The organism is Niveispirillum fermenti, assembly GCF_052474395.1.
In genome coordinates, this window is the sequence record NZ_CP156679.1 from 747,353 (window position 1) to 805,023 (window position 57,671).

Here is a 57,671-nt window from a genome sequence, read left to right on the forward strand (position 1 = left end):
TCGCGGCAGCAGTGCTTCCGACCCCATCCACAGCACCATGACAAGCCATGTCGCCAGCCCGACCAGCCAGCCGCGTGTCATGGCCGCCCCGACATGCCCCGCGATGATGTCAGCGGGTGACAGGGGCGCCATCAGCATGTCCACGATGCCGCCATTGGTCTTGCCGGACATGATGGAGGACGAGCTGTTGGCGAAACTGTTCTGGATCATGCCCGCCGCAATCAGGCCCGGGGCCAGGAAGAACAGGTAATCCACCCCCAGTACTGCCGCCCTGCCCTGCGGGTTGACGATGGCGAACACGGCAAGCAGAACGATATTCATGAAGGCCGGCGCCCAGATGGTCTGGGCCTGAACCTTCATGAAGCGCTGCACTTCCTTGCGGTACAGGGACGTGACGGCCAGCCGGCGGCTTCGCCGCCCGGCAAGCTGGCCGAAAGCCAGGTCACTTACGCGCGTCGGTGTCATCCGTTGCCCTCTCCGTCCATTCTACCGGCATGGCCATCCGTCAGCCTTCCACAACCTCCACCAGCACCCCGTCGGGGGTACGCAAGGTGCCGGCACGACGGCCGGCATAATGCGCACCGGACCGCACGGACGGCGGCGTGATCCAGGGGCCGGGCACGCCATCCAGATCCGCGCGCAGCAGACTGACCATGGCGATACCCGCCGGCAGTTCACCCGCCACCTGCGGGCGCGGCACGGCCCCGGCCGGAAGCGTGTCGAACTCCAGGCAGACCAGGCCACGGGCCTTGGCCGTGCGCAGCCTGATCTTGTTGGACAACGGCAGGCCAAAGGCCTCGTTGATCAGGCGATAGCCGATTTCCATGGTCATGCGCGGTTCCACGGCCAGTTGCCGCTCAAACCAGGCGTATGTTTCGTCGGATTCCGAACAGCCCATCACCATGATGAAGATATGATCGATGGGGGCAGCCGGGCGCGGCAGACCGTTGCCCGGCACCTTGGACTTGATCTCCGTCAGGAAGCTGATCTCCCCGTCGGGTGCCCGGACCTGCATCGGATGGATGGTGGGTAGGCTTTCCATGGGCTTGGGCGGCCCGATCACATCGAAGGGAGAGGCATCCATGACAGCGCCCGTCGCGAACACGTCCTCCACCCCGATTTCCATGGCCGACCAGCCAAGAGAGCGCATGGGCACCGTTTCGGCCGGCGAGGTCCCCCGCACCAGCCGCAGGAATATCTCCACCCCCGATGCGGGCCCCAGCAGCACCTGTTCCCGTCCCGCCATGGCGGGTGCGCCCCAGCTTTCGGCCAGGGCGCGGTCGATGATCCCGGCCTCGATCCGGCGGTAGCCGAACCATTCCTGGTAAAGGGCTGCCGCACGCTCCGGATCGGCGACGGTCACAGTGGCGCTTCTGATGATACCCATGGCCGTGTTTCCCCCTGATGGCTGGTCTGGCAAGAAAGTGACAAATGAAAAAGCAGGGTCTTCCGGCCACCCGTGAGGGAAGCCGGAAGACCCCGAAGGCTGGCACATTCAGCCGGGTGACGGATCGGGGGCCACCTGGCACAGGCGAACCCCGCGATTGCCACCGGCAAACAGGCTGCCGAGCGCGGCGGGCATGGTTTCCAGCCCCTGGCTCGGGTCTTCGATCGGCAGCAGCACGCCCTGGTCGTACCAGGCACGCAACTGCCGTTCCGCCACGGGAAATTCCGCAGCGTGGTCCTGCACGAAGAAACCCTCCATGCGGGACCGGTAGCGCAGAAGCCTTGTGTAGTTGGGCGGGCCGTAACGCTCGCCCGGCGCGTAATCCGTGGCGATCAGTCCGCAGATGATCACCCGCGCCCGCAGTGCCAGATGGTCCAGCACCGTGTTCAGGATGGTGCCGCCGACATTGTCGAAATAGACATTGATGCCGTCGGGGGCCAGTTCCCGCAGCCGCCCGGCCAGGTCCGCGCTGCGGTAATTGATGCTGGCATCAGCCTTCAGCGTGTCGCGCAACCAGGCACATTTATCGTCGCTGCCGGCGATGCCGATGACCCGGCCGCCCAAGGCGCGGGCGATCTGCACCGCAGCGGAACCGACACCACCCGCCGCCGCCGACACCAGAACGGTATCACCGGGCTGCACCTGCCCCACCTTGGTCAGGCCGAAATAGGCGGTCATGCCGGCCGCCCCCAGCGTGCCCAGATGCAGGCGCAGGGGCCAGACCGGATTATCGACCTTGTAGATGTCGAAGATCGTGCCTGTGGTGCCGTCGGGGCGCAGCAGGGCATAGTCCTGCCAGCCCAGGGAGCCGATGACGATCTCCCCTTCCCGGTAGGCCGGATGGCGGGAATGCCGCACGATGCCCAGCCCGCGCCCGCGCATCGGATCACCGATGCCAAGCTTGCTATGCATGCCGACGCCGCCCGTGATGTAGCTGCGCTGCGCCGGCGACGTGCCCAGAAGGATGACCTGAACCAGGATCTCCCCCTCCTCCGGAACCGGCATCGGGCTGGAAACCAGGTCGAAATTATGGTCGCCGACCGGTTCGCCATCCAGCGGCCGCCGGGCCACGCGCCATTGCCGGTTGAAGGTGGGCAGGTCCATCAGATGTCCCCTTCCCCACGTTCCAGCACCGCCAGTTCGTAATAGGTCTGCATGTAGCCGGTGACATGACCCTTCAGGAAGATATGGTCCCCGTCGGCCGTGACCCAGACATGGTAGGGCGGGTGTCGGTCGGTGCCCATGTACTCGTCATCCGTGTTGGCGCCGACCAGGAAATGCAGCGCCTGGAAGGTGCCGGCCTTCACGGTCAGTTCCTCTTCCCCGATGAAGGTCAGATTCAATTCCCGTGCCGTCACCAGCTTCGGCCCATCGGCACCGCGATGATGGGTGGAGCACATCAGGAAATAGGGGATGACCTGCCGGCCCGGCCCCTGGGAAAGGTCGAAGCAGCGGGTGGTCAGCGCATCGGCCTGGATCGGGTGCGTGCCGAAGAAGCAGGGCCGCTCCGCCAGCCTTATTTCCTGTGAGAAATGACCTTCCCGGACATTATAGCCGTGAGCACGGGCCATGCCGTCGCGGAAATCGAACCAGGTCGATCCGACGAAGGCGTCATCAACCGAAATCTGGACAAACCCGCCCATGGGGGTCCAGTCCGGGGCCAGGTTCGTGATGCTGTCACGCAGCACGCGCGGCGAATTCTCGTCGATGATGCAGGTGGCGCGCAGCGTGCGCCGCCCATCTCCATGCTTGGTGATCAGGAAAGTTTCGCCGCCGCGCCGCTTGCCTTCCATGCCAGGGCGCCGCGACAGATAGTCGATGCGTCCGCGAATGGTCGTGTGATCCAATCTTTCCTCCCGTTACCGAATGGTTGGGTCTGGTCAGCGCCGCGCATGATCGCGGATGAACTGGTGCAGCACGGCGCAGAAGGCGTCCGGCTCCTCGTCCGCGGCATCGACGCCGACATCGTCCATATGGACGAAGCGGGCATCGGGGAAGTCGGCCACCGCCTCCTTCGTCTCCACGTAATTGTGATCGCGCGGGCCGGCGAACAGCAGCGTCGGGCAGGTGACCCCCGCCGCCAGCGCGCGATGGTCGGTATGGCCCATGGCCTGGTAAAGCCACTCCCAATGCCGGCATTGCAGCAGGGCGATCATGGTGCGAACCGCCATGGCCTCGGTGAAGCAGTTGCGGGACGGATCGGCCATTTCCCGTCCGCTCATCTCCCAGCGTCGGACCCAATGGCCTTTCACCACCTCTCCCGCCCGGTCGAAGCTGCGGGGCCTGGCGCCGCGCAGCACCTCGCCATAGGCGCGATTGTCCACGTTGGGCCAGCCATAGGCCGAAAAGCTCAACACGCGCTCGCCCATCTGCCTCACCATCTGCGCGCCCAGCGAGGCGCCCAGGTGATGGCCCAGCACATGAAAGCGCTGGAATCCCAGCCCCTGCACCGCCTGGGCCAGATAGCGGCCATAGGCGGGGCCGTCCGGCTGGTGTGCGGGCAGGTCGGACTGGCCGCAGCCGGGCATGTCCAGCGCCACCGCGTGATATCCCAAGGCCGCCAGCCGCGGCAGGATGGGTTCCCACATGCTGGCCGCGTCCGATGTGGCATGCAGCAGCAGCAGGGGCACGCCGCGGCCGGCCGACAGGTAATGCATCTGCCCCTGTTCAAAATCGACATAGCCCCTGATCACAGGGATCTGCGTGCCGGTCATCTCACCCACTCCCGTTCGGCGAATTGCTGGTAGGCGGGGCGCTGGCGGCAGCAATCCAGCCAGGATGCAATGGCAGGCCAGCGCGTCAGATCGAACGCACTGCGCGCCAGCAGGTCCGCCGCCGCCGCGACATTCAGGTCCCCCACCGTGAAGGTCGGGCCCGCAAGATAGGGACCATCCGCCAGCGCCTTTTCCAGATGCCCGCACAGGGTTTCGTTCCGGGCGGCCAGTTCGGCCAGTTGTGCATGGTCGCGGCCTTCGGGTGGCCGATACATGTACTGGATGGTGCGGACCATGGCCGGCGGCTCGAACTCGGTGGCCGCCCACAAGGTCCATTGCAGGATACGGGCGACTGCGGCGGGATCATCCTGCGGCCAGAGGCCGGGGCCATACCGCCAGGCCAGGTAGAGGTTGATGGCATAGGATTCCGTCAGCGTGAACTCCCCGTCCCGCAGGGCCGGGATCTTGCCGGCCGGATTGATCTTCAGATAATCGGGCCTCCGGGTATCGCCGGTCGAATAATCGACCGGCTCCACCTGATGGGGCACATCCAGTTCCGCCAGCAGCCAGTAGTTCCGATGCGTGCGGGGGGCGAACTTGCCGAAAAGCGTGATCATTCCGTCTCCCCATCGCCGGAACCGCAGGCGGCCGGCGGCATGCCGTCAAAGCCCGAAGCGGACGCGGACCAGGAAGGTACGCGGCTCGTTCGCATAGGCCGTCAGGGCCGGCGACGTGGCGTTGGAAATCTGCAGGGTGGAGAAGGCGAAGGTTTCCTTCGTGATGTTCCGTCCTTCCAGCGACACGGTCAGGTCTTCGTCCCGGTTGGTCCAGGAAATGGTCGCGTTGAACAGGTCGTAGGCGGGGGTCGCCGTCAGCGGGATCGTGTTGGAAACGTTGTTGTAGAACTTCTCCGAATGTTCCCAGCTACCCGACAGGGACAGGGCACCATCCCTCACCCCGTCGATCGTGTAGACGAAGCCGGCATTGGACTTGAAAGGGATCACGCCCTTCAGGTCCTTGTCGCGGCAATCCACGATGGCGGTGTTGCCCAGCGAGCAGAGGAAGGATGACGTGTAGTCCCCGTCCAGGATGGCGGCCGAGGCATAGAGCTGCAGCGCCGGCGTCACCTGCCAGACCGGCTCCAGTTCGATACCGCGCACCCGCGCGCCGGCGGCATTGTTGGTCGTGCTGACCACCGTGCCGGGGAAGAACACGGGGAGATGCAAGCCCTTGTAATCAGCCTGGAACAGGGCCGCGTTCAGGCGGAACCGGCGATCGGGCGTGCTGAACTTGCCCCCAACCTCATAGCTCTTCACCGTTTCCGCGCCGTATGGCGAGGGTCGGCCGCGCTCTCCCCCGCCGATGATCGTGCCGGGGGAGATGGAGTTGAAGCCGCCGCTCTTGAAGCCTTCGGTAAAGGAGGCGTAGAAGAAGATGTCGCGATTGGCTGCCCAATCCAGGCTGACCTTGGGGGTCAGCTTCTTGAAGGTACGGCTGTCGGACTGCGGTTCGGGCACAAAGGCCGCGAAGGTGGGATAGAACTGCGTGAACTTGGCCTTCTCGGCGGTGTATCGCAGGCCGCCGGTCACACTCACGCTGTCGGTGATCTTGAAGGTGCCCTGGCCGAACGCCGCATAGGCATCCGTGGTGCGATCCTTGAAGGCCGGCGTGGTGTAGGGAGCGGTATCTTCCTGCTCGCCCTTCTCGTAAAAATAGAAGACGCCGCCCAGCATGCTGAACCGGTCGCTCTCATAATTGAGCGTCAGTTCCTCGGAAAAGAACTTGTCGGTGAAATTGTAGCTGATGCCGATCACACCGGCCGGCAGTTCCACGAAGGGCACGCCGGTCAGATTGTCCATATAGCCATAGGCCGTCGTCGACCGCAGGCTGAGCGCGTCGCTCAGGATGACGGAAAGATTGGCACTGGCGTTGTAGCTGTTGGTCTTCTGCGCGCGATATCCCGACAATTCCGTGGTGCGCAGGTCGCGGCCCGGCACAGCGTTGGGATTGGTCACGCCCGGCAGGACCGATACAGACGTACCGACCTGCAGGTCGCTGTGGTCACGCACATAGGAACCCGCCAGTTCCAGTTCCACATCCTCGTTCGGGGTGAACAGCAGCTTGCCCCGCACACCGACCGAGTTGCGGTCATTGATCTTGTGGTCGCCGATGGCCGGCGCGTCCATCACACCGTCGCGCTTGCGGACCACGGTGCTGAGCGACGCCGCCAGCCTGTCATCCACCAGGCCGCCGCTGACATAGCCGCGGAATTCCGTGGTGTTGTAGCTGCCCAGCGCCACGTCGCCGCCATAGGTCAGGTCGAAGCTGGGCTTGCGCGTCACGATCTTCAGCGCACCGCCAGAGGTGTTGCGGCCATATAGCGTGCCCTGCGGGCCCCGCAGAACCTCGATCCGTTCCACATCAAAGAAATCGAAGAACTGGTTCTGCGGCCGGGGCTGGTAAACATCGTCCACATAGATGCCGACAGCCGGATCATAGAGAACGCCGCCATTCTCCTGCCCGATGCCGCGCAGCACGATGCGGGCAATGTTGGACAGACCGGCCGCCGGCTGGATCAGCACACCGGGGATCTGGCTGTTCAGGTCGGAGACATTCATCACCTGGCGCTGGTCCAGCATATCGGCGGAAAAGGCCGAAACAGCGATGGGCGTGGTCTGGAGGCTGGAGGCGAACCGCTGCGCGGTCACCGTGATCTCTTCCAACTCATAGCTTGCGACGGGCACCACCGGCTCCGTTGCCGGCGCCTGCGCCATCACCGGAACCGCCAGGGGCGCCGCCAGGAAGCTGGCCGCGACCATGGTCGCGATGTCCCGCACACGCTTAGCGGATTGTCCCGTTGCGGAAGTTCGTTCCGACATCTCCCAAACCTTTCCTGTTTTGAAGTTCTGCCTGTCTGCGGCGACGGTCTATGCCGTCGGCGATCTTTTGTTGAAAGGTATATTATTATGCTTTTTATACCTCTACAAGCGCTTTTCGCAGCTAATTGATGGCTGACGGATCCACACGCACCAGCGTCTTGCCAAGGTTGTTGCCCTGAAGCAGGCGGTCGAACTGCTGGGGGGCCGTGTCGATCCCCTCGCTGACATCGCGCAGTTCGACCAGACGGCCAGCCTTGATATGCGGCGTGGCAAATGCCACCCATTCGGCCAGGCGCGGGAAGAAATCATAAACAACCAGACCCAACATATGGGCCCGCTTGCCGATGATGGTGCCGATGGGCATGGTCGGGCGCGGCCCGTCGGCATGGTAATGTTCGGCCAGGCCGCACAGAACCACGCGCCCGTAAATCCGCAAGCTGGACAGAACCGGCAGCAGGACCGAGGCGCCGACATTCTCGAAATGCACGCTGGGGCCGCCGCCCGTCGCCGCCGTCAGCGCCTTGATCCAGTCCGGCTGCCGATAGTCGATGCAGTCGTCAAACCCATAGACATCGCGGGCCTGTGCGCATTTTTCCGGCCCGCCGGCAATGCCCACCGCGCGGGCGCCCAGGATCTTCGCCAACTGGCCCGCAGTGCCGCCCACCGCCCCGGCCGCAGCGTCGATGGTGAAAACATCGCCCTGGGAAACGCGGGCAAGCTGGGTAACACCGGCCCAGGCCGTCAGACCCGGCGTGCCCAACAGACCCAGATGCACAGCCAGACCAAGGGACGGATCGACCTTGCGGGCGCCTGCCGCATCCATCATTCCGAACTCGCCCCAGCCGGCCTGACCGACGACATGGTCGCCCTTGGCAAAACGGCTGTCACCGGAAGCCACCACCTCGGCCACGCAATAGCCGGGCAGCGGTTCCCCCGCGTCGGGATGCGGTTCCCCCATATGCTGCCCGCGGATGGCCTGGCCCAGATAAGGGTCAAAGGTCAAATAAAGGATACGAACCAGCAGCTTCCCATCGCCCGGATGATCGGGCACGATACGTTCCACGATCTCGAAATGGGTGGGGACAGGCTTGGTTTCTATCCGGTGCTTCAGCACCACTTCACGGCTCTTCGGCATTTTCTACCTCTCAGCGGGAAAGCATGTTCGCGGACTGCGCCTGCTCTGCGGCCTCTGCCGCGATACGGGCGGCGCGGGCTGCACGCAAATGTATGGACATTTCAGACACGATTCGGGCGACGATGGGATCACGCTGTACGGCCTGCCAATAGCGTGCCAGCTTCGGCCGCGTCAGCAGGACCGACGGCGCATCGAAGAAGGGCAGGAAATCCAGCGTCAGCCAGATGGTGGGGACCAGCGTGCAATCGGCAAGCGTCAGACGGCCGGCAATGGCGTAGTCGCCGCCCGGCATATGATATTCCAGCCGGTCATACCCATCGGCCAGCCCCAACAGCGCGGCATCCACGGCAGCCTGATCGCGTGTCAGCGGGTTGCGGCTGCGGAACAGGATCGACAGATGGTTCAGCACCGAGCCGTCCGTCAGCCGGATCAACATCCGCATGCGCGCCCGGTCCAGGATGGTGTCGGGCTTCAAGGGCGGGTCGGGCTGCAGATCATCGAAATAATCCATGATCGCTTCGGATTCCTGCAGGATGAACCCATCCTCCAGCCACAGGGTCGGCACCCGTCCAAACCTGAACTCGGCCTTGAAATCAGGCATGTTCAAGGGCCCACGCGGCGGCACAAGCTCCACCTGCCGTTCCAGCGCCTCCCCCTTCGCATATATCGCCATACGCGCCCGAACCCCCCAGGCCGAGGAGCCCGTATTCAACATTCGCATTGTCATCCGCCATTTCCTGTCGACTGGCCTGCAAACTCGCATAAGATGGTCTAAAGTATATCTTTATATCTTGTAAAGGCCTATAATTATACCTTATGAACATGCTAGCTCGATCAAAGCGCACGGCGCAGGAGGATCATCGGTATGGCCATTCTCATCCCCGACACCCATGCCGGGCCATCGGTCGCCGAGCCTTCCGTTCCGCAGCGTGCTTCCACCAGGGCCTGGGCCGCCCTGATCATTCTGACCGCGGCCTATGCGGTGGCCTTTCTGGACCGGGTGATCCTGTCCCTGATGGTCGATCCGATCCGTCAGGACCTGCAGGTGTCCGATGCCCAGATCGGGCTTTTGCAAGGTTTCGCCTTCAGCCTCATCTATAGTGTGCTGGGGGTACCGCTGGGGCTGGCGGTGGACCGCTACAATCGTGTGCGTATCCTGATCGGCGGCATGGTGGTGTGGAGCATCGCCAACATGGCCTGCGGGCTGGCTGTCAATTTCAATGAATTGTTCATGGCCCGCGCCTTCGTGGGGGTAGGTGAAGCGGCCCTGGCCCCCGTCGCCGCGTCCCTGATCACCGCCTATTTCCCGCCTGCTCAGCGGGGAACCGCTTTCGGGGTATATGTGGCGGGCAATTCCATGGGGGCCATCATCGCGCTGATGCTGGGTGGCCAGTTGCTGGCCCTTTCCGCCCACCTGATCGACATGTTCCCGGCATTGCTGGGCGGCTATTCGCCCTGGCATGTGGTCTTCTTCATTACCGGCCTGCCCGGCCTGATGATCGCCGCCATCGTGCCGCTGATCATCAAGGAACCACCCCGCATCGTTGAGGTGCCAAGGGTCGCGCCGGGGATGAATGGCGCCGCCGCGGGCCGGCGGGTGCCCTATGCACTGCTGACCTGTCTCATGCTGGCCGGCGTGCTGGTGGCGTCCTGCGCCTATGCCATGATCAGTTGGTTTCCCACGCTGCTGATGCGGACCCATGATTTGTCGGTCCAGCGCACGGGCGTGCTGTTCGGCATGACCTCCATGGGCATGGGACTGATCAGCAGCCTGATCAGCGGTGCCGTCATCGCCTGGCTGATCCGCCGGGGGCGGCCGGATGCCCCCGTTCTGACCGGTATCGCAGCCGGTGCCGGCTATATCCTGTTCGGCATCTTCGCCTGCCTGACGGGTGATGTCGGGTTGGCGCTGACCGCCTCAGCCCTGGCCTCGCTACTGTCCAACTGGATCACGCCGTCGGTGCTGACGGCACTGACACGGGTGACGGCGGCCGGCCATGTTGGCCGGGTCGTGGCCATCTACACGATGCTGACGGGGCTTCTGTCCATGACCATCGGATCGGCGCTGCCGGGCCTGCTGGCCGACACCCTGTTCCCGACGCCGACGGGCATCGGCCAGGCTCTGGCCGTGGTGTATGGGGGATCGGCCGTGCTGGCGATCGTGCTGTTCCTCGTCGCCCGGCCTCTGTTCATTGCCGAACTGAAGCGGTCCGAGCCAGCCTGACGGACCGTTTATCCGAACTGTGGACTTGAAACCGTCCGGCGTGCCGCATACAGGTGGGAGATAACAGTAAACGAGGAAACGGAACCTGATGCAGTCCAAGGCCGGCCAGCCCCCTCACGTGGTGGGAGGCGATCGCAACAAGCTGTGGCCCCCGGTCGACGCCAGCCTGCCGACGCCGCTCTATCATCAGGTCTTCCTGACCTTGCAGGAGAAGATACGCCGCGGCGATTTCGGCGCAGATGGCCAGTTACCCAGTGATCAGGAGATCGCCGACCGGCTGGAGGTGTCGCGCATCACCGTGAAGCGTGCGCTACAGGAACTGGCGGCACGCAAGATGGTGGTGCGCGGCCGCGGGCGGGGCACGGTCGTCGCCCCCAACAGCGGCCTGCCCATTGTGCGGGGCTCATTCGACGGGCTGACCGATTCCGTGCTTGAATCGGGGTTCGGAACCAAGATCGATCTGCTGGAAACCACGTCCGTACCGGCATCGCCCAGCGTCGCGCATCGCATGGAAGTCAGCGTGGGAACACCCATGCACCGCAGCAAGTGGCGCCGCAGGATCGAGGGGCAGCCCTTCTCCTTCTTCACCTCCTTTGTCTGCGAATCCGTTGCCGAACGGTTCGGTGTCAATCAGGAGGAGACGCTGCCCTTCGCACTGGTGCTCCAAAGTCAGGGTTACGACCGGCTGATGAGCGGCCAGTGGATCTCCGCCACGGCAGCAGAGACGGAGGTGGCGGCCGTGCTGGCCGTGGATGTCGGCTATCCCGTGCTGCGGGTGGAACGGGTGATGCATGACGAGCAGGGTGACCCGATCCAGTACCTGATCGGCTTTTACCGGTCCGATCAATTCAACTGGTACATCCGCAGCGAAGGGCCGTTCGTCGGCACCGTGGTCAAGAAAATGACCGAAAAGGATTGAGGCGGATCAGATCCGGCCAGCCAGAGGGGCGGTGCAGCGATGGGAACCAGCAGCTTTGCTGGTGACACCCTGATTTTAATGTGATAATGCTATATTATTAAGTCATTTCCGGTGACGGCATTGTCCGTCCCTGGGACGGCCGGCCTGTTCCCCCCTCCCTGCCCGCCGCCCCTGTCTTTTCCGCGCCGAACGGTCCAAGGGATGCGCATGTCGTGGAGCGGCAGGGCCGGCCATGGAAAATGAACCGCGAGAGCCCACCACGATGCCCGGCCGGCGAGAGCTGGCCGGTTTCGCCGCCTTGGGCGTCGGCATGTTCATGGCCGTGCTGGACGTGCAGATCGTCGCCGCCTCCCTGGGCCCGATCCGGGATGGCCTGGGGGCCACCAGCGACGAGGTGAGTTGGGTTCAGACCAGCTATCTTATCGGCGAAGTACTGATGATCCCCCTGACGGGCATGCTGGTCCGGCTGATGTCAAGCCGCTATCTGTTCATGGTGTCCGCCGGCGGCTTCACCCTTGCCAGCCTGGGCTGCGCGCAGGCGACCAGCATGGATGCCATGATTGTCTGGCGCGCGATACAGGGCTTCATTGGCGGGGCCATGGTGCCGATGCTGTTCGTCGCCATCTTTCGCCTGTTCCCCGACGGAAGGCGCGGGGCGGCCATGGCGGCCGTCACCGTGCTGGGCACATTGGCGCCCACCATGGGACCGGCGGTGGGGGGCTGGCTGACGCACCAGTTCTCCTGGCACTGGCTGTTCCTGATCAACCTAGTACCGGGCGTGATCATCACGCTGGTCGGGTGGCGGGCCATCGCCTGGGACCGGCCGGACTGGTCGCAACTCCGCCATCTGGATGTGGCGGGAGTGGGACTGCTGGTCATCACCCTCGGCGCCGGCATTTATGTGCTGGAAGAGGGAACGCCCAAGGGCTGGTTCGATGATGATACGATCCGCTATGGCACCGTCACGGCCATCATGGGCGGCCTACTGCTGGCGTTGCGCCTGCGTATCGCACGCCATCCCGTGGTGCGGCTGACACCGTTCCGCGAACGCCTTTTCGCCGTGGGCGCCGGTTATTCGGCGCTGACGGGAGTGGGCGTGTTCGGGATGATCTTCCTGCTGGTCATGTTCATGGACCTGGTGCAGGGGCTGGATGCCATGACTATCGGGCTGGTCATGGGCCTGTCGGGACTGACGCAACTGGCCATGACGCCCCTGATGGGCTGGCTCACCGACCGGATGGACCCGCGTCTGATGCTGGGCCTGTCGCTGGTCTGCTTCGCGGCGGCCGGGTGGATCAACAGCGGTGTCACGCAGGATTGGACGGCAACCGACCATGTGGTCCCGCAGTTGCTGCGCGCCCTGGGGGTCACCTTCATCTTTCCGCCTGTCAGCCTGATCAGCTTCGCGCGGGTCGGCCCAGCTTTGCTGCCCGATGCCAGCGGCATCTTCAACCTTCTGCGCCTGCTGGGCGGGGCCGTCGCCATCGCCGTTCTGAACAGCCTGCTGCTTCATCGGCGCGACCTGCACATGGCCGCCGGCATCTCAGCGGAACGCGAAGCCACGGCCATGGCCTTCGCCGATGCCTTTGCGGGCCTGACGGTGCTGTTTACCCTCGCACTGCTGGTGCTGATATGCCTACGCCTGCCCCGCCTGTCGGCCGCGGCAGACAGGCCCGTATCACACTGATACCGTCGGCCTGAATGATTGGGCTTTGGCCACGCGCCACGTGCCGCGTGGCAGCGGTCGCCGCCGTACCTTCGGTCAAACATTTTGGACAGATTGGTATGACCAGGTGCGGGGACGGACGAGCAATCGAAAAAAGGGCGGCCCATTGCGGGGCCGCCCTTCATCCCTGTTCAACCGGTCCTGTTCAATTCGGGTGTTATCAGGCCCCGGGAGCCACCTGATTGGCACGATCGGAATAGATGTAGAGCGGCTTGGCACGCCCCTCCACCACTTCCTTGTTGACCACGATCTCTTCCACACCCGTCAGGCCGGGCAGATCATACATCGGGTCCAGCAAGATCGTTTCCATGATGGAACGAAGGCCGCGGGCGCCGGTCTTGCGCTCAATCGCCTTGCGGGAGATGGCGCGCAACGCCTCCTCATGCACCGTCAGCTTGACGTCTTCCATCTCGAACAGGCGCTGATACTGCTTGACCAGGGCATTCTTCGGCCTGGCCAAAATCTCGATCAGCGCCGTCTCATCCAGGTCATGGAGAGTGGCCAGCACAGGCAGGCGGCCGACAAATTCGGGGATAAGGCCGAACTTCAGCAGATCCTCCGGCTCGACCTCCCGCAGGATGTCGCCCGTGCGCCGCTCGTCGGGCCCACGGACATCGGCGCCGAAGCCGATGGAGGTGCCCTTGCCCCGCGCGGCGATGATCTTCTCCAGCCCTGCGAAGGCCCCACCACAGATGAACAGGATGTTGGTCGTATCCACCTGCAGGAATTCCTGCTGCGGATGCTTGCGCCCCCCCTGCGGCGGAACGGAGGCGACCGTGCCTTCCATGATCTTCAGCAGGGCCTGCTGCACACCCTCGCCCGACACGTCGCGCGTTATGGACGGATTGTCGGACTTACGGCTGATCTTGTCGACCTCGTCGATATAGACGATGCCGCGCTGCGCCCGCTCGACATTATAGTCGGCGGCCTGAAGCAGCTTCAGAATGATGTTCTCGACATCCTCGCCCACATAACCGGCTTCGGTCAGGGTCGTGGCGTCAGCCATGGTGAAGGGCACGTCGATGATGCGGGCCAGGGTCTGGGCCAGCAGCGTCTTGCCCGACCCGGTGGGGCCGACGAGAAGGATGTTGGACTTGGCCAGTTCCACATCATTGTGCTTCGCCCCGTGGGCCAGCCGCTTGTAATGGTTATGAACGGCCACGGACAGCACGCGCTTGGCGTGTTCCTGACCGATGACATAGTCATCCAGCACCGTGCTGATATCGCGCGGGGACGGCACACCGTCGCGGGACTTCACCAGCGTGGTCTTGCTTTCCTCGCGGATGATGTCCATGCACAGCTCGACGCATTCATCGCAGATGAACACGGTGGGGCCGGCAATGAGCTTGCGCACCTCATGCTGGCTCTTTCCGCAGAAGGAGCAGTAGAGGGTATTCTTGCTGTCGCCGCCGGTCGACTTGGTCATATGGGCTCCGTACATCACCGGATGGCGTATGGCCCCTGGCCCGGCTGGCCCTTGACCGATACGCCCAACCATCCCTCGCGGGATGTCTGTTCCAAGCGGGCCTTCCGCCATCTCCGGTCACCCTTGCCCTTCCTGTGGAAGGGGGACGGGCACACAGGGCCGACGATGGACGCCCTCTTGGAACCTATTCAACAACACGAAAAGCGGCGGGATCAATATATACTTGTTCGTCGCCGCTTCTGCTTTACGCCGCCTGGGTGAGGCCACCGGGCCGATGGGCGATCACCTCGTCCAGGATACCGAAGGCCTTCGCCTCCTCCGGACTCATAAATTTGTCACGCTCGACAGCCTTTTCAATGACATCCAGCGTCTGGCCCGTATGCGTGACGAAAATTTCGTTCAGGCGCTCGCGCAGACGCAGGATTTCCTGGGCCTGGATTTCGATGTCGGCCGCCTGACCCTGGGCGCCACCCGAAGGCTGGTGGATCATGATTCGGCTGTTGGGAAGCGAGAACCGCTTGCCCGGCGCACCGCCGGCCAGCAGCAATGCCCCCATGGAAGAGGCCTGACCCATGCAGATCGTTGCCACGGGGCAGCGGACATACTGCATCGTGTCATAGATCGCCAATCCCGCCGTCACATAACCGCCAGGGGAGTTGATGTAGAAGGAGATTTCCTTGGTCGGGTTTTCCGCTTCCAGGAACAGAAGCTGGGCGCAAACAAGGCTGGCGACGGCATCGTTCACGCCACCGACCAGGAAGATGATCCGTTCCTTCAGGAGTCGGGAATAGATGTCGTATGCCCGCTCGCCACGATTGGTCTGCTCGACCACCATAGGAACCAGCGCGTTCATCTGCGGCTCGATCATGATCCCTGCTTCGCTCCTAACCGGCAGCCGCGGGGCCTGGATTGGTCCCCGCGGTACTCAACGCTTTCAAGGTCGGCGTGGCCTCAGGCCGCCGCCTCCTCTTCCTCGTCCGGGTCGCGCATCAGCTCTTCGACCGACACGCTCACCTCGTTCACCTTAACCGTTCCGAGGATGAAGTCGACAACCTTATCCTCGTAGATCGGGGCGCGCAGGCTTTCGACGGCCTGCGGGTTCTTGCGGAAGAAGTCGAACACCTGCTGTTCCTGGCCCGGATAACGGCGGACCTCATCGAACATCGCCTGGTTCAACTCCTCACGGCTCACCGAGATATTGTTACGGCGGCCGATTTCGGAAAGGAGCAAGCCAAGACGCACGCGCCGGACAGCAATGTCACGATATTCGGCCTTGAGGGCTTCCTCGTCCTTGCCTTCATCCTCGGCATCCGCACCGCCGCGGGCCAGTTCGTCCTGCAGGCGCTTCCAGATCTGCTCGAACTCGATGTCGACCATGCCGGCCGGGACGTCGAAGCTGTGCAGCTCGGCCAGCTTGTCCAGCAGGGCGCGCTTGGCGCGCAGGCGCGACGTGGCGCCATACTCGCCTTCCATGCGTTCGGTGATGGCCTTCTTCAAGGCATCCACATCGTCGAAGCCGAAGGACTTGGCCAGATCGTCATTGATCTCGGCGTCCTTGCCGGCTCGCAGCTCCTTGACCCGCACCTCGAAGATGGCTTCCCGGCCGGCCAGCTCGGCAGCATGATACTCGGTCGGGAACGTCACCTTGACGGTCACGTCGCTGTCGGCCTTGGCGCCGACAAGCTGATCCTCGAAGCCGGGAATGAACGAACCGGAACCCAGCTCCAGCTCATAATCCTCGCCATTCATGCCCGCCCGCTTCTCACCATCGACGGAACCGTCGAAGTTGATCAGCAGGATGTCGCCCAGAACGGCCGCCCGATCCTCCTCGACCTTCTCGGTCGTGCGGCGGCCCTTGGCCAGGCGGCCCAGGCTCTCCGTCACAGCGTCATCGGCCACCGGGGCAACGGGCTTGTCGATCTCCACGGCGGACAGGTCAGCCGGCTCGATCTCGGGCAGAAGCTCGACGGCGACGGCGAATTCCAGATCCTGGCCGGGGTCGAACTTCAGAACCTCGATCTTGGGCTGCAGTGCGGGGCGCAGGTTGTTTTCGGACACGGCCTTCTGGGCGCCGTCATTGACCGCCTCTTCCAGCACCTCGCCCATGACCGACTGGCCATAGCGCTGCTTCAGGATCGGCATCGGCACCTTGCCCGGGCGGAAGCCAGGGATCTTCACGGTCTTGCCAACCTCGGTCAGCCGGGTCTGCACCCGCGATTCGATATCCTGGGCCGTGATGACGACCTTGAAGTCGCGGCGGAGGCCTTCAGCGCTGGTCTCGGTGATCTGCATGGGACGAAATGCCTGTCTTCTGTCTGTTCGCCCCAGCCCCCTCTGCCATTTCAGGGACCGAAGCTCCCGCGGGGTGGGCCGGAAACCGGCTGCCGCGGTGGGTTGCGGGTCAAAACTCCAAAACTCGTGGTGCGGGCGAAGGGACTTGAACCCCCACGTCTTTCGACACCGGAACCTAAATCCGGCGCGTCTACCATTCCGCCACGCCCGCCCGCCGGGCGGACCAGGGGTCCGACCGTGGGAGCGCACCGTATAGCAAGCCCAAACAGGCTCGCCAAGCGCGGAATCTCCGGCAGGCCATGCCCGGGGGGCCTGCCGGCGTGATCCTATTCCAGAAGCAGGCGGGCCGCGGCGTCGATAACCGCGTCCGCATCCAGATTCAGGGCGCGATAAAGGTCAGGCAGGTCGGCGGACTGGCCGAAAACCTCCACCCCCAGGGCCGCCACCCTGTGCCCGCGGACGGACCCCAGCCAGGAAAGGCCCGCGGGGTGGCCATCGGTCAGCGTCACCAGACGGGCTCCGGCCGGCAGTGCGGACAGAAGCCGTTCCACGGGCGCTTCCTGCCGGCGCCCGGCCTGCCGTTCCCGGCGTGCCGCCATCCAACCCTGATAGAGCCGGTCGGCGGACGTGACGGCCAGAAGGCCGGCGCCCGGCACATCCTCCAGCATCTGCCCGTGCGCGGCCAGCGCCTCCGGCGCCAGGGCACCCATATAGATGATCGCCAGATCGGTGTCGGCTGCCGGCGGCCGCAGCCAATAGCCACCATCGATCACCGCCTTCTCGTCCAGCAGCCGGGCCGGCTGTTCCAGGGTGCGCGTGGACAGCTGCAGGTAGAGGCTGCCTCCGTCCGGCTTCTGCATATGCTCGAAGCCCCAGCGCATGATGGCGGCCAGTTCGTCGACGAAAGCCGGCTCGAAGCTGGACAGCTTCGGCAGGCCCATGCCGATCAGCGGTGTGGCGATGGACTGGTGCGCCCCACCTTCCGGTGCCAGCGTCACTCCACCCGGCGTCGCCACCAGCATGAAGCGCGCATCCTGGTAGAGCGCGTAATTGAAGGCATCCAGGCCGCGCATGACGAACGGATCATACAGCGTCCCGACGGGCAGCAGCCGCGTGCCGAACAGATCATGACTGAGACCAAGTGCCCCCAGCATCAGAAACAGGTTGTGTTCCGCGATACCCAGCTCGATATGCTGGCCTTGCGGATCACCCTGCCAGCGCTGCGCCGATACGACCTTCTGTTCCTTGAAGATGTCATGTCGCTCGTGCCGGTCGAAAAGCCCCCGCCGGTTCACCCAGGCGCCCAGGTTGGTCGACACCGTGACATCCGGGCTGGTCGTCACGATGCGGGCCGCTAGATCGGTATCCCCCTTTGCCAGGTCGGCCAGAATCTTGCCAAAGCCCTCCTGTGTGCTCATCCGTTCCGTCAGCGGAACATTCAATCGTTCCGGAACCGGGACGAATCCGGCCGATAGCCGGCGACGGTCGGTGGCCGTGAAGGGCACCTCCTCCGCCAGAAAGCGCTTCAAATCCTCCACATCGACATCCAGGCCGGCGAAGGGCTCCCATTCCTGCCCGTCACCGATGCCGCACTGCACCTTGAACGAGGCGATCTGGTCCGGGTTCATCAGGCCGGCATGGTTATCCTTGTGCCCCTGGAAGGGCAGCCCCATCCCCTTGACGGTATAGGCGACGAAACAGGCCGGCTGTTCGGCATCCGGCCCATTGGCAAGCCCGTGGAACGTATCAAGAATGGTCGGCAGGTCGTGGCCGGCCAGATTGGTCATCAGCCGGGCCAGCCCCGCATCGTCATGGCTGTCCAGCAGGCCGCGGATACCCCCGGTCGTGCCCAGATCGCGCAGCAGCGCCTCCCGCCAGGCGGCCCCGCCCTTGAAGCACAGGGCGGCGTACAACTGATTCGGGCAGGTATCGATCCAATGGCGCAGGGCGTCGCCGCCGGGCTCCCGAAAGGCCGCCTCCAGCAGGCGGCCGTATTTCATGATGACAACCTTCCAGTCCAAAGACCGGAACATGCCCGTGATCGGTTCCCACAGCTTGTCGGAAACGACGCTGTCCAGGCTCTGGCGGTTATAATCGATGATCCACCATGCATTGCGCAGATCATGCTTCCAGCCCTCCAGCAAGGCTTCGAAGACATTGCCCTCGTCCATCTCGGCATCGCCGACAAGAGCCACCATCCGGCCTTCCGGCTGATCGGTGAGGCCTTTCAGACGAACATAATCCTGTACCATGCTGGCAAAGGCCGTGACCGCCACGCCAAGCCCCACGGAACCCGTGGAGAAATCAACATCGGCCGTGTCCTTGGTGCGCGACGGATAGGATTGCGCCCCACCGAACGCGCGGAAGCGCTCCAGCTTCTCCCGGGTCTGCCGGCCCATCAGATACTGGATGGCGTGAAAAACCGGACTGGCATGCGGCTTGACGGCAACCCTGTCCTGGGGACGCAGCACATCGAAGAACAGGGCGGTCATCAGGCTGGCCATGGACGCACTGGAGGCCTGATGCCCCCCCACCTTCAGTCCATCGCGCGACGGGCGAAGATGGTTGGCGTTATGGATCATCCAGGTCGATAGCCACAACGCTTTGCGTTCAAGGGCGCGCAGATGTGAAAGGCGCCGGTCTTCATTGGCCGGCGTGGTGGAGGCCGGCCTAGTGGATGTATGGCTGCTGAAATCGGGCATCGTGCCAATCCTGGGGCTGAACGGGTTTCCTGGGAGCGCGGCGCTCTATCGGGCCGCTTTGTTCAGGACCTTGGCCGGACCGGATGGCACGACGAGGATCCCGGCCCTTTATAGGCCGGACGACGTCTTGAATGAAACGAGCGCTGTGCAGGTACCGCCTGCGCCATCCGCCGTTATCGGGTGCGGGTATTGCCGAACAACCGGTTGAAGCTGTCAACGGACAGGGTACGGACCGCCGCCGGGTTCAACCGCCTGCCGCTTGGTTCCGGACCATCCAGCATATCGTTGCGAGCAATGTAACGGACATGGGGCAAGGGAAAACCGTCTTCCGTCACTGCCAGCACCTGTGCTGTTTCAACAGTGTTGAAGATCGTTCTTTGATAAATGCCGCCTGGCACCGGTGTAACAGTTGGTTCGGAACGCTTGAACAACGATACGCCCATCGCAACGCCCCCCTGTCGCTTCTGACCTCTGCCTTTGATATTTGTCTTTGAAAATTACCCCAAGGCGGTAACGCCTTTGATCAAGACTTGGGCAGATTAACGCATTGACAAGGGTAGCGCAATGATCGAACCGCGCTTTTTGCGACTTTGTTCCCAGGAATTAACAGGTTTTTTAGAGAATATCAGAACGGGGACAGAACGGGCTCGACCAAGCCGGCCTTCGGTGAATATTCATCAGTAGGAATATTACCTCAAAGAAACCTTGCAATGCGTTGATCTCCAATATGGAAACCCCGTTCGTTCTTGAAACAAAAAAATCAGAGAACTTCCATATAATATTGATTTTAAAATAAAATATCTCGCCTTATAGCCGGAATTATCTCCGTCAGATCCTCCGCGATCAGCCCGGCACCACATCGCCGCCCTGCCTCGCCATGCCACCACACACCGGCCGCGGCGGCATCGAAAGCCCCCATCCCCTGTGCCAACAGCCCCAGAATCATCCCGGCCAGCACATCACCGCTGCCGGCTGTCGCCAGGCATGGCGGCGCATTGTGATTGATGCGCATGCGGCCATCGGGATGAACGATCAGCGTATCCGGTCCTTTCATGACGAGAATCGCACCCGAATCCGACGCGGCGCGGCGGGCCCGTTCCGCCCGTGACCCCGGCAGATCACCGAACAGACGCCTGAACTCACCTTCATGTGGCGTCATTATCCAGTCGCCGTTCAACCCCGCCCGCCGCAGGGAGGCGAGGTCGCCGGCAAAACATGTGAAGATGTCGGCATCCAGAACGCCGGCGCGATTGGCCGCCAGGGCGGACAAGGTCACCTTACGCAATAGGGGACCCGACCCCGCCCCCGGCCCCAGCAACACGGCATTGCGCCGTGTGTCGGACAACAGCGCGTCGAATCCACCCGCATCGTCAATGGGCTGCACGATCAGGCTGGGCATGGAAAGGCTATAGGTCATGTGTGCGGATGGGGCACAGGCCACTGTAACCAGTCCGGCCCCCATCCGCAGGGCAGCCCTGGCCGCCAGGCGGGCAGCACCGGTCATGATGGTGCCGCCCAGAACCAGGGCGTGGCCGCGATGATATTTATGGTCCGTCGCGGCGCGGCGCGGCAGGGCACGCCCCCAGACCGATGGCCCGTTGATAAGAATATCGACATCCATATCGTTGACCACCGCGTCGGGAATACCGATATCGGCGATCTCCACCCGCCCGCACAGCCCCCGACCCGGATACAGATAATGGGCAGGCTTGGGCCGGAAAAACCCCACGGTGATGGTGGCCGGCGCGGCACCGCCACGTACCGTTCCGTCATCCCCGTTGATGCCGCTGGGTACATCGACCGCCACAATGGGTTTGCCCGTGCCGGCCATTGCCATGATCAAGTCCAGGGCAACCCCACCCACCGGCCGGTTCAGCCCGGCGCCGAACAGGGCATCGACGATGATGCCGGCACCGTCGAGCAGACGCACGGTGGCCGGCAACACCGGGCCCGCCCAGGCCGCGGCCGCCCAGCCCGCGTCCCCGGCAAGGGCGCTCTTCTCCCCCAACAGACCGACACGGACAGGCCATCCCGCCGCCCGCAGATGGCGCGCAGCAACGAACCCGTCCCCGCCATTGTTGCCAGGGCCGCACAGGATGGTAACGGGCACCGGCCCGTCAGGTGACAGCGAGCGGACGGCGCGGGCCACCGCGCGGCCGGCTGCCTCCATCAGGGTAGGGCCGGAAATACCGGCCGCCATGGCCGCCCGGTCGGCAGCGTACATCTGCGCCACGGTCAGGATCTCAGCCGCCATCACCACCCCCTGCCTCGTCGCCCATGCCGCGGGGCCGAGGACCATCATTGGCCAGAAGCGGGCTGCCGGTCCATCAGGTTGCAGGATGCGTGACGCGGATACGAAAAAAGCCACCCTGGGGGCGGCTTTTTCGTTTGTCCCGATGGGGACCTCAGTTATTTTACCCGAAGGCAAAATGGGGCGATGGACGGGACTCGAACCCGCGACCACTCGGACCACAACCGAGAGCTCTACCAACTGAGCTACCACCGCCGCCGGGAGCCGCTGTATGCCCCAGGCGCCCCCCTGTCGTCAAGCGCTCGATTCAGAAAAAATTCAGGGGCAGCCATCTGGAAAGCGAGCGCCATATTATGATGCAAATATGGATGCAAAAATGAGCCATAATACTGGTTAATGCCCATTTTTAGGCTTAATGATGAAAAATTAATCACATATAAGCCTGTTTTTATAGCAAAGTGTCGGGACACTGGAGCATGGGGCGCACAAACCCGCGCCCTCAACGACTGGCATGGTCCGTGCTAACAATCATCCTGCGCTGGCTTGGTCGGTAACGGCTTGGCTGGCGTCGAAATTTGGAGCTGCGGGACGCGATGAAGAAGATTGAAGCCATCATCAAGCCCTTCAAGCTGGACGAGGTGAAGGAAGCCCTCCACGAAGTGGGGATCAAGGGCATCACCGTGACCGAAGCCAAGGGCTTCGGCCGCCAGAAGGGCCATACCGAACTTTACCGGGGAGCGGAGTATGTCGTCGACTTCCTGCCCAAGGTGAAGATCGAGGTTGTCATGGATGACAGCCTGGTGGAGCGCGCCATCGACGCCATCCAGCAGGCTGCCCATACCGGGCGCATCGGCGATGGCAAGATTTTCGTGACCCCGGTGGAGGAAGTGATCCGAATCCGCACGGGTGAGCGTGGTCCCGACGCCGTCTGAAGCCCGCCGCCTGACCGGCTGTCGGCAACCTCCGGCAAGTCCTGGAAGGCGGGTTCAGAATTTCCTTTCAAAGGGTCCGGGGATCGGGTAACGCCAGCGTCTGGCAGGCCCCTCCCGGGACCGGTTCAACAGCGACAAACCTCAAACCACGGAAGCAGAGGCTATGTCTGATTTGGCCAAGTTCTTCGACCTGATCAAGGAAAACGACGTCAAGTATGTCGATTTCCGCTTCACCGACATCAAGGGGAAGGTGCATCACGTCTCCCAGCACATCTCCACGGTCGACGAAGACCTGATGACCGATGGCGTGATGTTCGACGGGTCGTCCATCGCCGGCTGGAAGGCGATCAACGAGTTGGACATGACCTTGATGCCCGATCCGTCCACGGCGGTCATGGACCCGTTCTCCGCCCAGCCGCTGCTGACCATCCTGTGCGACGTGCTGGAGCCCTCCACGGGCCAGCCCTACAAGCGTGATCCGCGCTCCATCGCCAAGGCCGCCGAAAACTACATGGCCGCCGCCGGCATCGGCGACGTCGCCTATTTCGGTCCGGAAGCCGAGTTCTTCGTGTTCGACGACGTGAAGTTCGAAGTCTCGATGAACAAGGTGATGTACGAGTTCGACAGCGAGGAAGGCCCCTACACCTCTGGCAAGTCCTACGAGGGTGGCAATATGGGCCATCGTCCGGGCGTCAAGGGTGGCTATTTCCCCGTTGCCCCGATCGACAGCGCCCAGGACCTGCGCGCCGAGATGCTCACCGTTCTGGGTGAGATGGGCGTCGAGGTCGAGAAGCACCACCACGAGGTGGCCGCTTCCCAGCACGAGCTGGGTGTGAAGTTCGGCACGCTGGTCAAGATGGCCGACGGCATGCAGCTCTTCAAGTATGTGGTCCACAACGTCGCCCACCAGTATGGCAAGACCGCAACCTTCATGCCGAAGCCGGTGTTCGGTGACAACGGCTCGGGCATGCACTGCCACCAGTCCATCTGGAAGGACGGCAAGCCGCTGTTCGCCGGCAACGGTTATGCCGACCTGTCGGAAACCGCGCTTTATTACATTGGCGGCATCATCAAGCATGCCCGCGCGCTGAACGCCTTCACCAACCCGTCCACCAACAGCTACAAGCGTCTGGTGCCGGGCTATGAGGCGCCGGTGCTGCTGGCCTATTCCAGCCGCAACCGCTCCGCTTCCTGCCGTATCCCGCACGTGTCGAGCCCGAAGGGCAAGCGCGTCGAGGTCCGCTTCCCCGACCCGGCGGCCAACCCGTACCTGGCTTTCGCCGCCATGCTGATGGCCGGTCTGGATGGCATCCAGAACAAGATCCATCCGGGCGAGGCGATGGACAAGAACCTGTACGATCTGCCGCCGGAAGAGCTGAAGGAAATCCCGACGGTCTGCCGTAGCTTGCGTGAAGCCCTGGAAAGCCTGTCGGCCGACCGCGAGTTCCTGAAGAAGGGCGACGTCTTCACCGACGACATGATCGACAGCTTCATCGACCTGAAGATGGAAGAAGTGCTGGCGTTCGAAACCTCGCCGCACCCGATCGAGTACAAGATGTATTACAGCGTCTGATGTGGCCGGCCCGGCAACGGGCCGTCCCCCTCGACAGCTTGGTTCAGCAAACCCCGCCGGGCAACCGGCGGGGTTTGGCCTTTTCGGGCTGCCCTCAACCCCCTGTGCGGTTCAGATCAAATCCGCTATATGTCCGGCGATGCAGGATATGACGCCCCGGACCGACAGGTCCCCGACCGCTTTCGCCATGCCCGGTTTTTGGGGTGGCTCCCCCCGGCGTATCATGGGCATGGTGATGCGCAACTGGTTCCTGATCCGGCAAAGCTGGCCGCGCATTCTGGAACTCTGCTACTGGCCGACGGTACAGCTTCTGATCTGGGGCTTCATGTCGCAATTCCTGCGCGGCAACTCTTCCATCCTGGCCGGCGCGGCGGGCATGCTGATCGCCGCGGTGCTGCTTTGGGAAGTGCTGGTGCGCACCCAGATCGGCATGAGCCTGACCTTCCTGGAGGAACTCTGGTCCCGCAATCTGGGAAATCTGTTCGTCAGCCCGCTGCGTCCATGGGAATGGGTCGTCTCGCTGGTCGTCATGGGTTTCATCCGCGTGCTGCTGGGACTGATGCCGCCCATCTTCCTGGCCATGCTGCTCTTCGATGTCAGCCTGTTCGATCTGGGGTTGCCCCTGGCCGGCTTTTTCGCGAACCTGATGATGCTGGGCGTGTCGGTGGGATTGCTGACATCGGGCATCATCCTGCGTCACGGGCTGGGTGCCGAATCATTCGCCTGGATGGCCGTTTTCGTCCTGGCCCCCTTCTCCGCCGTCTATTACCCCGTTTCGGCCCTGCCTCCGATGGTGCAGTACATCTCGATGGCGCTACCCTCCACACACGTGTTCGAGGGCATGCGCGCGGTGTTGTTCGAGGGGCATGTACCGTGGGGGCAGTTGGGGGCTGCCGCCATTCTCAATCTTCTCTATCTGGGGTTGGCCGCCCTATACTTCCTGCGGGCCTTCCGGGATGCGCGCAACCGCGGGGCCTTGTTGCAGGCGGGTGAGTGAAGGTTGCCAGGGTGTCGGACAATAAACGCAAATACGCGGTACAGCGGCCCAAAGGGTCGAAATGGGAAACATTGTCCCTGGTCGACAGTCTGGGCCAGGGCCAGCAGGAATTTCGCAGCGCCGTATCCCTGCACGGAACCGGGCCTGTACGCCTGATCCAGGTGGATTTCGTCAGTGACGAGGCATTGGCTGATTTCGATTGGCGCCTGATCGAACTGCACGACCCGCGCAAGGGCGACCGGCCCAAGCCGACAGTGGTCGCCGGGAGCGAGCGGACGGCCAAACCACCGGCCCGCAACAAGGCAGGATCGGCGGTGAAAGGTTCAAAAGGTAACGCCCCGGACGAGAAGGTCCCCGTGCCGGTAAAAACCTACGTCATCGCCTTCATGTTCGGTGCCGCAGCCCTGCTGATATGGGCACTGTTCTATCGGACGTGAAAGGAAGAATGGAAGAGGGCCAAGCCTGCTGCCAGGCCCCGCCTGCCCTCTCCTCCGGCCGTCAGGCTTCGCGCCCCGGCTCCTCGATCGTCGGTACCGGGGTTTCCGCCGTCGTTTCATCGTCGGCCATCTCCTCCGGCGCAGGGCCTTCCTGGAGCTTGGCCGCCTCCGCCGCCAGCAGCTTGTACCGGCGCGCGGAAAACGGAATGCTGGCCATATAGACCAGCCCGACCACCGACAGGGTGGCCCAAGGCGCACTGACCAGGGCGGCGGCCGTGATCCCCACCCCCAGCAGCACGAAGACAACATAGCGCTGCGGAATGCGCAGGCCCTTCATGGAGAAGGTGGGAATGGCGCTGATCATCAATCCTGCCACACCCACGGTCCAGGGCACGACAATCCAGGGCGTGTCTATGACGCCCGGCCCGATCTCCAGCGTGGCGATCAGGGGTAACAGCGCCAGGAAAGCACCGGCCGGCGCCGGCACCCCGGTAAAGTAATTATAGGCGAAAGGCGGCTTTTCTGCCGCCGCCCCCAGCATGGTGTTGAACCGTGCCAGCCTCAATGCCGCGCAGACGCCCATCAGCAGGGCCGCCATCCAGCCCAGCGTGCGTGCGTCATCCAGCGACCAGAGGTAAAGGATCATCGCCGGGGCCACGCCGAAGCTGACCACGTCGGACAGGCTGTCCAACTCCTCGCCGAACTTGCTCTGGGCATTCAGCATGCGGGCGATACGACCGTCCAGCATGTCGAAAAGGGCGGCAACGGCAATGGCCAGCACCGCCTCCTTCCACTTGCCCTCCATGGCGAATCGAATGCCGGTCATGCCCGATGCCAGATTAAGCATCGTCAGCATGTTGGGCAGAAGCTTGTTGATGGACAGACCCGACAACCGGGGCGGGCGCAGCCGCCTGACGCGGTGGCGATGGCCCGCGACGCTTTTCTGCGGCGGGCTTCTATCCGCCGTCATCAGCGGACCTCGCCCTCACGCTGCTGTTCCAGGCTGGTCAGGTCGGCCAGGATGGTCTCACCGGCGATCATCTTCTGACCGACGGCGACCAGGGGATGAACACCTTCAGGCAGATAGACATCACAGCGGCTGCCGAACCGGATCAGACCGTAGCGCTCGCCGGCCTTCAATGCCTGAGCGGGGGCCACCCACCAGATGATACGACGCGCCACCAGACCGGCGATCTGCACGAAGGCCATTTCCCGGCCGTCCGGCAGGCCCAGGCGGATGGACATGCGCTCATTCTCGTCGCTGGCCTTGTCCAGGTCCGCATTGAGGAACTTGCCGGGCTTGTATTCCGCCGCCTTGACCACCCCATCGGTGGGGCAGCGGTTCACATGCACGTCGAACACATTCAGGAACACGGAGATGCGGGTCAGCTTCTCCTCCCCCATGCCCAGTTCGGGCGGCGGCGCGGCCCTGGTGATCAGGGTCACGCGGCCATCGGCCGGGCTGACAACCAGCCCTGGCTTGGTCGGCGTCACACGATCGGGATCGCGGAAGAAATAGACGCACCACGCGGTCAGGACCAGCCCGATCCAGCCCAGGAACGGCGTCCAGGTGGCGAGCAGCGCCGACACCACGGCAAACAGGGCGATGAAAGGCCAGCCGGCCTTGTTGATCGGGACGATAACGGTTTTCAGCGCGGACATGGTCTTTCGCGGCTACCCGGTGGTGAAAGTTCGATACGGCCCATACTAGACAGTCAGGACCGGGATTTGAAGCAAGATAGGACGCCGACGGCGGCCCCCTGCCCGAAATCCCATATCGGCATCCCCCATCATGGGCGCAAGGCCTTTTCGACAAAGGCGATGACGGCAGCGGCATAGGCCTCTGGCGTCAGGCCGCGCCGGCGGTGCTTGGCACGCTTTACGTACCAATCCTGCAGCAGCGGCTTGACCAAAGCGGCCGTCATGGTGGCATCAACCTGCGCGAAAACACCGCATGCCATCCCCTGTTCCAGCGTCTCGGCGATCATGCGCTCAGTCATCAGCTCGCTGGCCACGGCCTTGTCTCGTCCCTGCCTGGAAAAGGCCTTTGCCTCCATGAAGGCAAAGACGAACCAGGGATGCATTACCTCCGACAGGTAGATATGCGTTGCCAGCAGCCAGCGCAGACGGGCCGCGGGATCTTCCTGCGGCACATGGGCCGCATCGGCCAGCACCTCCTCCACCGCGCCGACCACCTGGCCCAGGATCATCAGAAGCAGCGTGTCCTTGCTGTCGAAATAGGTATAGAGCGCCCCCATGGACAGGCCCGACTGTTCGGTCAGGTCGCGCAACGTCATGGAATGGAAGCCCTTGCCGTTCGCCAGGGCCAGCGTCGTTTCGATGATGCGGGCCAGGTTGGCCACGGCCACGGCCGGCTTTTTCACCCGGATCGTGGCTTGATGACGCTCCAGCATGCGCCGGCAGAGTGCTTCCATCGACAGGTCATGACGCGCCTGGAACTCCCGCAAGGTTCCCATCAACCGCTCTCCCGCTCCGGCCCCTTTCCGCCCATAGCACGGATCGGCATTGCCGGCGAGCAGGCTTTGACCTATAAAAATAGTGAGCGTTCGCTCTAAAATTGGAAAGAGGTTCCCAATGGCGGCGTTTGCCGATCTTACCGGCCGCACGGCCCTGATCACCGGCGCGTCCAGCGGCCTGGGCCAGCATTTCGCCACCTTGCTGGCACGGGCTGGTGCGCGTGTTGCATTGGCCGCCCGACGCACGGACAGGCTGGCGCAGGCCTGCGCCGATATCCACGCTGCCGGCGGCCATGCCGTGCCGATCGCGCTCGACGTGACCGATCCGGCGGCTGTCGATGCAGCCATCACCGACACCGTCGCGGCGCTGGGTGGCCTGGACATTCTGGTCAACAATGCCGGCGTCACCGCCAGCACCTCGGTCCTCGACCAGTCGGAAGCCGATTGGGACCGGGTGGTGGATACCAATCTGAAGGGCTGCTTCCTGGTGGCCCAGGCCGCCGCGCGGGCAATGCGCCAGCGTGGCGCAGGCGGCAGCATCGTCAACATCGCCTCCATCCTGGGATTGCGTGTTGCCGGCCACGTTTCGGCCTATGCGGCGTCGAAAGCCGCGCTGGTGCAACTCACCCGCAGCATGGCCCTGGAATTGTCGCGTCATGGCATCCGCGTCAATGCGCTCTGCCCCGGCTATGTGGAGACGGACCTCAACCAGGATTTCTTCGCCAGCGAGGCCGGAAAGGCGCTGGTGCGCCGCATTCCCATGCGCCGCCTCGGCCGGCTGGAGGATCTGGACGGCCCGCTGCTGCTGCTCTGCTCCGACGCCGGTGCCTTCATGACCGGCACCGCCATCCCTGTGGATGGCGGTCATCTCGTCTCCTCCCTCTGACCGGAGAACAAGGAATGGATTTCACGCTGCCCCCCGCGCTGGAGGATTACCGGACCCGTGTCCGCGCCTTCGTCTCACAGGAAATCCTGCCCATCGAGGCGGATCGCGCCAATTGGGATGAACATGAGAATATCGCCGAGGCGCCGCTGGCCCTTCTGCGTGCCAAGGCAAAGGCAGCCGGGCTTTGGGCGTTGCAGATGCCCCGCGAACTGGGGGGACAGGGCCTGCCCTTCGTCGGCCTGGCTGCCTGCTACGAGGAAATGAACCGGTCGATCTTTGGCCCCGTCTGCTTCAATGCCGCCGCCCCCGACGACGGCAACATGCGCGTGCTGAACCAGGTGGGAACGGATGCGCAGAAGAAGCGCTGGCTGATGCCCATCATCAATGGCGATGTCCGTTCCGCCTTCGCCATGACCGAGCCGCATCCGGGCGGCGGGTCCGACCCGTCCATGATCCGGACCAAGGCCGAGCGAAAGGGCGACCGCTGGGTCATCACGGGCCATAAATGGTTCATCACGGGGGCCGACGCGGCCCAGCATTTCATCCTCATGGCCCGCACGTCCGACGATCCCCGCAAGGGCCTGACGGCGTTCCTGTTCGACCGTGATCAGCCGGGCTGGCGGATCGAACGCCGTATCCCGATCATGGGGCCGGAAGAGCATGGCGGCCATTGCGAACTCATCTTCGACGGGCTGGAGGTCGCGGATGAGAACGTGCTGATGGGCGTGGGTGATGGGCTGAAGGTCACGCAGATCCGTCTGGGTCCGGCCCGGCTGACGCATTGCATGCGCTGGACGGGGCTGGCCAAACGCAGCCTGGAGATTGCCGGCGATTATGTGAAGGAACGCCGGAGCTTCGGCACCACCCTGGCCGAGCATGAAGGGGTGCAGTGGCTGCTGGGCGAGGCCGCCATGCAGATCGAGATCGCCCGGCTGCTGACCATGAGGGCCGCGGCAGAGCTGGACCGTGGGCATTTCGCCCGCAAGGAAGTGTCGATGGCCAAGGTGCAGGTGGCCGAGACATTGGGAAAAGCCGTCGATACCGCTATCCAGCTTTGCGGAGCCAGGGGCTATTCCCGCGATACGGTGCTGGAATGGATCTACCGCTATGCCCGGCAGGCCCGCCTGGTCGACGGCGCGTCGGAGGTCCATAAAATGGTGCTGAGCCGCGCCTACCTGCAGGAGGGCGACGGGTTCTGGGACTGGTCATAACCGCCGGTCCCGCGCCTGGGACCGCGCCCATCGTCCGGCGACATGTGCCGGACGATGGGCGCGGAAAACCGGCAGGTGTCAGAGACCGCGCAGCCCGCCCTTCGCAGCTTCTTCCAGGAACCAGCGATAGGTCCGGTCCAGCCCTTCCGCCAGGCTGGTCCTGGCGGTCCAGCCCAATCGGGCCAACCGGGCATTGTCCATCAGCTTGCGCGGCGTGCCATCGGGCTTGGAATGGTCGAAGACAAAACGGCCCCGCCAGCCGACCGTGGCTGCCACCTGTTCGGCCAGGGTCCGGATCGACACTTCCTGGCCGGTGCCGACATTCACATGCTCGTACCCGCTGTAATTCTTCAGCAGGAAGACCAGCGCGTCGGCCAGATCATCCACATACAGAAATTCGCGCAACGGCTTGCCGGTGCCCCAGATGGTCACCTCCGGCGCCTTGGCCAGCTTGGCTTCATGCAGGCGGGCGATAAGGGCAGGCAGCACATGGCTGCCCTGGGGATGAAAATTGTCGCCGATACCATAAAGGTTGGTCGGCATGGCGGAGATATAGTCGCAGCCATGCTGCTTGCGGAAGGCCTGACACAGCTTGATGCCGGCGATCTTGGCGACGGCGTACCATTCGTTGGTCGGCTCCAGCGGGCCGGTCAACAGCGCATCTTCCGCCATTGGCTGGGGCGCCAGCTTGGGATAGATGCAGGACGATCCCAGGAACAGCAGCTTGCCGACATTGCTGCGGAACGCCGCCTGCACGATGTTCGTCTCGATGACCAGGTTGTCATAGAGGAAATCGGCGGGATAGCTGTTGTTGGCCAGGATGCCGCCGACACGGGCAGCGGCCACCACAACGGCATCGGGCCTGTTGGCGGTGACCCATTCCTCCACCGCCTGCTGGCGGGTCAGGTCCAGTTCATCCCGGCTGGCCGTCAGGATGGTGCAATCCTCCGACGCGAGGCGGCGCACGACGGCGGCGCCGACCATACCGCGATGACCGGCCACCCAGACACGCTTGCCGGTCAGGTCATAGGGCTTCAGGTCGCTCATGCTCATCCCCCTGCGCCGGCAGAGGCCAGCAGTTTCACGTCGGCCTCGACCATTTCCTTCACCAGATCGGGGAAGCTCGTCGTGTGGGTCCAGCCCAGCTTTGCCTTGGCCTTGGCCGGGTCACCCAACAGCAGGTCGACCTCCGTCGGGCGGAAATAGCGCGGGTCGATGCGTACCAGCACGTCGCCGGTGGCGGCGTCACGGCCCAGTTCCTCCACGCCCTCCCCGCTCCATTCGATGGTGCGGCCGACATGGCCGAAGGCACGTTCCACGAACTCGCGCACCGTGTGGGTCTCACCGGTGGCCAGCACGAAATCCTCGGCCTTCTCCTGCTGGAGGATGCGCCACATGCCCTCCACATAGTCGCGGGCATGGCCCCAGTCACGCTTGGCATCCAGGTTGCCCAGATAGAGGCAATCCTGCTTGCCATGATGGATCGCGGCCACCGCCCGGGTGATCTTGCGGGTGACGAAGGTCTCCCCGCGGATCGGGCTTTCATGGTTGAACAAGATACCGTTGCTGGCATGCATGCCATAGGCCTCGCGGTAATTCACCGTGATCCAGTAGGCATAGAGCTTAGCCACCGCATAGGGGCTGCGCGGATAGAAGGGCGTGGTTTCCTTCTGCGGGGTTTCCTGCACCAGACCGTACAGTTCCGACGTGGAGGCCTGGTAGAACCGGGTCTTCTCCTCCAACTTCAGGATGCGGATGGCCTCCAGCAGGCGAAGCGTGCCGACGGCGTCGGCGTTGGCCGTATATTCCGGCGTCTCGAAGCTGACCTGCACATGGCTTTGGGCGGCCAGATTATAGATCTCGTCGGGCTGCGTTTCCTGCACCAGACGGATCAGGTTCGTGCTGTCGGTCAGATCGCCGTAATGAAGCTGGAACCGGACATCATTCTCATGGATGTCCTGATACAGATGGTCGATCCGGGCGGTGTTCAGGGAAGAGGAACGGCGCTTCAGCCCATGGACGACATAGCCCTTGGACAGCAGCAGTTCCGACAGATAGGCACCGTCCTGGCCGGTGACGCCGGTGATCAAGGCAACCTTACGCGACATGCTTCCACTCTCCAGGGTGACGGCGGCACCGCCACCGTTATAAGGATACCGCCTGACCGCCCCGCCAGCGGCGAACAACCGCTGCTCATACCGTGTCGCAGCGGGAATGTGAACCCGCTGCGATCAGGGTCACTCGCCACCCAGCGTCTGCAGCGCGTCGAACACGGCATCAACATCGCCGACATCCGCGCGGATATAGCGCTGTCCTTCCCGTTGTCCCTGCCGGCAGATCAGGTCCACATCCGATTCCGGCGATCCGATATAGAGTACATCCCGGCCGGACGCGATGCAGCCATAAGTCTTCGACGGAATGACATAGGCCACGAACCCGTCGCGCAACGTGATCAGGTGCGCATCCGGCGTCACCAGCAGGCGACCGAGATCGCCGAACGGCACGGGCCGGCCGCGCGCCACGGGCAGCCCTTCGGCCTTCAGCCGCTGTTCCACCAGTTCGGCACCGGCACCGATGGCGTTCAGCCACAGGCCCACCCGACCATTGCCTTGCCGGTGGTGCCGGATATAGGCATCGATGAAGGTGTCGGTATCGTGCGCCACGCCCCAATTGCCGGAATAAAGCAGCACCTTGCGGCCCTGAAGCTCCGACGGAACGGGCAGCGGCACCTCCTCCCCCGTCAGTTCCACAGGGGGCGGGTCGCGCTTCAGCACGATATTCTCCGCCGGGATGCCATAGCGGCGCAGCAGGCGCACCTGATCCTCACCCGACGCCTCGAACCGCTGCACGCGGCGGCGCAGGCGGATGGTCAGCGCAAGGGCGGCGTCCAGCACCTTCGACGGCGTGGCGCGCGACGCGATCAGGCATTCCGGATGGAAATCGGCGATGCGGTAGATCAGCGTCTTGCGTAATACGACATTCAGCGGCACCAGAAAATGCAGCAGGAACGGCGGCGACCCCGTGAACAGGATTTCATCCGCCGCCGACAGATATTTCCAGGCACGGGAAATCAGCATCGCATTGGTGCGCACGGTCCAGGCCAGCCGCCGGGCCAGACTGGCCCTGTCCAGCGGCGGGGCCGGCAGGCGCAGGGTGCGCACGATGCCGTTGCCGACCGTTTCCTCGGTCATGGAGGCTTGCGGACCGGAAGTCAGGCCGACCAGGGTGACATCGTATCCCAAGGCCGCACGCTCGCGGCAATGCATCACGGCATATTGACCGACAGCACCGAAATCGGGCGGCAGCCAGTCGCACAGGTAAACAAGCTTGGTCATCTTCAGCCGGGCCGGTTCATCCAAGCCCGGCATTGACTGCGAAAGCACCTTTCCTGTCAATGCACCGTCGCGTCCGGGCTGCCTCCCGTCCCCGCCAGCAGGCGGCGCGCCTGTCTGCGGGCCTGTTCAACCGTGCCCGCGAAAATGACGGCCCCTTTGCGATGGCGAAGCCCCAGGCCGTGCAGCACCCCCAACGGCTGGCGCTGCACCCCGGCCAGCACGATATGGGCACCCCGTCTTTGGGCTCGGCCGACCAGCGTGGACAGCGCGTCCGCGCCCGTGGCGTCCAGCATCGGCACGGTCGTCATGTCCAGCACCAGCACGCGGGGCGCGCCCCCTGCCCGGTCCAGCACATCCAGCAGCTTGCGCGCGACGCCGAAGAACATCGGTCCGTCGATCCTGTACATCACGGCACCCGGCGGCAGGCCCGCGGCCAGTTCCGGCTTCTCACCGCTTTCCGACACGCTGACCGTTTCCGACATGCGGTGCATGAACAGCACAGCGGCCAGGATCACCCCCACCTCGATGGCGACGGTCAGGTCCACCAGCACGGTCAGGGTGAAAGTGGTGACCAGGATGACGCGGTCGCTGACGGGGGCCGCCCGCAATTCATGCAGGAAACGGCCCGCATCACTCATGTTCCAGGCCACGACGACCAGGACGGCCGCCAGCACCGCCAGCGGCACATAGGCCGCCAGCCCGCTGAAAGCCAGCATGAACAACAACAGGAAGCCGGCATGCAGCATGCCGGATACCGGCGAACGGGCGCCGGAGCGGATATTGGTCACCGTGCGTGCGATGGCACCCGTGGCCGGCAGCCCGCCGAACAGGGCGGACGCCGTATTGGCCGCCCCCTGGGCCAGCAGTTCGGCATTGGGCCGGTGCCGCCGCCCCGTCATGCCGTCGGCCACGACGGCGGACAGCAGCGACTCGACACCGGCCAGAAAGGCGATGGTCAGGGCCGCCGGCAACAGGGCCCGCAGCTTCTCCAGCGTGATGACGGGCAGCACGGGGGTCGGCAGATGGTCCGGAATGCCGCCGAAACGCGATCCGATGGTCTCCACATCAAGCCCCAGAGCGAATGCCAGCACGGATGCCAGCACCACGGCCACCAGGAATCCCGGAACCCGGGGCGCCAGCCGCCGCAGGCCCAGGATCAGCGCCAGCGACCCCAGCCCGACCAGGGCCGCCACATCCACCGTGTCCCGCGCCGCCCAGAAGGCCGGCCATTTATCGATGAAATCCGCCGGCACCGTCTCCATCGACAGCCCCAGCAAATCCTTGATCTGGCTTGAGAAGATGATGACGGCGATGCCGGCGGTAAAACCGGTGACGACCGGTTCGGGAATATATTTGATCCACTGCCCCAGCCGCAGCACGGCGGCAGCCACAAGGATCAGCCCGGCCATCAGCGTCGCCAGCACCAGCCCGTCATAGCCATGCCGGTGGATGACATCCACCACCACGACCACGAAGGCCCCCGTCGGCCCCCCGATCTGCACCCGGCTGCCCCCCAGCGCGGAGATCAGGAAACCCGCGACCACCGCGGTGACCAGCCCCTTGTCGGGCGTCGTGCCCGACGCGATGGCCAGCGCCATGGCCAGCGGCAGGGCCACGATGGCCACCGTAAGCCCGGCGATGGCATCTGCGCGCAGCGCGGCCAGGCCGTACCCTTCCCTCAATGTGGTGACCAGCTTGGGCAACAGTTCACGGGAAAGGGAGACAGGCGCGGCGCTCATGAGCGACCCCCGGAACAACAGAACGATTTATGTAGTTCAGGGAGGTTCCGCCTTTTCCATGGTGTTAGTCAAGGGGGCTGTGATGCCCGAAACGATCGTCCGGCCCACCATCCCATTGCCCTTCGCGGCCCACGGGCGTATTCCGGAAGCGCGATCCTCCCCCTTATGTGTGCGTCGAAAGCCCCTTTGCACCATGCCATCCGATCCGCCCTCCATCCCGGCCGCCGTGGGGGCCAACCTGTCGGGGACGAACCTGGAACGGGCGGGTGACCACAACCAGCGGGTGACGTTGCAGGCCATCCGCGTCGGTGGGCCCATCACGCGCGCCGATCTGGCGGAAATCACGGGCCTGACGGCCCCGGCCATCGCCAATATCACCCGGCGCCTGCTGGCCGACGGGCTGATCCTGGAAGCCGGGCGCCTGATGGGCCAGCGGGGGCAGCCGGCCATGAAACTGGCCATCGATCCCGATGGCTGCTTCTCCGTCGGCGTCAATATCGACCGGGACCATATCACGCTGGTCGTGCTGGACCTTCTGGGCCAGGTTCGGGCACGCGCCACGCGAGAGGTGAACTTCGCCCTGCCGGCGGCGGTGGCGGCCTTTGTGCGGGACACATTGCCGGCCCTGCTGGAAACGGGCGAGATCACGCCGCAGCGGCTGATCGGCCTGGGGGTGGCCCTGCCCGATGATCTGGGCCGCATCCATCTGCCCCATCAGCCCGATACCTATGCCGTGTGGAACCGGACGGACATCCCGTCGCTGTTCACGGGCCTGCCACCCCTGCCGGTTTTTGTGGAGAATGACGCGACGGCCGCCGCCCTGGGGGAGGCGCAGTTCGGGCTGGGTTTGCGACATCCCAGTTTCTTCTATCTGCTGGTCAGCCGCGGGCTGGGCGGCGGGCTGGTGCTGGATGGCCAGTATTTCCGGGGAGCCGACGGGCGCAGCGGGGAAATCGGCTTCCTGCCCGTGCGCCATCCCGGCCTGCCGGCGCGAACCCTACAGGACGCCGTATCCCTGTCGGCCCTGTTCGATCATCTTGCGGAACGCGGTCATCCCGTCGGCCAGCCGGACGACCTGCTGTCGCTGGATAAGGCGGGACAGGCCGCCTTGGCCGACTGGGTGGAAATGGCGGCCGGGCTTCTGGCCGATCCTGTTCTTGCCATCAGTTGCCTGATCAATCCGCAAGCCGTGTTCGTGGGAGGGCGGCTGCCCGGTCCCATCGTGGAGGCGCTGGCCGATGCCGTGAACCGTCGCACACGCGGCGCGGCGGGTCTGGTCCCCATCGTGGCACCGCTGCGCCGGGCCGCCATGGCGGCGGATGCCCCTGCCGTCGGGGCGGCCATCCTTCCCTTCAATCATCGCCTGCTGCCGGGCCGGGCCGTCCTGATGAAAACGGCGGAGGAGCAGGCTTGATTGCGGTTTCTTATTTCAATTTGTCTATTTAAAAATCCACTGATAGCTTCGCATCATGCAGAATGAAGCCGCCCGTCTACCGGGCGCCGGGATGGGGAACGTCGTTCGATGGTCAGAATAGGGGTGGATTTCGGCGGCACGAAGATTGAGGTCGCCGCTCTCTCGGACGATGGTGCATTCCTGTCGCGGCTGCGGGCCCCCAATCCAGGCAATTATGACGACGCCATCACGACGGTGCGCGACCTGATCGACCGGACGGAGACAGCAACAGGCAAGGCGGAAAGCGTGGGCCTGGGCGTACCGGGCAGCGCCAACCCCAAGACCGGCCTGATGCGCAACGCCAATTCCACCTATCTGAACGGCCGCAACTTCGCCGCCGACCTGACCACGGCACTGGGGCGGCCTGTACGGCTGGCCAACGATGCCAATTGCCTGGCCTTGTCGGAGGCCTCGGATGGCGCGGCGGCCGGGGCGAAGGTGGCCTTCGCCATCATCATCGGGACCGGCTGCGGTGGCGGCCTGGTCACCCATGGCAGGTTGGTGGAAGGAGGCAACGGCGTCGGCGGCGAATGGGGACACATGCCCCTGCCCTGGCCCCGACCGGAAGAAATGCCGGGCCCCACCTGCTGGTGCGGGCAGCAGGGGTGCCTGGAAACATGGGTATCGGGCACGGGCCTGCGCCGGGACCATGCCGCCACCACCGGTCGCGACCAGCCCGGAGAATGGATCATCGGCGCAGCGCGCGACGGCGACAAGGACGCCGCGGCAGCCCTGGATCGCTATATTGGCCGGCTGGGCCGGGCCATGGCGGTCATCTGCAACATTGTCGATCCGGACGTGTTCGTGCTAGGTGGCGGCATGTCGAATGTCGATGAACTTTACGGCCGGCTTGAAACAGCCATCCGGCCTTATGTGTTCTGCGACAGTTGGGCCGCCCGTATCGTCCCGGCACGATGGGGCGACAGCTCGGGCGTGCGCGGGGCGGCGCGGCTCTGGCAGTCCTGACCATGAACGGATGGTGACATTCATGACCGCGCCACACCTTCTTCCCGCTATTGAACGCCGCGACCGCCTTGTGCGATGGCTGGTCGACCAGGCCTATCCGCTGTGGTGGCAGGCGGGTTACGACCATGAGCAGGGCGGCTTCCATGAGAAGCTCGACATGCAGGGCCGCCCCGTGGCCGCGCCGCGCCGGGCGCGCGTGCAGCCGCGGCAGATTTTCTCCTATGCGCTGGCACCGGCCCTGGGGTGGAACGGCCCGGCGGCAGAGATCGCGGACAAGGCCCTGACCTGCTATCTCCAGCGCTACCGCCGGCCGGACGGGCTGTTCCGGACGCTGGTGGCGGCCGATGGCAGCCCGCTGGATGACAAGGCCGATCTGTACGACCAGGCCTTCGCCCTCTTCGGCCTGTGCAGCGCGGCGCAGTTGCTGAACCGTGTGGAGGATCTGCACCCTGTCGCCGTGGCGCTGCGCGATCAGTTGCGGGCCCTGTCCGGCCACCGGGGCGGCTTTGCGGAAATGCCGCGCGGCAGCCTGCCCCTGCAATCCAACCCCAATATGCATCTGTTCGAGGCGTCGCTGGCCTGGGAGGCAGCGGGGGGCGATGCGGGCTGGTCCGCCATGGCCGATGGTATCGCCGAACTGGCCCTGTCGTGTTTCATCGACACCGGCAATGGCGGCTTGCGGGAGTTTTTCGATGCCGACTGGCGTCCCGCCTCCGGCACGCCGGGCCGCATCATGGAACCCGGCCACCAGCTTGAATGGGCCTGGCTGATGCTGCGCTGGGGCAAGCTGCGCGGGCGGCAGGACGCGCTTGAGGCTGGTCTGCGGCTGGCCCGGATCGGGGAGGTCCACGGGGTGGACCCGGCGCGCGGCGTCGCCTTCAACAGTCTGCTGGATGATTTCAGCATCCATGATCACGATGCCCGCCTGTGGCCCCAGACCGAGCGGTTGAAGGCAGCCCTGCTGGCAGCCGAGGTCACGGGCGACGCCGGCTGGTGGGACATGGCCGTCCATGCCGCCGATGGATTGCAGCGCTACCTGGACACACCCGTGGCGGGACTGTGGTGGGACCGGATGACACCCGACGGGCGCTTCGTGGCGGAACCGTCGCCCGCCAGCAGCTTCTACCATATCACGTGCGCCATTGCCGAAATGGATCGCGTCATCGGCGCCAGCCTGGATTAGGATCCGCGGGGACCGGAATGCAAAAGCCTTCCGGTCCCCGCCCCACCCTCAGGCCGCCAGCGGACCGATATAGCGCGACGCAGGCCGTATCAGCCGGCCCGTGGCCTCCTGCTCCATCACATGGGCGGTCCAACCTGCAACCCGTCCCATGGCGAAGACGGGCGTGAACAGCGACCGGTCCAGCCCGACCGCGTCCAGCAGCAACGCCGTGTAGAATTCAACGTTGGTTGCCAGAGGCCGGCCGGGGCGATGATGGGACAGGGCGGCGATGGCTGCCTGCTCAACCTTTTCCGCCAGGCGGATGCGGGGGCTGGAAAGGGGCGCCAGCGCCCGCTTCAACACTTCGGCCCGCGGATCACGCACGCGATAGATACGGTGGCCGAACCCCATCAGCCGACGTCCCGCCGCCAGTTCGGCACCGATCCATGCCGGTGCGGCGCCGTCGGTGCCGATGGCGTCCAGCATGTCCAGCACCGGCCCCGGCGCACCCCCATGCAACGGCCCCTTCAAGGCACAAAGCCCCGCCACGACGCTGCTGATCAGCCCCGCCCGCGTCGAGGCCACGATACGTGCCGCAAAGGTGGAAGCGTTCAGCCCGTGATCGCTGACCGTGACCAGATAGGTATCCAGGGCACGGGCTTTGGCAGGATCAGCAGCGCTTCCCGTCAACATCCGAATGAAATCAGCCGCATGGCCCAGATGTTCATCCGGTTCAACGGGATCGAGGCCGGCCAGATGGCGGGCGTGCGCGGCGACGAAGACCGGGACCGCCGCCGCCACCGTCACGGCATCATCGGCAGCCGACCCATCAGCCAGCGAGGACAGCATCAGGCGCAAAGCCTCCACCGCGCTCAACCCCGCCGTGGCCGGCAGCAACAGGGGCAGCCGGCGAGCCACCCCCACCCGCGCCCGCGCCATTGCCGCGGCAAGCCTCCGACCGTTCCCACCCAACGGGTGGAAGTCCTGCCACAACAGCGCGGTGACACCCTCGAAATCCAGGCCTTCGGCGGCATGCTCCACCGGAAGCCCGCGCAGGACCAGGCGCCCGGCCGTCCCGTCGACATGGCTCAACACCGTTTCAGCCGCGATGATCCCATCCAATCCGGTCGTCATGATCGCCTCTCCACATTGGTCGCATCTGTGGACAGGGTTCATGTGGCCGGATATACAGTCAATATTGATTCAATGAATCAATATGAAATGGATGAAACCGGCAGATGCACCAGCCCCTGACACTGTCCGCCAAGGAAGCCGCAGCCGAGCTGGGCGTCAGTCTGCCCACGCTCTACGCCTATGTCAGCCGGGGCCTGATCCGGTCGGAGGCACCGGCGGGCGGGCGCACCCGGCTTTACCGGGCAGACGATGTGCGCGCGCTGGTGACGCGGCGTGACCGCCCGGCCGACATGGCCGGCGAGCGGGCACTTGATTGGGGTGCGCCGGTGCTGGAGTCGGCCATCACGCTGATCACCGGGGACGGGCTTTACTATCGCGGCCGCGATGCCGTCGTTCTGGCGGCGGGTGCCACGCTGGAAACCGTCGCCGCACTGCTATGGGAGGTGGCAGAGGCCCCCTTTACCGAACCGCCGCCGGTTCTGCCCTCGCCTGAGGCCGGATTGGCCGCGCTTGACCCGCTGGACAGGCTGTTGGCGCTGTTGCCAACGGCAGCGGCCGGTGATCTGCGTTCCATGAACCGCACACCGCTTGGCCTGGCCCGCACCGGCGCCCGCATTCTGCGGATGATGGCGGGTGTACTGGCCCAGGCCCGGCCCTCGCAGCAGCCCCTACACAGGCAACTGGCGGACGCCTGGGGCGTGACGGGAGAAGGGGTGGACCTGATTCGCGGGGCGATGGTCCTTTGTGCCGATCACGAATTGAATGCCTCGGCCTTCACCGTGCGCTGCGTCGCCTCCACGGGGGCCAATCCCTATGCGGCCCTGTCGGCGGGCATCGGGGCACTGCGGGGGCCACGGCATGGGGGGATGACGGCGCGGGTGGCCGCCCTTCTGCCCGGGCTGCTGACCGGGCCGGACCCCGTGCAATCCCTGTCGGCCTTTCTGGCGCGGGGAGAGGAATTGCCCGGCTTCGGCCACCCGCTCTACCCGCGGGGCGACGTCCGCGCGGCATGGCTGCTGCGGCGCATGGCGGCGGCATGGCCGCAGGATGACCGCCTGCATCGGGCGCTGGCCCTGGCAAAGGCGGCCACCGACCTTGCGGGCAGCCCACCGACAATTGATTTCGCGCTGGTCCTGCTGGCCGACCGGCTGGGCCTGCCGGCGCACGCGCCGATCACGCTTTTCACCGTGGGGCGCAGCGTCGGCTGGGTGGCGCATCTGCTGGAGCAGGTGCGGTCCGGCATGCTGATCCGGCCGCGCGCCCGGTACACGGGCCTGCGCCCGGGCTGATCCCCCTGCCCTCTTGCCCAAACCGGATCTGTCCGCCATATCCAGGATATGACGAACCCTGCCGACAAATATGCCGATGAGGCGTTGCGCATCGATCCCGTCAAGATGCGCAGTGATGCGGATCTTGTCCGCGGACGCTTTTGGGACAAGCTGCGGGCCAGCCTGTCACGCCTGCCCTTCGCGCAAAAGCTGATCGCCGCGCGCTATGCCGCCACAGACCCGGCCACCCCCGTCCGGGACAAGGCCGTGCTGCTGGGCGCCCTGGCCTATTTCATCATGCCGCTGGACGCCATTCCGGATTTCGTGTCGCTGTTGGGCTTCACCGACGATCTCGGGGTGCTGCTGCTGGCCCTGCGCACCGCGTCGGGCGCCATCCGCCCCGAACATCACGCCAAGGCCAGGGAATGGCTGGATGGCGGCCCCCTGGCGACCGCCGATCCGGATGAGGTGGCGCGTGGGCGCGTGATCGACCATGAATGACGCCCATCAATCACGCCCCTGAATGATACCGGTCCGTCTGCATGATGGCGCCCCGGATGGCGCCCCGGCGCCGGGGCCGCCTGGAACACATAAAAAGGCCCCCGACCTGTCGCACGGCCGGGGGCAGCGGGAATATCATGGATAATACCAACGTGCGATGAGTAGAACTCATTGCACGTTGGTTCGGCGGCGACCGCCGCCGCGCCGCTCGTGCGGCGGAGCCAAGCCAACGAATGTTGGCGCCGGCGATTGAGGGTGCTGATCAGAACCTATAGGTTCTGATCAGCACAAAATAGTATAAGCTCAGCCGTGGGCCAGAATGGCCAACAGCAGAAGCGCCACGATATTCGTGATCTTGATCATGGGGTTGACGGCCGGACCGGCCGTATCCTTGTACGGATCGCCCACGGTGTCACCGGTCACGGCTGCCTTGTGGGCATCCGAACCCTTGCCGCCATGGTGGCCTTCTTCAATATGTTTCTTGGCATTGTCCCAGGCGCCACCGCCGGAGGTCATGGAAATCGCCACGAACAGCCCCGTGACGATGACACCCAGCAGCATGGCCCCGACGGCGCTGAAGGCGGCACCCTTGCCCGCGATCAGCGCAACCAGGAAATAAAGCACGACAGGGGCCAGGACCGGCAGCAAGGAGGGGATGATCATCTCCTTGATGGCCGACCGGGTCAGCATGTCCACGGCGCGGCCGTAGTCGGGCTTGGATGTGCCCGCCATGATGCCCGTATCCTCGCGGAACTGGCGGCGCACCTCTTCCACGACGGAACCGGCCGCCCGGCCCACGGCCGTCATGCCCATGGCGCCGAACAGGTAGGGCAACAGCCCGCCCAGGATCAGGCCGACCACCACGAAGGGATTTGCCAGGCTGAAATCCACGGCCACGTCCCGGAAATAGGGATAAAGGTCGGGATTGGCCATGAAATATTTCAAATCCTCGCTATAGGCCGCGAACAGCACCAGCGCGCCCAGGCCCGCCGAACCGATGGCATAGCCCTTGGTCACGGCCTTGGTCGTGTTGCCCACGGCGTCCAGCGCATCGGTGGTGACACGCACTTCCTTCGGCAGATCGGCCATTTCCGCGATGCCGCCGCCATTGTCAGTGACAGGGCCATAGGCATCCAGCGCCACCACCATGCCGGCCAGCGCCAGCATGCTGGTCACGGCAATGGCAATGCCGAACAGGCCGGCCAGCAGATAGCAGCCGATGATGGCGATGCAGATCACCAGCGCGGGCAATGCCGTCGATTCCATCGACACGGCCAGCCCCTGGATGACATTGGTGCCATGGCCCGTTGTGCTGCTCTGCGCCACCGACTTCACGGGCCGGTAATCTGTGCCCGTGTAATATTCGGTGATCCAGACGATCAGAGCCGTCACGACCAGGCCGATGACGGCGCAGATGTAAAGGTCCTGGCCCGTGAAGCTGACGCCGCCGCCCGTGGTCAGCACGGTGCCGAAGCCTTCGGGCAACACCCAATGGGTCACGGCGGCGATGGCCCCCAGCGACAGCACGCCACAGGCGATGAAACCCTTGTAAAGCGCCCCCATGATGTTGTTGGAGGCACCGAGCTTCACGAAATAGGTGCCGATGATCGACGTGATGATGCAGACACCACCGATGGCCAGCGGATAGACCAGTGCGGCATCCAGATAGGACTGACCCACGAAGAAGATGCTGGCCAGCACCATGGTGGCCACCACCGTCACGGCATAGGTCTCGAACAGGTCGGCCGCCATACCGGCGCAATCGCCGACATTGTCGCCGACATTGTCGGCGATGACAGCGGGGTTGCGGGGATCATCCTCGGGAATACCGGCTTCCACCTTGCCCACCAGGTCGGCGCCGACATCGGCCCCCTTGGTGAAGATGCCGCCGCCCAGGCGCGCGAAGATGGAAATCAGCGAGGCGCCGAATCCCAAGGCCACCAGCGCATCGACCAGCGCCCGGCCGGTCACGCCCATGCCGGCGGTCAGGACCAGATAATATCCGGCCACACCCAGCAGGGCCAGGCCGGCCACAAGCATGCCGGTGACGGCACCGGCCCGGAAGGCCAGCGACAGTCCCTGTGCCAGCCCCTGGCGCGACGCTTCCGCCGTGCGCACATTGGCTCGCACGGAAATATTCATGCCGATATAGCCGGCGGCGGCCGACAGCACCGCGCCGATGATGAAGCCGATGGCGACGTGGGCGCCCAGCAGAAAGCCGACCAGCACCGCGATGACGACGCCGACAATGGCAATGGTCGTATATTGGCGATTGAGATAGGCGCCGGCGCCGATCTGGATGGCGTGGGCGATTTCCTGCATGCGGGCATTGCCTGGGCTGGCCGAGAGCACGGCCCGGGCCGTGACCACCCCGTAAAGGATGGCCAGCACCCCACATGCCAGCACGAAGTACAATACTTGCGTGGTCATGTCGTTTCCTTACCCTGTGAGAGATGCCGCTTCTGCTTTTGTGAAGGCCGGAACGGCCGGCGGCATTTGACAGGCGCAAGCATGCCATGCGTTTTTGAATGCGGCAATACGCCGCCATTGAAACCAGGGCATGGAAACCCGGGTTTCCGGCGAAATAAACGGTGCGATGCCGGTCAGGCGTATTACGTCAGTAGGCGGGCCGCTGGCTGACCGACTGGATCAGCACATCATGCACGACACCGGGGCCAAGCACCTTGTCGGTGGCTTCCTGCAACTTGGCCTTCAGCGCGGGAATGTTCAGGACCTGCCCGTCGATCACCTGCCCCTTGTCGATGCCGCCATAAAGCGCCTGCACATAGGCATCGACCAGCCGGGGGTTCTGCTGGCGGATCTGTTCCCGGGCAGCGTCATCGTCCACTTCCAGGCTGACGGTGACCATGATGTTCTGTTCCACGGTCTTGGCGCCAAGAATTGGCACGATCATGGGACCGACGGACGCAAAGGCGGGCGGGCCCTTGCGTTCCCTCTTCTTCGGCTCCTCCTGCTCGCCCTCATGTCCGGGCTTCGGGCCGAACATCACATAGCCGCCGACGCCAGCACCGATCAGCACCAACAGGGCCAGGACAAGCAGGATGATCTTCTTCATGGAACATTGTCCTTGTAACCGGTCCGGATACTATACCCCCTCCCCCGACCGGTAACGAGCAGCATTTACGGGAGGCCACCCGCTCCCGCCGGCAGAATTGAACAATGTTCACATATCAAAAGGGGTGTCAAGCCGATCGCCGGACCGTTTCGTTCCAACAGATCGATTCGCACCGGAGACCGCCGGTCCCCTCCATCGGGCGGAGCGGATCAGCGGGCAGCCGCGGCCACCGTCCGGACCTGGATGCTGCCGCCGCCGGCAAAGACAACACCAGCCGACTGGTCAAGGCCGATCTTATGGATACCCGTCACGGCCCCTGTGGTCACCAGCGTGCCGGCCGGCAGGGCAATGTTGCGTTCACGGCAATGATTGATCAGGAAGGCGACGGCCGCCACCGGCGTGCCGGGTATGCTGGCGAAACTGCCGGTGCCGACCACATCGGCCCCGATGCTGGTTTCCACGGTCAGGCTTTCCGGCGACGCTTCGCGCCAGCCCGCGATCTCGGGCCCTACGATCAGGCCGGCATTATTGCCGAAGTCGCTGACCACCACGGTAGGACCCAGATCGTTGATGCTGGCCAGCGGGCTGCCCGCCAGTTCGATCCCCGCATGGATCGACGCGATCAAGGACAGGGCCTCCGCCTCGTCACCTGCGCCCGTGGCCGGCATATCGGTTGCCAGCACGGCCACGAACTCCCCCTCCACGGCAGCAAAACCACCCGGAATGATCGGAAGATCGACGGTCTGCCCCGCCTGATAATCCCAGACATTGCCATCGAAAACCGGCCCGGCCAGCCGCATGGCGCCCAGGCGTTCCCGATGGGCGGGCGGCACCATCCCGATCTTCCAGCCACGCACCGGGGTCGGCCAAAGCCCGCGCGCGATATCCTGTATGCCATAGGCATCGACCATCGTTGCCGGGATGGGGCCGGGATAGTCCGGCAGGCTGGTGGCAGCCCGGCGAGCAGCAACGAAACGCCGGGCGATTTCCTCGGAAATAGCGGGAATGGACACCATAAAGCTCCTGACACAGGGTCGATGGGACCGATATCTTTTAATATGACACCGGTTTCCATGCAAGTCTGAGCGTATTTCCCACCCGATCTGCACCAAGATCAAGCGCAGACGGCGCCCAAAACGCTCAACGGATCGTGCCGCTGCTTTCCCGGATCACCAGGTGCGGCTGCACAACGGTTTCAAGCAGCTTGGCGTCGGGCTGCTCGATACGCTTTATCAGCTTTTCGGCGGCCATCTGCCCCATCTGCGTGGCCGGCAACCGCACGGTGGTCATGGCCGGACAGGTGCGCGAGGCCAACGGGCTGTCATCGAAGCCGACAACGGTCAACTGGCCGGGAATGCTGATGCCGTGCTGAAAGGCGACGCGATAGATGCCGGCCGCCATCTCGTCATTGCTGGCGAAAATGGCTGTTGGCGGCGTTTCCAGCGAGAGGAGCTTTTCCGCACAGGCCTGACCCGATTCAAAGGTATAGGCCCCTTCGACACATAATTCGGGGGTAAGGCCAAGCCCGTGCCGGGCCAGGCCATCGGCAAAGCCACGGCGGCGTTCATGTGCCGACCGGTAATGCGCCGGCCCGGCCACGAAACCGATGCGCCGATGGCCCAACTGCACCAGATGATCGGCCACCTCCGCGGCGCCCTTGTAATCCTCATAGACAACCAGATGCGCGGCCATGTCCAACGGGACACAGGCAATGCGCACAAAGCGGCACCCAACTTCGGTCAGCATGGCGGCCAGCGCCTCATCCTCCGACACCGGCGGCAGCAGGATGACGCCATCCAGTTTCTGACGTTCCACGAACTGGCGCACTTCCTTCAGGAATTGCGGGCTATTGCGCGCGCATGGATGCACGACCAGTTCGAACCCGCTTTTGCGGCAGGCTTCCAGGATACCGTTCTGGATATTGACGATATACTGGCCGTTGGGATTGTCGTAGACCACGCCCAGCAGGAACGAACGCTGCGACGCCAACCCGCGCGCCTGGGGGTCCGGCTCATATCCGATATCGGCGATGACCTTGGCGATCTTCTGTCGCGTCTCGTCATTGACCAGGGGGGACTGGTTGATGACGCGGGACACGGTCTTCTTTGACACTTCCGCCAAACGTGCCACATCATTGATGGTGGGCCGGCGCTTCTGGTCCCAAACGTAAAGGGGCCCCTCGCCCGCAATGTCGGCCATGGACGCAGCAGCTTCGGCAGATGTTCGGGCACCGGGCATGGACGGCACTGTCCTTTGGCTCTGGAGAGGGGGCATCTTGTCCATATGGACAAGATAAATCTTAGTGCCCTGCCGCGCAGGGATGACGCAACCCTTAAAGCAAAATCATTTAGCCGATGATACAATTTGCGACGCGCCTTTTCGCCGCATTTCATTTGCCATACCACGCAAGGAGATGGTAACCGGTGTCAAGACACATGTAAAGACATGCGCAAACGATGTGACGCATAGGACCGGTCGTGCGCCCGCCTTTGCGTCCCGACCCTGCTGCCCCGGTGGAGGAACCCAGATGTCGCCAGCCCGTCGCCTGCTGTTCACGACCGCCTGCCTGATGGCTGCCGCCACTGCCTCTGCGTCGGGGATCAACGTGGCACCGGCAGACATCCCGGCCTTTCCGGGTGCCGAAGGGGCCGGCGCCTACGCCCAGGGAGGTCGGGGCGGGCGTGTCCACATCGTCACCAGCCTGGCGGATGACGGCCCCGGTTCCCTGCGTGCGGCCGTGACGGCAAAGGGGCCACGCACCATCGTGTTCGCCGTATCCGGCACGATCCAGCTGAAATCGGAACTCAAGATCAAGGAAGGGTTTGTCACCATTGCCGGTCAGACGGCACCGGGGGGCGGCATCACGCTGCGTGACCATCCGCTGGTCGTTTCGGCCAGTCATGTTGTCATCCGCCATGTCCGGTCCCGGTTGGGCAGCGCCGCCGGCCAGGAGGCCGACGCTATCTTCATCCATGATGGCAAGCACATCATCCTCGATCACGTGTCGGCAAGCTGGTCCACCGATGAAAGCCTGTCCGTGTCCCAGAAATTCCGGGACGGCCTTATCGGGCTGGACAATGTGACGGTGCAATGGTCCATCATCGCCGAAAGCCTCAACAAGTCCGTCCATGCCAAGGGCGACCATGGCTATGGCACGCTGGCGCGCGGAGCCTTCGGCGCACGGTACAGTTTCCATCACAACCTGTGGGCCAGCCATACGGCCCGCATGCCAAGACCCGGAAATTTCGAAAGCATCGATACCGATCCGGTAGGTGCCTTCATGGATTTCCGCAACAATGTCTTCTTCAACTGGAAGGGGACCGGCAAGGGTGGCGCGTCTGGCTACAATGCCGATACCAACGCCGTGACCGCCTATAATTTCGTGAATAATTACTATGTGCCCGGTCCCAATTCAAAGGGTGCCCTGGCATTCGATGAGAGAAGCACCGTGGCAACGGCCTGGTTCGCCGGCAACTGGATGAACCATGCAGAGCCGGCCGACCCCTGGTCGCTGGTCAGCGGTGTGCAGGCCGACGGGTATCGCCGGAACACCCCCATCCCCATGCCCCCCGTGACCACGCAAACAGCGCCCGACGCCTTCCGGTCCGTGCTGGACAAAGCCGGTGCCGGCCCCGTGCGGGATGCGGTGGACGAACGGATCATTGCCGATTTGCGCCGTGGCGAGGGCCGCATCATCGACAGCCAGGAGGATGTCGGGGGCTGGCCCATGCTTGCAACCGGCGCCCCACCGCCGGACAGCGACGGCGACGGCATGCCCGATGATTGGGAAAGGGCCCATGGATTGAACCCGCAGGACCCGGCCGATGCCGCACAGGACAGGAATGGCGACGGCTATACCAATCTGGAAGATTATCTGAACAGCCTTTGAAACGGGAACGCCCCCGGGCCCGGCTGGCCGGGAACGGGGGCGTTGGAACCTGAAAGGAGGCCATTGGCCTCACTCAATCAGGCCGGTCAGCTCTTGTTGGCAAGAACCTGACCGCTGGCGCCGTCGACCCGGACGGAACGGGTCTCGGTGCCGCTCAGGACCTTGACATCATACATCAGCCGGTTGTCCTCATGCTCCACCTCGGCCTCGATGGCCTTGCCGCCGGCCTGCGCCTCGGCAATGCCGACAGCCTGGGCCAGGCTGGTCGAGGAAGCGGTCAGTTCCTGCGGCTTCACCCCGGCGCCAAGCTGCTGCGCCCAGGTGGCCAGCGTCTTCTTGTCGGCAGAGGCGATCTTGCCGTTGGACGCATCGATGTCCCAGCGGGTCACCGTCTCGCCGGACACGATGTCGATCTGATACAGGCCGACATTGTCCTTGGTGTCGAATTCGACGCTGACCGCCTTGCCCTTGCCTTCCTTCTCCGCCTGGGCGATGGCCTGGGTCAGGGAAATATTCGCTTGGCGAAAGGCCGCGACCTCACTGTCGGATGTATTGGCCAGGGACGGGCCGGCATGGGCCAGGACCAGGGCCAGGGCGGCGGTGCCGAGAAGCGTCTTCATGGTGGGGCATCCTACAAGTTGTTTTGTTCGATACCACCAAAACGATACCGGACCGCCGGTGGTTCCGGGGTTACCCCCTCTGGAACCGGTTGGTGCCTCCCCCCCCTTTGGCCCGACTGTCTGTTCTTCTGCCTGTCTGGCCTGTTGGGGGGCTGGGTCTTCAGGCCCCGGCGAAGGCGGCGGCCGCACGGGCATTGGCGGTGATGCCGGCCCAGTCACGCTCCGCAATCTGCCTGCCGGTGGCAATCCAGGAACCGCCGACGCCCACCACGTTCTTCAATGCCAGATAGCTGGCCACCTTGTCGCGCCCGATACCACCGGTCGGACAGAAACGGGCCTGCGGCAGGGGGCCGGTCAGCGCCGCGATGGTGCCGGTGCCGCCATATTGTTCAGCCGGAAACAGCTTCAGCACGTCGAAGCCGTCATCCAGCCGGGCCAGGATCTCAGACGGTGTGGCGACGCCCGGGATCACGGGCACGCCGCAGCCCTTCAGGGGTGCGACCAGGGCCTGGGTGGTGGCCGGCGTCACGATGAAATCGGACCCTGCCGACATGGCGGCATCCAGGTCGGCGGGCCGCAGGATGGTGCCGGCACCGACCACCAGGCCCGGCGCGGCACGCTTCATGGCGGTGATGGCGTCCAGGGCGGCCGGCGTGCGCAGCGTAACCTCCACCACCGACAGGCCGCCGGCGGCCAATGCCTGGGCCAAGGGTTCGGCATCCGCGACATGATCGATGGTCAGCACCGGAATGACGGGAGAGGCACGCAGCAATGCGGTGAAAGCCTGCATGTTCACGGATCGGAACTCCTTGGGAAGAGATGAGACGGGTGACAAGAAAACGGCCCCTCCCAAGGGGAGGGGCCGCAGGTGGGATGAACAGACGGGAGGCGACAGGATCAGTAACGGTAACGGGCACCCAGGAAGAACTGACGGCCCGTATGTTCGTAGGTTTCCAGGTTCTTGCGGTCGCTGGTGCCAACCCAACGCTCATCAAACTGATCGGTCAGGTTGATGGCTTCGAACGACACCGTGATCTGGTCGGTCAGGTCGTAGCTGGCCGAGAAATCCAGGTTGAAGGTCGAGGCCTTGCCGCGCACGTCGTTGCCGTTGCCGGGCACGATCTGCGTCAGGTAACCGTCGCGGAAGGAGCCGGAGATACGGGCCGAGAACTTCTCATCCTCGTAATAAAGCGTGGCGTTGTAGGATTTCGGCGACAGACCGACCAGCGGCTCGGTCACGGTCCGCATCGTCGTGGCGTTGACGATATAGTCGATGTCCGACTTCACATAAGTGAAGTTGGCAATGCCACCGAAATTGTCGAACGGCGCCGGCAGGAACGTGAAGGGCTTCTGAATGCTGACCTCGATACCCTTCAGCGGACCACCCGGAGTATTGCCGGCGCGGTTGACGGTGAAGACCGTGTCCGGGGTATTGGTACCGGTCAGCATGCTGACGGGCAGACCCGTCTCGCTGAACGGAATGGTTTCCGAGATGGTCTGGATGTAGCTCTTGATGTCCTTGTAGAACAGGCCGACCGTGAACAGCGTGCCGCGTTCCGGATACCATTCGAAGGACAGGTCCAGGGTGTTGGCCTTGATCGGCTCCAGATAGGGATTGCCGATATTCAACGTCGCCGACGTATTGGTGATCGAACCACCGGGTGTCAATTGCGGCAGGTCGGGCCGCGCCATCACCTTGGCGGCGCCGAAACGCACCAGCACATCGTCGACCGGCTCCAGAGTCAGGTTCATGGCCGGCAGCGTGTTGTCATATTCCCGCTCCACGGTCGCCGCCGTCGTGCCGACATAGCCGTTGGATGTCAGCTTGGTCTTGACCTGACGGACACCGATATTGCCGCGGAAGGGCATGCCGGCAAGCTCGGTTGTGAAGTCGGCCTGGATGTAGGCGCTCAGGCTTCTCTCGCGCGCCGACCGGTTGGCGCCGAGCTGGTTGGTTTCCGACAGGCGGAAATCGCCATATTCGTTGACACAGTCGCAATAGATGCCCAGAACCTCCGCCAGCTTGTCGATGGAAGGCACGACCCAGCTTGTCGGCGTGCCGGTCGGCAGGTTCAGATTGCGGCCGAAGCCCGTCAGAAGCTGGGAAATATCGGCAACCGTGACACCGGCCGGCAGCGGCACACCCGCCTCGGTCAGGTTCGCGGTGCTGAACGGATCGCGGGTCGCGTAGCGGCGGCGCTCGACGGTCTTGAAATCATATGTCTTATGAACCACGCCGCCCTTCAGGGTCAGCCAGTCGCTGGTGTCCCATTCCAGATCGCCGCGGAAGGTCTGGAACTCATTGTCCGTCTGGTTGGGACGCATGCGGATCAGCGACTGGTCACCCAGAACCGGGCCACCGGCCACGGCACGGGTCGACGGGCTGAAAACGTAGTTCGCGGGATTGGTGACATCGAACCCGTAATTGAACGATGGCAGGTTCATATTCCGGCTGAAATCGTAGGAATAGCCGTCGGTGTCATAGCGTTCCAGCGACACGGTCGTCTGGATCGGGTTCTTCTGCTTGGAAGTGGACCAGCCGGCGACGCCCTTGAAACGGATATCTTCAGAGAATTCCTGGTTGAGGCCCACCGAATATTGCAGGAACTCGGTCTCCAGCCGGTCATAGCGCTGTTCGGTACGCACATCGACATCGTCAAAGGTGCCGGCGATCAGGTTGCCCTTGTCATCATACTGTGCGGAGATGACGTTGGTGAAACCATTGCCACCCGCAGCCGCATTGCGGCTGAAGGAAATGATTTCCAGATATTCCTCCTGCCGGCTGCCCTTCAGATTGGCGTAAAGCACGTCCAGATCAATGCGGGTCGTGTCGAACGGCTGGAACTGCACGGCAGTGGTGACGCCCAGCCGCTCCTGATCATAATCCAGGCGGCCATAGCGCGGAATGCGCGGGTGCCAGGCATTGTTTTCCGGAAGGGCAGCGTTGCCCGCGGAATTCAAGGCGCCACCACCCTCGAAACGACCGGCGGAATTACCCGCCACACCCGGATTTTCCCAGCGACCGGTGGAGGACCCCTCCTCCGTCCGGTTGGTCTTGGCATAGGCGACAGAGGTCAGGATACCGATCCGGCCATCGGCGAAGGTGTCGCCGACCAGCAGCGTGCCGCGCGGATCCTTCGACTTTGACAGGTCATTGTAGCCCATCTGTCCGCCGGCCGCGAAGACGAACTTGTTGTAGTCGAACGGACGCGCCGTCTGCAGGTCGACGGTGGCACCCAGGGAGCCCTCCTCCGTCTGCGCCGACTGCGACTTGCGCACCGTCAGGCTGTTGAACAGTTCGGAAGCGAAAATCTGGAAATCGAAGCCGCGGCCGCGATTGGCGCCGCCGGACCCGTCCTTGCCGCCCGTGGTGGCCAGGGCCTCAAGCCCGTTCAGGCGAACGCGGGTGAAGGTGGAGGACAGGCCGCGCACCGTGATCGACCGGCCTTCACCGCCGTCGCGGTCGATGGACACGCCGGGGATGCGCTGAAGGGATTCGGCAAGGTTCAGATCGGGGAAATCGGCAATATCCTCGGCGTTGATGACGTCGACGATATCGTTCTCGTTGCGCTTCTGAACGATGGCGCTCGCCAGACTGCCACGGAAACCGGTGACGACGATTTCCTCCAGCGCGCCGTCATCCCCCTGCTGCGCCTGAACGGCCGCGGGAACAAGGCTGGCCAGCAGCACCATGGCGGAAGCGCCGGCAAGACGGCGACGGATGCAGGGCGTACCCGCGAACTTCTTCATAGCTTCCTTCCCCTTCAGTTTTATTACCCCGGTCGCTTCCCCCCGCCAAGTCCCACCGGCTGGCAGGGGATGGAGGAGTGCCGGGCAAATTCGCCTTCTGTTATCACCGGCAGCGCCTGAGGCGTCATTGACACCGGTGACATCGCTATTAATGATCCGAACTGACACCGGTGGCAATAGCCTTTTGCATTAAGGCCGCCAACTTTGTATCAAGATGTGGCACAAATCCCGCAGCACCACCGGGTAAGTCCTTACAATCAAGGGAGTGACGCTGATGAGCGGCCGTATCGTCTGTTTCGGGGAATTGCTGATGCGGCTCACGGCGCCGGGGCGCGAGTTGCTGCTGCAAAGCCCGCGGCTGGACATCACCTTTGGTGGGGCGGAGGCCAATGTCGCCGTGTCGCTGGCCCGATTCGGCTGGGACGCCGCCGTCGTTTCCACCCTGCCCGACAATGCCATCGGCCAAGCCTGCCGCGGGGAATTGCGCCGTCATGGCGTGGATACGCGCGGTATCCAGATGCAGCACGGCCGCATGGGCCTTTATTTCCTGACCGTGGGCGCCATGCAGCGCCCATCGGAAATCATTTATGACCGCGCCGGTTCCGCCTTCGCCGTCGCGGATGCCGGCGGCTATGACTGGTCCCGCCTGCTGGAGGGTGCCGGCTGGCTTCATATCGGCGGCATCACCCCGGCCGTCAGCGCCAATGCGGAAACGGCCGTGATCGCCGCGGCGCAGGCCGCGAAGGCAGCGGGGGTGAAAGTCTCCTTTGACTGCAATTACCGGGCGAAGCTGTGGAGCGATCGCGGCGGCGACGCACCCGCGGTCTTTGCCAGGCTGGCCGCCTGCGCCGATCTGATGTTCGGCAACGAGCGCGACATCGCCCTGATCCTGGGCGCCGATTTCCACACGCTTGCGCTGTCTGAACGGTTCCTGGCGGCGGCCGAACTGGCTTTCCGGACCTGGCCCGGCCTGCAGCGGCTGGCTTCCACCATCCGCACCCATTTCGATGTGGACCATCAGGAACTGACCGGTCGCATCGCCACGCGCGACCACCGGGTGCATTATTCACGCACCTACAAGCTGAACGGCATCGTGGACCGCATCGGCGGCGGTGATGCCTTCGCGGCGGGGCTGATCCACGGGATCGACCATGGCATGGCCACGGACGCAGCCATCAATTTCGCCGCCGCCGCCGCCGCCCTGAAACATGCTGTGCCGGGCGATGCCAACCTGGTTTCCACCGCCGACGTGATGAGCCTGGTGAACGAGGAGGGGCTTGATGTGAAGCGCTGATACGTATCTGCATTGATCAGAACCTATGGTCCTGATCAATGCGCCCCTCATGCGCCGGGCGCCGCCATCCGGCGGCTGGGCTTGCGCGCGCATGGGCGCGCGGGTGCTCAACGCGCCAACCAATCAACGCGCCAGCCAAGTTGCGATGAGTTCAACTCACCGCAACTTGGTATGAGCCCGCCGGCGCAATTAAAGACCGGAAATCTTCACCCGGCCTGCGGGAACAAGTGCCGGCGGATGGCTGTGGCGGTCGCCTGAAGGCGGGGCAGCAGTTCGGCCACCCTATCCGGTGGCATGCGGACCACCGCCGCACTGACGGACAGGGCTGCACAGACACCGCCGGCACCATCATGGACGGGGACCGCCACACAGCGCAGGCCTGTCAGGACCTCCTCATCATCCATGGCCCATCCCCGTTCACGGACCTGCGCCAGTTCGTGTTCCAGCCGGCCCGGATCGGTGATGGTGCGTGGGGTCAGGGCCACAAGATCACCGGTTGCCAGATATGTTCGGCGCGACGCCACCGGCAGATGCGCCAGAAGCACCTTGCCGATGCCCGAGCAATAGGCCTCAAGCTGCATCCCCTCCGCGGTGAACAGTTTTTCCCGCCCGAAGGACCGCTTCACGAGGTAGGTGACCATCTCCCCGTCGAAGACGCCCAGGTGACTGCTGGCGCGGCATTGCCGCGCCAGGTCATCCACCAGCGGCCCCCCCACATCCACCAGCAGATCCTCCAGCCGGCGCCCCCCGGCGAGCGACAGGACCGCGGTGCCGAGACAATAACGGCCCCGGCCCAGCCTGATCAGATAGCCGCGGGCCGTCAGGGTCTGCGCCAGACGGTGGAGCGTGGATAGCGGCAGGTCCAGTTCTCCCGCCACCCGGGCCAGCGAGCAGGTTCCCTCCCGGCCGATCAGGGCCAGCATGGTCAGGGCTTTGTCCAGCAGGCCGGGCACCGGATCGGCCAATTTCCATCTCCTCGGCAGGGGCCGGCCCAAGCCGGGCCGGATGAACCGGAAGATAAAGGCCCATAATTGCCACTGATTGGCAATTGTTCCTGTCGACCCGATCGCCTGGATCAGATCAAACTGGCGATCCAGCGTGCATGAGCGTCCAGCACCCGTTCCGGTTGGTCGCGAAATGGCGTGTGGCCGCAATCGGCAAGATCCAGCCGCGTCACCTCCCCGCGGACCTGCCCCTCGATGGCGTCCAACTGGGCCAGCGTGGCATATTCATCGCTGATCCCCTGGATCAACAGGGTGGGACAGGTGATGCCCGACAAGAAGCCCTCGATATTCCATTGCCGGAATGACGGCCGCAGCCAGGTATCATTCCATCCACGGAACGTCGCGGCCGGATCACGGTGATAACGGCCCAGCCGGCTTTCCATGTCGGTTTCCTGGAATGTGCGTCGCGCGGCCAGGATGCCCGTGATGGTCACATCCTCGACGAACACATGCGGGGCCTGGGCCGACACGCCCTTGACCGGCCACCGCGCCGCGCCGGCATGGATCAGGGCGATGGAGGCACCGTCGCTGTGCCCGATCAGCACGGGTTCGGCGATACCTTCGGCAACCAGCAGTTCCGGCAGAACCACCAGCGCCTCGCGATGCAGGTAGTCGTCCTGGCGCGGTCCTGTCAGCGGGGCCGATTGACCATAGCCGTAACGGGAATAAAGCAGCGCGCCACATCCCGTCGCCGCCGCCAGACGCTGTGGAAAATTCCGCCACAGCGCGATGCAACCCAACCCCTCATGCAGGAAGACCAGGGTCGGCAGGCCGGGACGGGCGGCCGGCACATGGGCGATTTCCAGCTCGTGGCCGGCAATGAGGCGTGAAGGCATCGACAATCCATGGCAAGACAAAGGCCGGGGGGCGGCCGCAACCGCCCCCCGGCCCCCTTTATCATCGACCCTTATACCGCGTTCATCGTCAGCAGGTCATAGCTGGCGACCAGTTCGCCCTCCTGGTTCGTGACCGCCACGTTCCAGCGGACCTCCCCCATTTCCGGCGTCTTGGCTGTCTTTTCCTTGGCGGTCAGGGCGGCCCGGATGCTGTCGCCGGGCTTCACCGGCTTGATGAAACGCAGCCCTTCCAGCCCGTAATTGGCCAGAACGGGACCCGGCGACGGGTCGACGAACAGGCCGGCCGCAAAGGACAGGATCAGGTATCCATGCGCCACACGCCCGCCGAAGATGGGACTGGCCTTGGCCGCTTCCTCGTCCATGTGGGCATAGAAGGTGTCGCCCGTGAAATGGGCGAAATGCTCGATATCCTCCAGCGTGATGGTGCGGGCCGCCGTCTTCTTGGTATAGCCCACGGGGAGTTCACCGAAACGCAGGCGGAAGGGATGCACCTCCCCCTCCTCCCGCTTGGCGCCGGCCAGCCAGGTGCCGGTGATGGCGGTCAGCATGTCGGGCGAGCCCTGCAGAGCGGAACGCTGCATGTAATGCTTCACGCCGCGGATGCCGCCCATCTCCTCCCCGCCGCCGGCCCGTCCGGGGCCGCCATGCACCAGGACCGGCAGGGGCGAGCCATGGCCCGTCGATTCCCGGGCACAGTCGCGGTTCAGGAAATGGATACGGCCATGGAACGACCCCACGCCCATCAGCAGTTCCGTCGCTACGGCCGGATCATGGGTCACGATGGACAGGGCCAGGGACCCCCGGCCGCGATTGGCGATGTCGATCGCATGGGCCAGATCGCGATAGGGCATCAGCGTGGCCACGGGGCCGAACGCCTCCACCTCGTGCAACTGAACCGCGCTATCGGGGTCGTCGCAGCGCAGCAGGAGGGGGGCGATGAAGGCACCGCGCTCATCGGCGCCGGCCACCGGACCAGCATCGCCATGGACGATACGCGCCTCGGTCGCCAGCAGGCCCACCTTGTCACGCACATCGGCCAGTTGGGACCGGCCGACCAGCGCGCCCATGGTCACACCTTCGCGCGCCGGGTCGCCGACCACCACCTTTGACAGGGCCGCCTTCAGCGCTTCCTGCACGGTATCGATCAGGGTGGCGGGCACAAGGGCACGGCGGATGGCTGTGCATTTCTGCCCGGCCTTGACCGTCATTTCCCGCGCCACCTCCTTCACGAACAAGGCGAATTCCGGACTGTCGGGGGTGGCATCCGATCCCAGGATGGCAGCGTTCAGACTGTCGCGCTCCGCCACGAAACGCACACCCTCGCGCGCAATGACCGGATGGTTCTGCAATTTGGCAGCAGTGGCGGCGGAGCCCGTGAAGGAAACGACATCCTGT

The 57,671-nt window shown here is 64.2% G+C and carries 49 protein-coding genes and 2 tRNA genes (2 of these 51 running past the window's edge); 16 read left to right on the plus strand and 35 right to left on the minus strand.

Annotated elements, in window-relative coordinates:
* The 9 genes from ABC728_RS07605 to ABC728_RS07645 form a co-directional block, all read right to left on the minus strand.
* Window positions 1–465, minus strand: partial view of an ABC transporter permease gene (locus ABC728_RS07605; protein WP_416617844.1) — the 5' portion only. The gene continues 360 nt to the left of window position 1, outside the view; 465 of the gene's 825 nt are visible here — the first part of the coding sequence; it begins with the start codon at window positions 463–465; the stop codon falls past the left edge of the window.
* 40 nt (window positions 466–505) lie between these two features.
* Window positions 506–1,387, minus strand: coding sequence for a hypothetical protein (locus tag ABC728_RS07610; RefSeq protein ID WP_416617845.1), 882 nt, complete (start codon window positions 1,385–1,387; stop codon window positions 506–508).
* 108 nt (window positions 1,388–1,495) lie between these two features.
* A complete protein-coding gene (locus ABC728_RS07615; RefSeq protein WP_416617846.1) occupies window positions 1,496–2,551 on the minus strand; it encodes a zinc-binding dehydrogenase in 1,056 nt (351 codons plus the stop codon).
* A complete protein-coding gene (locus ABC728_RS07620; RefSeq protein ID WP_416617847.1) occupies window positions 2,551–3,294 on the minus strand; it encodes a hypothetical protein in 744 nt (247 codons plus the stop codon). The genes ABC728_RS07615 and ABC728_RS07620 overlap by 1 nt, the downstream gene beginning before the upstream one ends.
* Window positions 3,295–3,327: 33 nt before the next feature.
* Entirely contained in the window at window positions 3,328–4,161 is an 834-nt protein-coding gene (locus ABC728_RS07625) for an alpha/beta fold hydrolase (protein WP_416617848.1), read from the minus strand.
* The gene (locus ABC728_RS07630) at window positions 4,158–4,778 is read right to left on the minus strand and encodes a glutathione S-transferase family protein (protein ID WP_416617849.1); all 621 of its coding nucleotides are present in this window, start codon (window positions 4,776–4,778) and stop codon (window positions 4,158–4,160) included. Before ABC728_RS07630 ends, ABC728_RS07625 begins: the two co-directional genes overlap by 4 nt.
* A gap of 45 nt (window positions 4,779–4,823) precedes the next feature.
* Window positions 4,824–7,040 carry a TonB-dependent receptor gene (locus ABC728_RS07635; protein WP_416617850.1) on the minus strand — a complete coding sequence of 739 codons (2,217 nt, stop codon included), beginning with the start codon at window positions 7,038–7,040 and terminating at the stop codon, window positions 4,824–4,826.
* A gap of 121 nt (window positions 7,041–7,161) precedes the next feature.
* Window positions 7,162–8,175 carry a zinc-binding dehydrogenase gene (locus tag ABC728_RS07640; RefSeq protein ID WP_416617851.1) on the minus strand — a complete coding sequence of 338 codons (1,014 nt, stop codon included), beginning with the start codon at window positions 8,173–8,175 and terminating at the stop codon, window positions 7,162–7,164.
* Between the two features lie 10 nt (window positions 8,176–8,185).
* Window positions 8,186–8,848: a glutathione S-transferase family protein gene (locus ABC728_RS07645; protein WP_445376337.1), complete on the minus strand. Its 663-nt coding sequence runs from the start codon at window positions 8,846–8,848 to the stop codon at window positions 8,186–8,188.
* A gap of 192 nt (window positions 8,849–9,040) precedes the next feature.
* Here ABC728_RS07645 and ABC728_RS07650 point away from each other — a divergent pair, with 192 nt between their 5' ends.
* From ABC728_RS07650 to ABC728_RS07660, 3 genes are all read left to right on the plus strand, one after another.
* Window positions 9,041–10,399 carry an MFS transporter gene (locus ABC728_RS07650; protein WP_416617853.1) on the plus strand — a complete coding sequence of 453 codons (1,359 nt, stop codon included), beginning with the start codon at window positions 9,041–9,043 and terminating at the stop codon, window positions 10,397–10,399.
* Between the two features lie 88 nt (window positions 10,400–10,487).
* Complete coding sequence (locus ABC728_RS07655; RefSeq protein WP_416617854.1) at window positions 10,488–11,318, plus strand: GntR family transcriptional regulator; 831 nt, start codon at window positions 10,488–10,490, stop codon at window positions 11,316–11,318.
* A 232-nt stretch (window positions 11,319–11,550) separates the two neighbouring features.
* Window positions 11,551–13,005, plus strand: coding sequence for a DHA2 family efflux MFS transporter permease subunit (locus ABC728_RS07660; RefSeq protein ID WP_416617855.1), 1,455 nt, complete (start codon window positions 11,551–11,553; stop codon window positions 13,003–13,005).
* Window positions 13,006–13,204: 199 nt separating this feature from the next.
* Here the strand turns inward: ABC728_RS07660 and clpX are convergent, their stop codons facing one another.
* From clpX to ABC728_RS07700, 8 genes are all read right to left on the minus strand, one after another.
* Entirely contained in the window at window positions 13,205–14,470 is a 1,266-nt protein-coding gene (clpX, locus tag ABC728_RS07665) for an ATP-dependent Clp protease ATP-binding subunit ClpX (RefSeq protein WP_416617856.1), read from the minus strand.
* Between the two features lie 244 nt (window positions 14,471–14,714).
* Window positions 14,715–15,338, minus strand: a complete 624-nt coding sequence (gene clpP, locus ABC728_RS07670; protein ID WP_416617857.1) for an ATP-dependent Clp endopeptidase proteolytic subunit ClpP — start codon at window positions 15,336–15,338, stop codon at window positions 14,715–14,717.
* A gap of 83 nt (window positions 15,339–15,421) precedes the next feature.
* The gene (gene tig, locus ABC728_RS07675) at window positions 15,422–16,762 is read right to left on the minus strand and encodes a trigger factor (RefSeq protein ID WP_416617858.1); all 1,341 of its coding nucleotides are present in this window, start codon (window positions 16,760–16,762) and stop codon (window positions 15,422–15,424) included.
* A gap of 127 nt (window positions 16,763–16,889) precedes the next feature.
* A tRNA-Leu gene (locus ABC728_RS07680) sits at window positions 16,890–16,973 on the minus strand.
* Window positions 16,974–17,088: 115 nt separating this feature from the next.
* Window positions 17,089–19,464 (minus strand): 1-deoxy-D-xylulose-5-phosphate synthase N-terminal domain-containing protein, encoded by a 2,376-nt coding sequence (locus tag ABC728_RS07685; RefSeq protein WP_416617859.1) that lies wholly within the window; start codon window positions 19,462–19,464, stop codon window positions 17,089–17,091.
* A gap of 173 nt (window positions 19,465–19,637) precedes the next feature.
* Window positions 19,638–19,907, minus strand: a complete 270-nt coding sequence (locus ABC728_RS07690; RefSeq protein ID WP_416617860.1) for a hypothetical protein — start codon at window positions 19,905–19,907, stop codon at window positions 19,638–19,640.
* Between the two features lie 344 nt (window positions 19,908–20,251).
* Window positions 20,252–21,718 (minus strand): NAD(P)H-hydrate dehydratase, encoded by a 1,467-nt coding sequence (locus ABC728_RS07695; RefSeq protein ID WP_416617861.1) that lies wholly within the window; start codon window positions 21,716–21,718, stop codon window positions 20,252–20,254.
* Window positions 21,719–21,894: 176 nt separating this feature from the next.
* Window positions 21,895–21,970 (minus strand) — tRNA-His (locus tag ABC728_RS07700).
* 338 nt (window positions 21,971–22,308) lie between these two features.
* Here ABC728_RS07700 and ABC728_RS07705 point away from each other — a divergent pair.
* The 4 genes from ABC728_RS07705 (at window position 22,309) to ABC728_RS07720 (ending at window position 25,654) form a co-directional block, all read left to right on the plus strand.
* On the plus strand, window positions 22,309–22,647 hold the full coding sequence (locus ABC728_RS07705; RefSeq protein ID WP_416617862.1) for a P-II family nitrogen regulator: 339 nt from the start codon (window positions 22,309–22,311) through the stop codon (window positions 22,645–22,647).
* Between the two features lie 163 nt (window positions 22,648–22,810).
* Window positions 22,811–24,220 carry a type I glutamate--ammonia ligase gene (gene glnA / locus ABC728_RS07710; protein ID WP_445376338.1) on the plus strand — a complete coding sequence of 470 codons (1,410 nt, stop codon included), beginning with the start codon at window positions 22,811–22,813 and terminating at the stop codon, window positions 24,218–24,220.
* 235 nt (window positions 24,221–24,455) lie between these two features.
* A complete protein-coding gene (locus ABC728_RS07715; RefSeq protein ID WP_416617864.1) occupies window positions 24,456–25,217 on the plus strand; it encodes an ABC transporter permease in 762 nt (253 codons plus the stop codon).
* An 11-nt stretch (window positions 25,218–25,228) separates the two neighbouring features.
* Window positions 25,229–25,654, plus strand: coding sequence for a hypothetical protein (locus tag ABC728_RS07720; protein ID WP_416617865.1), 426 nt, complete (start codon window positions 25,229–25,231; stop codon window positions 25,652–25,654).
* 61 nt (window positions 25,655–25,715) lie between these two features.
* On the opposite strand, the gene pssA is transcribed toward ABC728_RS07720, so the two are convergent.
* The 3 genes from pssA to ABC728_RS07735 form a co-directional block, all read right to left on the minus strand.
* Window positions 25,716–26,624 carry a CDP-diacylglycerol--serine O-phosphatidyltransferase gene (pssA, locus tag ABC728_RS07725; protein WP_416617866.1) on the minus strand — a complete coding sequence of 303 codons (909 nt, stop codon included), beginning with the start codon at window positions 26,622–26,624 and terminating at the stop codon, window positions 25,716–25,718.
* On the minus strand, window positions 26,624–27,316 hold the full coding sequence (locus ABC728_RS07730; RefSeq protein WP_416617867.1) for a phosphatidylserine decarboxylase: 693 nt from the start codon (window positions 27,314–27,316) through the stop codon (window positions 26,624–26,626). The genes pssA and ABC728_RS07730 overlap by 1 nt, the downstream gene beginning before the upstream one ends.
* 128 nt (window positions 27,317–27,444) lie before the next feature.
* Complete coding sequence (locus ABC728_RS07735) at window positions 27,445–28,131, minus strand: TetR/AcrR family transcriptional regulator (protein WP_416617868.1); 687 nt, start codon at window positions 28,129–28,131, stop codon at window positions 27,445–27,447.
* A 118-nt stretch (window positions 28,132–28,249) separates the two neighbouring features.
* On the opposite strand from ABC728_RS07735, the gene ABC728_RS07740 reads away from it, so the two are divergent.
* Both ABC728_RS07740 and ABC728_RS07745 read left to right on the plus strand, forming a co-directional pair.
* Window positions 28,250–29,017: an SDR family NAD(P)-dependent oxidoreductase gene (locus tag ABC728_RS07740; RefSeq protein ID WP_416617869.1), complete on the plus strand. Its 768-nt coding sequence runs from the start codon at window positions 28,250–28,252 to the stop codon at window positions 29,015–29,017.
* Window positions 29,018–29,031: 14 nt separating this feature from the next.
* Entirely contained in the window at window positions 29,032–30,228 is a 1,197-nt protein-coding gene (locus ABC728_RS07745; protein ID WP_416617870.1) for an acyl-CoA dehydrogenase family protein, read from the plus strand.
* A gap of 78 nt (window positions 30,229–30,306) precedes the next feature.
* Here the strand turns inward: ABC728_RS07745 and fcl are convergent, their stop codons facing one another.
* The 4 genes from fcl to ABC728_RS07765 form a co-directional block, all read right to left on the minus strand.
* Entirely contained in the window at window positions 30,307–31,275 is a 969-nt protein-coding gene (gene fcl, locus ABC728_RS07750) for a GDP-L-fucose synthase (RefSeq protein ID WP_445376339.1), read from the minus strand.
* Window positions 31,276–31,277: 2 nt separating this feature from the next.
* The gene (gene gmd, locus ABC728_RS07755; RefSeq protein WP_416617872.1) at window positions 31,278–32,336 is read right to left on the minus strand and encodes a GDP-mannose 4,6-dehydratase; all 1,059 of its coding nucleotides are present in this window, start codon (window positions 32,334–32,336) and stop codon (window positions 31,278–31,280) included.
* 129 nt (window positions 32,337–32,465) lie between these two features.
* Complete coding sequence (locus ABC728_RS07760; protein ID WP_416617873.1) at window positions 32,466–33,563, minus strand: hypothetical protein; 1,098 nt, start codon at window positions 33,561–33,563, stop codon at window positions 32,466–32,468.
* A 56-nt stretch (window positions 33,564–33,619) separates the two neighbouring features.
* A complete protein-coding gene (locus tag ABC728_RS07765; RefSeq protein ID WP_416617874.1) occupies window positions 33,620–35,302 on the minus strand; it encodes a SulP family inorganic anion transporter in 1,683 nt (560 codons plus the stop codon).
* Between the two features lie 82 nt (window positions 35,303–35,384).
* Here ABC728_RS07765 and ABC728_RS07770 point away from each other — a divergent pair, with 82 nt between their 5' ends.
* The 3 genes from ABC728_RS07770 (at window position 35,385) to ABC728_RS07780 (ending at window position 38,904) form a co-directional block, all read left to right on the plus strand.
* Window positions 35,385–36,716, plus strand: a complete 1,332-nt coding sequence (locus tag ABC728_RS07770) for an ROK family transcriptional regulator (protein WP_416617875.1) — start codon at window positions 35,385–35,387, stop codon at window positions 36,714–36,716.
* A gap of 108 nt (window positions 36,717–36,824) precedes the next feature.
* Window positions 36,825–37,721, plus strand: a complete 897-nt coding sequence (locus ABC728_RS07775) for an ROK family protein (protein ID WP_416617876.1) — start codon at window positions 36,825–36,827, stop codon at window positions 37,719–37,721.
* A 22-nt stretch (window positions 37,722–37,743) separates the two neighbouring features.
* Window positions 37,744–38,904 carry an AGE family epimerase/isomerase gene (locus tag ABC728_RS07780; RefSeq protein ID WP_416617877.1) on the plus strand — a complete coding sequence of 387 codons (1,161 nt, stop codon included), beginning with the start codon at window positions 37,744–37,746 and terminating at the stop codon, window positions 38,902–38,904.
* 48 nt (window positions 38,905–38,952) lie between these two features.
* Here the strand turns inward: ABC728_RS07780 and ABC728_RS07785 are convergent, their stop codons facing one another.
* The gene (locus ABC728_RS07785) at window positions 38,953–40,017 is read right to left on the minus strand and encodes a citrate synthase (protein WP_416617878.1); all 1,065 of its coding nucleotides are present in this window, start codon (window positions 40,015–40,017) and stop codon (window positions 38,953–38,955) included.
* 104 nt (window positions 40,018–40,121) lie between these two features.
* Between ABC728_RS07785 and ABC728_RS07790 the strand changes: the two genes are divergently transcribed.
* Both ABC728_RS07790 and ABC728_RS07795 read left to right on the plus strand, forming a co-directional pair.
* Window positions 40,122–41,306 (plus strand): citrate synthase family protein, encoded by a 1,185-nt coding sequence (locus tag ABC728_RS07790; RefSeq protein WP_416617879.1) that lies wholly within the window; start codon window positions 40,122–40,124, stop codon window positions 41,304–41,306.
* Window positions 41,307–41,354: 48 nt separating this feature from the next.
* The gene (locus ABC728_RS07795) at window positions 41,355–41,786 is read left to right on the plus strand and encodes a YkvA family protein (protein WP_416617880.1); all 432 of its coding nucleotides are present in this window, start codon (window positions 41,355–41,357) and stop codon (window positions 41,784–41,786) included.
* Between the two features lie 303 nt (window positions 41,787–42,089).
* Here the strand turns inward: ABC728_RS07795 and ABC728_RS07800 are convergent, their stop codons facing one another.
* From ABC728_RS07800 to ABC728_RS07815, 4 genes are all read right to left on the minus strand, one after another.
* Entirely contained in the window at window positions 42,090–44,216 is a 2,127-nt protein-coding gene (locus tag ABC728_RS07800; RefSeq protein WP_416617881.1) for a sodium-translocating pyrophosphatase, read from the minus strand.
* 187 nt (window positions 44,217–44,403) lie between these two features.
* On the minus strand, window positions 44,404–44,862 hold the full coding sequence (locus ABC728_RS07805) for a flagellar basal body-associated FliL family protein (protein WP_416617882.1): 459 nt from the start codon (window positions 44,860–44,862) through the stop codon (window positions 44,404–44,406).
* A 209-nt stretch (window positions 44,863–45,071) separates the two neighbouring features.
* Window positions 45,072–45,878 (minus strand): 2-keto-4-pentenoate hydratase, encoded by an 807-nt coding sequence (locus tag ABC728_RS07810; protein ID WP_416617883.1) that lies wholly within the window; start codon window positions 45,876–45,878, stop codon window positions 45,072–45,074.
* A gap of 124 nt (window positions 45,879–46,002) precedes the next feature.
* Window positions 46,003–47,100 carry a LacI family DNA-binding transcriptional regulator gene (locus ABC728_RS07815; protein ID WP_416617884.1) on the minus strand — a complete coding sequence of 366 codons (1,098 nt, stop codon included), beginning with the start codon at window positions 47,098–47,100 and terminating at the stop codon, window positions 46,003–46,005.
* Window positions 47,101–47,389: 289 nt separating this feature from the next.
* Here ABC728_RS07815 and ABC728_RS07820 point away from each other — a divergent pair, with 289 nt between their 5' ends.
* Window positions 47,390–48,751 carry a hypothetical protein gene (locus ABC728_RS07820; protein WP_416617885.1) on the plus strand — a complete coding sequence of 454 codons (1,362 nt, stop codon included), beginning with the start codon at window positions 47,390–47,392 and terminating at the stop codon, window positions 48,749–48,751.
* An 86-nt stretch (window positions 48,752–48,837) separates the two neighbouring features.
* On the opposite strand, the gene ABC728_RS07825 is transcribed toward ABC728_RS07820, so the two are convergent.
* The 3 genes from ABC728_RS07825 to ABC728_RS07835 all read right to left on the minus strand — a co-directional run bounded on the left by ABC728_RS07825 (window position 48,838) and on the right by ABC728_RS07835 (window position 53,121).
* Entirely contained in the window at window positions 48,838–49,371 is a 534-nt protein-coding gene (locus tag ABC728_RS07825) for a PepSY domain-containing protein (RefSeq protein ID WP_416617886.1), read from the minus strand.
* A gap of 160 nt (window positions 49,372–49,531) precedes the next feature.
* A complete protein-coding gene (gene eda, locus ABC728_RS07830; RefSeq protein ID WP_416617950.1) occupies window positions 49,532–50,161 on the minus strand; it encodes a bifunctional 4-hydroxy-2-oxoglutarate aldolase/2-dehydro-3-deoxy-phosphogluconate aldolase in 630 nt (209 codons plus the stop codon).
* A gap of 107 nt (window positions 50,162–50,268) precedes the next feature.
* On the minus strand, window positions 50,269–53,121 hold the full coding sequence (locus tag ABC728_RS07835) for a TonB-dependent receptor (RefSeq protein WP_416617887.1): 2,853 nt from the start codon (window positions 53,119–53,121) through the stop codon (window positions 50,269–50,271).
* Window positions 53,122–53,392: 271 nt separating this feature from the next.
* On the opposite strand from ABC728_RS07835, the gene ABC728_RS07840 reads away from it, so the two are divergent.
* A complete protein-coding gene (locus tag ABC728_RS07840) occupies window positions 53,393–54,415 on the plus strand; it encodes a PfkB family carbohydrate kinase (protein ID WP_445376399.1) in 1,023 nt (340 codons plus the stop codon).
* A gap of 206 nt (window positions 54,416–54,621) precedes the next feature.
* Here ABC728_RS07840 and ABC728_RS07845 read toward each other — a convergent pair whose 3' ends face one another.
* The 3 genes from ABC728_RS07845 to paaZ form a co-directional block, all read right to left on the minus strand.
* Window positions 54,622–55,380, minus strand: coding sequence for an IclR family transcriptional regulator (locus ABC728_RS07845; RefSeq protein ID WP_416617889.1), 759 nt, complete (start codon window positions 55,378–55,380; stop codon window positions 54,622–54,624).
* Between the two features lie 110 nt (window positions 55,381–55,490).
* Window positions 55,491–56,255 (minus strand): alpha/beta fold hydrolase, encoded by a 765-nt coding sequence (locus ABC728_RS07850; protein WP_416617890.1) that lies wholly within the window; start codon window positions 56,253–56,255, stop codon window positions 55,491–55,493.
* A gap of 71 nt (window positions 56,256–56,326) precedes the next feature.
* Window positions 56,327–57,671, minus strand: partial view of a phenylacetic acid degradation bifunctional protein PaaZ gene (gene paaZ / locus ABC728_RS07855; protein ID WP_416617891.1) — the 3' portion only. It continues 671 nt past the right edge of the window; 1,345 of the gene's 2,016 nt are visible here — the last part of the coding sequence; its start codon lies off the right edge, out of view; its stop codon occupies window positions 56,327–56,329.

Excerpts from the sequence above, each read along its gene's own strand:
- ABC728_RS07635 (WP_416617850.1), bottom strand. The coding sequence starts at position 7,040 with ATGTCGGAACGAACTTCCGCAACGGGACAATCCGCTAAGCGTGTGCGG.
- ABC728_RS07770 (WP_416617875.1), top strand. The coding sequence starts at position 35,385 with ATGCCCGAAACGATCGTCCGGCCCACCATCCCATTGCCCTTCGCGGCC.
- eda (WP_416617950.1), bottom strand. The coding sequence starts at position 50,161 with ATGCAGGCTTTCACCGCATTGCTGCGTGCCTCTCCCGTCATTCCGGTG.
- ABC728_RS07810 (WP_416617883.1), bottom strand. The coding sequence starts at position 45,878 with ATGGTGTCCATTCCCGCTATTTCCGAGGAAATCGCCCGGCGTTTCGTT.
- tig (WP_416617858.1), bottom strand. The coding sequence starts at position 16,762 with ATGCAGATCACCGAGACCAGCGCTGAAGGCCTCCGCCGCGACTTCAAG.
- ABC728_RS07695 (WP_416617861.1), bottom strand. The coding sequence starts at position 21,718 with ATGGCGGCTGAGATCCTGACCGTGGCGCAGATGTACGCTGCCGACCGG.
- ABC728_RS07765 (WP_416617874.1), bottom strand. The coding sequence starts at position 35,302 with ATGAGCGCCGCGCCTGTCTCCCTTTCCCGTGAACTGTTGCCCAAGCTG.
- ABC728_RS07645 (WP_445376337.1), bottom strand. The coding sequence starts at position 8,848 with ATGGCGATATATGCGAAGGGGGAGGCGCTGGAACGGCAGGTGGAGCTT.
- clpP (WP_416617857.1), bottom strand. The coding sequence starts at position 15,338 with ATGATCGAGCCGCAGATGAACGCGCTGGTTCCTATGGTGGTCGAGCAG.
- pssA (WP_416617866.1), bottom strand. The coding sequence starts at position 26,624 with ATGACGGCGGATAGAAGCCCGCCGCAGAAAAGCGTCGCGGGCCATCGC.
- ABC728_RS07655 (WP_416617854.1), top strand. The coding sequence starts at position 10,488 with ATGCAGTCCAAGGCCGGCCAGCCCCCTCACGTGGTGGGAGGCGATCGC.
- ABC728_RS07795 (WP_416617880.1), top strand. The coding sequence starts at position 41,355 with ATGACGAACCCTGCCGACAAATATGCCGATGAGGCGTTGCGCATCGAT.
- ABC728_RS07610 (WP_416617845.1), bottom strand. The coding sequence starts at position 1,387 with ATGGGTATCATCAGAAGCGCCACTGTGACCGTCGCCGATCCGGAGCGT.
- glnA (WP_445376338.1), top strand. The coding sequence starts at position 22,811 with ATGTCTGATTTGGCCAAGTTCTTCGACCTGATCAAGGAAAACGACGTC.
- ABC728_RS07615 (WP_416617846.1), bottom strand. The coding sequence starts at position 2,551 with ATGGACCTGCCCACCTTCAACCGGCAATGGCGCGTGGCCCGGCGGCCG.
- fcl (WP_445376339.1), bottom strand. The coding sequence starts at position 31,275 with ATGAGCGACCTGAAGCCCTATGACCTGACCGGCAAGCGTGTCTGGGTG.
- ABC728_RS07705 (WP_416617862.1), top strand. The coding sequence starts at position 22,309 with ATGAAGAAGATTGAAGCCATCATCAAGCCCTTCAAGCTGGACGAGGTG.
- ABC728_RS07835 (WP_416617887.1), bottom strand. The coding sequence starts at position 53,121 with ATGAAGAAGTTCGCGGGTACGCCCTGCATCCGTCGCCGTCTTGCCGGC.
- ABC728_RS07745 (WP_416617870.1), top strand. The coding sequence starts at position 29,032 with ATGGATTTCACGCTGCCCCCCGCGCTGGAGGATTACCGGACCCGTGTC.
- ABC728_RS07730 (WP_416617867.1), bottom strand. The coding sequence starts at position 27,316 with ATGTCCGCGCTGAAAACCGTTATCGTCCCGATCAACAAGGCCGGCTGG.
- ABC728_RS07760 (WP_416617873.1), bottom strand. The coding sequence starts at position 33,563 with ATGACCAAGCTTGTTTACCTGTGCGACTGGCTGCCGCCCGATTTCGGT.
- ABC728_RS07690 (WP_416617860.1), bottom strand. The coding sequence starts at position 19,907 with ATGGGCGTATCGTTGTTCAAGCGTTCCGAACCAACTGTTACACCGGTG.
- ABC728_RS07785 (WP_416617878.1), bottom strand. The coding sequence starts at position 40,017 with ATGACGACCGGATTGGATGGGATCATCGCGGCTGAAACGGTGTTGAGC.
- ABC728_RS07820 (WP_416617885.1), top strand. The coding sequence starts at position 47,390 with ATGTCGCCAGCCCGTCGCCTGCTGTTCACGACCGCCTGCCTGATGGCT.
- ABC728_RS07715 (WP_416617864.1), top strand. The coding sequence starts at position 24,456 with ATGCGCAACTGGTTCCTGATCCGGCAAAGCTGGCCGCGCATTCTGGAA.
- ABC728_RS07740 (WP_416617869.1), top strand. The coding sequence starts at position 28,250 with ATGGCGGCGTTTGCCGATCTTACCGGCCGCACGGCCCTGATCACCGGC.
- ABC728_RS07790 (WP_416617879.1), top strand. The coding sequence starts at position 40,122 with ATGCACCAGCCCCTGACACTGTCCGCCAAGGAAGCCGCAGCCGAGCTG.
- ABC728_RS07825 (WP_416617886.1), bottom strand. The coding sequence starts at position 49,371 with ATGAAGACGCTTCTCGGCACCGCCGCCCTGGCCCTGGTCCTGGCCCAT.
- ABC728_RS07650 (WP_416617853.1), top strand. The coding sequence starts at position 9,041 with ATGGCCATTCTCATCCCCGACACCCATGCCGGGCCATCGGTCGCCGAG.
- ABC728_RS07850 (WP_416617890.1), bottom strand. The coding sequence starts at position 56,255 with ATGCCTTCACGCCTCATTGCCGGCCACGAGCTGGAAATCGCCCATGTG.
- ABC728_RS07660 (WP_416617855.1), top strand. The coding sequence starts at position 11,551 with ATGGAAAATGAACCGCGAGAGCCCACCACGATGCCCGGCCGGCGAGAG.
- ABC728_RS07780 (WP_416617877.1), top strand. The coding sequence starts at position 37,744 with ATGACCGCGCCACACCTTCTTCCCGCTATTGAACGCCGCGACCGCCTT.
- gmd (WP_416617872.1), bottom strand. The coding sequence starts at position 32,336 with ATGTCGCGTAAGGTTGCCTTGATCACCGGCGTCACCGGCCAGGACGGT.
- ABC728_RS07735 (WP_416617868.1), bottom strand. The coding sequence starts at position 28,131 with ATGGGAACCTTGCGGGAGTTCCAGGCGCGTCATGACCTGTCGATGGAA.
- ABC728_RS07800 (WP_416617881.1), bottom strand. The coding sequence starts at position 44,216 with ATGACCACGCAAGTATTGTACTTCGTGCTGGCATGTGGGGTGCTGGCC.
- clpX (WP_416617856.1), bottom strand. The coding sequence starts at position 14,470 with ATGACCAAGTCGACCGGCGGCGACAGCAAGAATACCCTCTACTGCTCC.
- ABC728_RS07775 (WP_416617876.1), top strand. The coding sequence starts at position 36,825 with ATGGTCAGAATAGGGGTGGATTTCGGCGGCACGAAGATTGAGGTCGCC.
- ABC728_RS07640 (WP_416617851.1), bottom strand. The coding sequence starts at position 8,175 with ATGCCGAAGAGCCGTGAAGTGGTGCTGAAGCACCGGATAGAAACCAAG.
- ABC728_RS07625 (WP_416617848.1), bottom strand. The coding sequence starts at position 4,161 with ATGACCGGCACGCAGATCCCTGTGATCAGGGGCTATGTCGATTTTGAA.
- ABC728_RS07685 (WP_416617859.1), bottom strand. The coding sequence starts at position 19,464 with ATGCCCGATTTCAGCAGCCATACATCCACTAGGCCGGCCTCCACCACG.
- ABC728_RS07630 (WP_416617849.1), bottom strand. The coding sequence starts at position 4,778 with ATGATCACGCTTTTCGGCAAGTTCGCCCCCCGCACGCATCGGAACTAC.
- ABC728_RS07805 (WP_416617882.1), bottom strand. The coding sequence starts at position 44,862 with ATGAAGAAGATCATCCTGCTTGTCCTGGCCCTGTTGGTGCTGATCGGT.
- ABC728_RS07815 (WP_416617884.1), bottom strand. The coding sequence starts at position 47,100 with ATGCCCGGTGCCCGAACATCTGCCGAAGCTGCTGCGTCCATGGCCGAC.